30 protein-coding genes and 4 pseudogenes are annotated in these 44,240 nt (G+C 68.3%); 15 read left to right on the top strand and 19 right to left on the bottom strand.

Features of this window, described 5'->3' with window-relative positions:
* Nucleotides 1-42: 42 nt before the first annotated feature.
* The 3 genes from FREUN1FDRAFT_RS20780 to FREUN1FDRAFT_RS20790 are packed head-to-tail and all read right to left on the bottom strand — an operon-like array spanning nt 43 to nt 2,304.
* Entirely contained in the window at nt 43-729 is a 687-nt protein-coding gene (locus FREUN1FDRAFT_RS20780) for an AMP-binding protein (protein ID WP_006542137.1), read from the bottom strand.
* Between the two features lie 11 nt (nt 730-740).
* Nucleotides 741-1,220, bottom strand: a complete 480-nt coding sequence (locus FREUN1FDRAFT_RS39975) for an SRPBCC family protein (RefSeq protein WP_006542138.1) — start codon at nt 1,218-1,220, stop codon at nt 741-743.
* A gap of 10 nt (nt 1,221-1,230) precedes the next feature.
* Nucleotides 1,231-2,304 carry a coproporphyrinogen-III oxidase family protein gene (locus FREUN1FDRAFT_RS20790; RefSeq protein WP_006542139.1) on the bottom strand — a complete coding sequence of 358 codons (1,074 nt, stop codon included), beginning with the start codon at nt 2,302-2,304 and terminating at the stop codon, nt 1,231-1,233.
* Nucleotides 2,305-3,023: 719 nt separating this feature from the next.
* Here FREUN1FDRAFT_RS20790 and fabG point away from each other — a divergent pair.
* Nucleotides 3,024-3,809 (top strand): 3-oxoacyl-ACP reductase FabG, encoded by a 786-nt coding sequence (gene fabG / locus FREUN1FDRAFT_RS20800; protein WP_006542140.1) that lies wholly within the window; start codon nt 3,024-3,026, stop codon nt 3,807-3,809.
* 87 nt (nt 3,810-3,896) lie between these two features.
* Here fabG and FREUN1FDRAFT_RS20805 read toward each other — a convergent pair whose 3' ends face one another.
* The 3 genes from FREUN1FDRAFT_RS20805 to FREUN1FDRAFT_RS47440 form a co-directional block, all read right to left on the bottom strand.
* The gene (locus FREUN1FDRAFT_RS20805) at nt 3,897-4,556 is read right to left on the bottom strand and encodes a maleylpyruvate isomerase family mycothiol-dependent enzyme (protein ID WP_006542141.1); all 660 of its coding nucleotides are present in this window, start codon (nt 4,554-4,556) and stop codon (nt 3,897-3,899) included.
* A 129-nt stretch (nt 4,557-4,685) separates the two neighbouring features.
* Complete coding sequence (locus FREUN1FDRAFT_RS20810; protein WP_006542142.1) at nt 4,686-5,276, bottom strand: TetR/AcrR family transcriptional regulator; 591 nt, start codon at nt 5,274-5,276, stop codon at nt 4,686-4,688.
* 1,340 nt (nt 5,277-6,616) lie between these two features.
* Nucleotides 6,617-6,742 (bottom strand): hypothetical protein, encoded by a 126-nt coding sequence (locus FREUN1FDRAFT_RS47440; RefSeq protein WP_255348222.1) that lies wholly within the window; start codon nt 6,740-6,742, stop codon nt 6,617-6,619.
* Nucleotides 6,743-6,785: 43 nt separating this feature from the next.
* Here FREUN1FDRAFT_RS47440 and FREUN1FDRAFT_RS20815 point away from each other — a divergent pair, with 43 nt between their 5' ends.
* Complete coding sequence (locus FREUN1FDRAFT_RS20815) at nt 6,786-7,205, top strand: CBS domain-containing protein (protein WP_006542144.1); 420 nt, start codon at nt 6,786-6,788, stop codon at nt 7,203-7,205.
* An 849-nt stretch (nt 7,206-8,054) separates the two neighbouring features.
* Here FREUN1FDRAFT_RS20815 and FREUN1FDRAFT_RS20825 read toward each other — a convergent pair.
* Together FREUN1FDRAFT_RS20825 and FREUN1FDRAFT_RS20830 are read right to left on the bottom strand one after the other, a co-directional pair.
* On the bottom strand, nt 8,055-8,327 hold the full coding sequence (locus FREUN1FDRAFT_RS20825) for a DUF4235 domain-containing protein (protein WP_006542146.1): 273 nt from the start codon (nt 8,325-8,327) through the stop codon (nt 8,055-8,057).
* The gene (locus FREUN1FDRAFT_RS20830; RefSeq protein WP_006542147.1) at nt 8,324-8,611 is read right to left on the bottom strand and encodes a hypothetical protein; all 288 of its coding nucleotides are present in this window, start codon (nt 8,609-8,611) and stop codon (nt 8,324-8,326) included. Before FREUN1FDRAFT_RS20830 ends, FREUN1FDRAFT_RS20825 begins: the two co-directional genes overlap by 4 nt.
* A gap of 810 nt (nt 8,612-9,421) precedes the next feature.
* Between FREUN1FDRAFT_RS20830 and FREUN1FDRAFT_RS20840 the strand changes: the two genes are divergently transcribed.
* A complete protein-coding gene (locus FREUN1FDRAFT_RS20840; RefSeq protein ID WP_035952734.1) occupies nt 9,422-9,679 on the top strand; it encodes a GlsB/YeaQ/YmgE family stress response membrane protein in 258 nt (85 codons plus the stop codon).
* Between the two features lie 156 nt (nt 9,680-9,835).
* Here FREUN1FDRAFT_RS20840 and FREUN1FDRAFT_RS20845 read toward each other — a convergent pair whose 3' ends face one another.
* Nucleotides 9,836-10,201: an SRPBCC family protein gene (locus tag FREUN1FDRAFT_RS20845; protein WP_232295313.1), complete on the bottom strand. Its 366-nt coding sequence runs from the start codon at nt 10,199-10,201 to the stop codon at nt 9,836-9,838.
* A 73-nt stretch (nt 10,202-10,274) separates the two neighbouring features.
* On the opposite strand from FREUN1FDRAFT_RS20845, the gene FREUN1FDRAFT_RS46585 reads away from it, so the two are divergent.
* From FREUN1FDRAFT_RS46585 to FREUN1FDRAFT_RS20865, 4 genes and pseudogenes are all read left to right on the top strand, one after another.
* Nucleotides 10,275-10,628 carry a hypothetical protein gene (locus FREUN1FDRAFT_RS46585; protein WP_232295315.1) on the top strand — a complete coding sequence of 118 codons (354 nt, stop codon included), beginning with the start codon at nt 10,275-10,277 and terminating at the stop codon, nt 10,626-10,628.
* A 221-nt stretch (nt 10,629-10,849) separates the two neighbouring features.
* A pseudogene (locus tag FREUN1FDRAFT_RS20855) lies at nt 10,850-11,231 on the top strand (integrase core domain-containing protein); the annotation flags it as partial.
* 115 nt (nt 11,232-11,346) lie between these two features.
* A complete protein-coding gene (locus FREUN1FDRAFT_RS20860; protein WP_050795957.1) occupies nt 11,347-12,291 on the top strand; it encodes a P-loop ATPase, Sll1717 family in 945 nt (314 codons plus the stop codon).
* Between the two features lie 187 nt (nt 12,292-12,478).
* Entirely contained in the window at nt 12,479-13,048 is a 570-nt protein-coding gene (locus FREUN1FDRAFT_RS20865; RefSeq protein ID WP_006542152.1) for a hypothetical protein, read from the top strand.
* 63 nt (nt 13,049-13,111) lie between these two features.
* Here the strand turns inward: FREUN1FDRAFT_RS20865 and FREUN1FDRAFT_RS20870 are convergent, their stop codons facing one another.
* Nucleotides 13,112-14,386, bottom strand: coding sequence for a hypothetical protein (locus FREUN1FDRAFT_RS20870; RefSeq protein WP_035952725.1), 1,275 nt, complete (start codon nt 14,384-14,386; stop codon nt 13,112-13,114).
* A gap of 914 nt (nt 14,387-15,300) precedes the next feature.
* Between FREUN1FDRAFT_RS20870 and FREUN1FDRAFT_RS20875 the strand changes: the two genes are divergently transcribed.
* A complete protein-coding gene (locus FREUN1FDRAFT_RS20875) occupies nt 15,301-16,254 on the top strand; it encodes a hypothetical protein (RefSeq protein WP_006542155.1) in 954 nt (317 codons plus the stop codon).
* A gap of 298 nt (nt 16,255-16,552) precedes the next feature.
* On the opposite strand, the gene FREUN1FDRAFT_RS20880 is transcribed toward FREUN1FDRAFT_RS20875, so the two are convergent.
* Both FREUN1FDRAFT_RS20880 and FREUN1FDRAFT_RS20885 read right to left on the bottom strand, forming a co-directional pair.
* Nucleotides 16,553-18,298 (bottom strand): ATP-dependent helicase, encoded by a 1,746-nt coding sequence (locus FREUN1FDRAFT_RS20880; protein ID WP_006542156.1) that lies wholly within the window; start codon nt 18,296-18,298, stop codon nt 16,553-16,555.
* Nucleotides 18,298-20,223 (bottom strand): ATP-dependent endonuclease, encoded by a 1,926-nt coding sequence (locus FREUN1FDRAFT_RS20885; protein ID WP_006542157.1) that lies wholly within the window; start codon nt 20,221-20,223, stop codon nt 18,298-18,300. The genes FREUN1FDRAFT_RS20880 and FREUN1FDRAFT_RS20885 overlap by 1 nt, the downstream gene beginning before the upstream one ends.
* Nucleotides 20,224-20,974: 751 nt before the next feature.
* Here FREUN1FDRAFT_RS20885 and FREUN1FDRAFT_RS41710 point away from each other — a divergent pair.
* Complete coding sequence (locus FREUN1FDRAFT_RS41710) at nt 20,975-21,535, top strand: sce7726 family protein (RefSeq protein WP_157475094.1); 561 nt, start codon at nt 20,975-20,977, stop codon at nt 21,533-21,535.
* Here the strand turns inward: FREUN1FDRAFT_RS41710 and FREUN1FDRAFT_RS20895 are convergent.
* On the bottom strand, nt 21,501-22,589 hold the full coding sequence (locus FREUN1FDRAFT_RS20895; protein ID WP_006542160.1) for a beta family protein: 1,089 nt from the start codon (nt 22,587-22,589) through the stop codon (nt 21,501-21,503). The two genes, FREUN1FDRAFT_RS41710 and FREUN1FDRAFT_RS20895, sit on opposite strands and share 35 nt — an antisense overlap.
* Before the next feature lie 499 nt (nt 22,590-23,088).
* On the opposite strand from FREUN1FDRAFT_RS20895, the gene FREUN1FDRAFT_RS43040 reads away from it, so the two are divergent.
* A complete protein-coding gene (locus FREUN1FDRAFT_RS43040) occupies nt 23,089-28,182 on the top strand; it encodes a toll/interleukin-1 receptor domain-containing protein (RefSeq protein WP_198144430.1) in 5,094 nt (1,697 codons plus the stop codon).
* A gap of 279 nt (nt 28,183-28,461) precedes the next feature.
* On the opposite strand, the pseudogene FREUN1FDRAFT_RS20905 reads toward FREUN1FDRAFT_RS43040, so the two are convergent.
* Nucleotides 28,462-28,974 (bottom strand): annotated as a pseudogene (locus FREUN1FDRAFT_RS20905) (IS5 family transposase); the annotation flags it as partial.
* An 82-nt stretch (nt 28,975-29,056) separates the two neighbouring features.
* On the opposite strand from FREUN1FDRAFT_RS20905, the gene FREUN1FDRAFT_RS20910 reads away from it, so the two are divergent.
* From FREUN1FDRAFT_RS20910 to FREUN1FDRAFT_RS47450, 5 genes and pseudogenes are all read left to right on the top strand, one after another.
* Nucleotides 29,057-29,422 (top strand): hypothetical protein, encoded by a 366-nt coding sequence (locus FREUN1FDRAFT_RS20910; RefSeq protein WP_157475096.1) that lies wholly within the window; start codon nt 29,057-29,059, stop codon nt 29,420-29,422.
* A 964-nt stretch (nt 29,423-30,386) separates the two neighbouring features.
* Nucleotides 30,387-31,208, top strand: a complete 822-nt coding sequence (locus FREUN1FDRAFT_RS20915; protein ID WP_035952727.1) for a hypothetical protein — start codon at nt 30,387-30,389, stop codon at nt 31,206-31,208.
* Nucleotides 31,209-31,269: 61 nt separating this feature from the next.
* Nucleotides 31,270-32,403, top strand: a complete 1,134-nt coding sequence (locus FREUN1FDRAFT_RS20920) for an ISAs1 family transposase (RefSeq protein ID WP_006542166.1) — start codon at nt 31,270-31,272, stop codon at nt 32,401-32,403.
* A 586-nt stretch (nt 32,404-32,989) separates the two neighbouring features.
* Nucleotides 32,990-33,193: pseudogene (locus tag FREUN1FDRAFT_RS47445) on the top strand (diguanylate cyclase domain-containing protein); the annotation flags it as partial.
* Nucleotides 33,194-33,299: 106 nt separating this feature from the next.
* Nucleotides 33,300-33,518, top strand: coding sequence for a diguanylate cyclase domain-containing protein (locus tag FREUN1FDRAFT_RS47450; RefSeq protein WP_255348223.1), 219 nt, complete (start codon nt 33,300-33,302; stop codon nt 33,516-33,518).
* Nucleotides 33,519-34,474: 956 nt separating this feature from the next.
* Here FREUN1FDRAFT_RS47450 and FREUN1FDRAFT_RS20935 read toward each other — a convergent pair.
* The 5 genes and pseudogenes from FREUN1FDRAFT_RS20935 to FREUN1FDRAFT_RS20955 form a co-directional block, all read right to left on the bottom strand.
* On the bottom strand, nt 34,475-35,785 hold the full coding sequence (locus FREUN1FDRAFT_RS20935) for an ABC transporter substrate-binding protein (protein WP_006542169.1): 1,311 nt from the start codon (nt 35,783-35,785) through the stop codon (nt 34,475-34,477).
* Nucleotides 35,786-35,827: 42 nt separating this feature from the next.
* Nucleotides 35,828-38,686, bottom strand: coding sequence for a branched-chain amino acid ABC transporter permease/ATP-binding protein (locus tag FREUN1FDRAFT_RS20940; RefSeq protein ID WP_006542170.1), 2,859 nt, complete (start codon nt 38,684-38,686; stop codon nt 35,828-35,830).
* Between the two features lie 2 nt (nt 38,687-38,688).
* Entirely contained in the window at nt 38,689-40,908 is a 2,220-nt protein-coding gene (locus FREUN1FDRAFT_RS20945; RefSeq protein ID WP_006542171.1) for an ATP-binding protein, read from the bottom strand.
* Between the two features lie 77 nt (nt 40,909-40,985).
* The gene (locus FREUN1FDRAFT_RS20950; RefSeq protein WP_006542172.1) at nt 40,986-43,448 is read right to left on the bottom strand and encodes a glycoside hydrolase family 3 N-terminal domain-containing protein; all 2,463 of its coding nucleotides are present in this window, start codon (nt 43,446-43,448) and stop codon (nt 40,986-40,988) included.
* Nucleotides 43,449-43,848: 400 nt separating this feature from the next.
* Nucleotides 43,849-44,240: pseudogene (locus tag FREUN1FDRAFT_RS20955) on the bottom strand (IS701 family transposase); the annotation flags it as partial.

The following is a 44,240-nucleotide window of genomic DNA, read 5'->3' on the forward strand; positions in this document are numbered from 1 at the left end:
CCTGCGCGGGCCAGGTGGAGACGTCCCGGCTGTCCGGGACGATCAGCGTCGCGCCATGCGCCAGCGCGCCGAAGGAAAAATGACGCCGGTCGTGTTGTTGAGGAGACCGGACATGAACACCCGCGCGTCGGAGCCGAACGCGAGCCGCTCCGTCACGGCCATCACCCGGCGGGCGACGACGTCCTCACTCACGCTGATGGCCTTCGGAGCGCCGGTGGTGCCGCTGGTGAACAGGACCAGGAATCCGTCTACGGGATCGGGACACACGATGGGAAGCGCATCGTCGTCATCGTTGTGCCCGCCCGGGGCACCCAGGTCGTTCGGGGCACCCAGGTCGCTCGGGCCGACGAGGCGCGGACAGACCGCCCGCAGATCGGCGAGGCCGACACCGTCACAGCGCTGGTGGACGACGGCGTCCGGCCGGGCGGCGGTCGCGATGGACCGCCACTCGGGCACGGCGGCCGCCGCGAGGTTGTAGGGCATCAGCACACGCAGGCCCAGCGCGCTCGCCGCGGCCAGGGTGACCACGGCATCCAGGTCGTGGTCACAGACCAGCAGCACCCGGTCGCCGGCGGCGACACCGTGGTCCAGCAGCCGGCGCGCGCGTCGGGCGACCGCCGCGCGCACCTGGCCTGCCGTGTGGATGGCCCCGGCGTGTTGGACGCATGCGCCGACCACGCCGGGGCGGCTGCCCCGGTCCAGCAGGGACACGAGCTTGTCGGGAGACACCGCGGACGGCCTCAGTTCGCCACGATCTCGGCGAGCTCGTTGAGTGCGGTGGACAGGCCGCTCTGCAGGTGCGGCCAGATCTTCACACCGAACATCTCCACCGCGTCCTCGGCGATCTCCGCACGGACCTCATGGGTGAGGCGTACCAGTGCGCCGAGTGGCTCCATACGATGACTCGTCCGGATCGTGCCGAACGGCAGGACGGTCTCGTCGGAGAACTCCTCCCCCTGGGTCGCGGAGGTGATGGTGACCTCCATCGGCTGGCCCCCGGCCGGGGTGAGGGTGAAGGTGTTGCCGGCCTTGAAGTTGCCGTGCAGTTTCGTGCTCTCGATGCCGGTGTCCCAGCTTTTCCAGGCGTTGACATCGACCCACACCGCCCAGATGTCATGCATGTTCGCGCCGACCGTCACCGTCGCGGACGCGAGGAAGTCCTGGGTTCCGGCCTTGGCTGCGCCGGACGCCGGCGCGTCGGGTTCCCGTACGTCGGTCATCGTCGGCCTCCTATGCCGTCGCGAGGGTCGGGTCCGCGTCGGGCGCGGCGGGGAAGAAGGTCACACTCCGGTCGCCCAGCCAGTACTCGCGGCTGTGCGCGCCGACCTCGACCATGACGCCGTTCAGGGACCAGTTCGGCTCGTTCAGGGAGTCCGAGTCGTTCCAGAACGACGGGTTGAAGAACTCGAGAATGACGTTGGTGTGCCAGATCAGCCCGAGCTGGGTCAGGCGCATCCGGTCGTCGGTCAGCTCGACGAGTCCCTTGCGTTCGAGGCGCGCCAGTTCGTCGGCGAAGTCCTCCAGGAACGACGTCCCGAACTTGTCCCGGTAGAACGAGTACTCGATCTCGTAGTAGAGCAGAGCAAAGACGACGTACCGCTCGCGCTCGACCCGGGGCGAGAGCTTGTCGGTGATGGTGCTGATCAGGAGGTCACCGCCTTCCACGGCGTCGATGTACTTCTCGACATCGGTCTCGGTGCCCAGGCGGTAGCCGTCGAAGTAGCTGTAGGACCCTGGGCCGACAGCCAGGGTGTCGATGTACACCTTCCAGTTCCAGTGGTTGTACATGTTCTCGTAGCCGGGCTTGCAGAAATGGTCCACCATGTACATGGTGTAACCCATCTGCTTGGCTATCTCGACGGCCTCGCGATACATCGCCTTCACCATCGGACCCTCCGGGTCCTTCGGCGCGCTGAGCCGGCCCCGGCTGATGAGCTTGTCCTGGATGGTGTCCCGGTGAATGCGGTAGAGGTAGATCGTGAAGTGTGGCACGTCGAGCGTCGCCAGCGTCTCCAGGTCACGCTTCCAGATGTCGAGCGTGTGCCCCGGCATGTTGTACATGAGGTCGAGCTGGATGTTGCGGAAGCCCCTGGCCTGGAACTCCCGGATGACCCGGGCGCTGTCCTCGGCCGCGTGCGGCGAACCGATGACCCCGAGAATCTCGGGCTGAAACGACTGGACGCCGAGACTCAACCGGTTGATCCTCGACTGCGCGACGTACTCGATCTTCTCGTCGTCGAAGTCGCGCGCGTTTCCCTCCAGCGTGAACTCGGCGTCGTCGGCGACCTCGAACAACTCGTGCACGGTGTCGACCAGGCGGCGCAGGCTGCTGGTTCGCAGGATGCTTCCGGTCCCCCGCCGATGAAGATGGTGCGGATGCGACCGGTGCCGAACTTCCGGTACGACGCCCAGTGGCGGAGATCCCGCACCAGCGCGTCCACGTACCTCTGCTCACGGCCACGGGAGTCGTTCTCGGGCAGCAGGCTCGCGAAGTAGGGACACGACTTGCAGCGCGTGCGGCAGAACGGAACGCCGATGTAAAGGACGAAGTCGCCGCCGTCCTGGTGCATGTCGATGTGGCTTTCGAGCCACTCCTTCCCACCGGTGGTGCGATGCATTCCCGGCGGATAGAGGATGAACGGCAGGTAGCACTTGCGGGGATACGGATCAGTACGTTCCTCGTGCTCTGTCAGTGTCATCTGCCGGCTCCTCGCGCAGAGTGAGCCTTTCCATCGTCGACTCGGACGCGCGGCGTCCCTGACCGTCGACCGTGAGATGGAAGGGGCTCAGCGTTGGACTTTCGGGCCGTTCCGGTGGTGCCGCCGCGCTCCAGCGCGGCCGACGCCACGATCGCTCTGGTTTCTCGAAGGCCGGTCGGAACACGCTCCATGGCTGCGTCCAGTGCCAGGCCGGCGATCACTGAGGCGGCTTGAGCATGGTTTGAGCGGGCGCGCCTACAAACGGCTCGACCGACACCGGTCGCGAAGACCCGGACCACACCGGTCCGAAGGAATGGAGCAGACATGGTTGCCAGTGCCCGGCGGGTCGCTCTTGTCACCGGAGCCACCAGTGGAATTGGACTGGAAACGGCCCGTGCTCTCGCCGCCGACGGTCACCGCGTCTACATCTGCTCGCGCCGCGCCGAGGCCGTCGCCCTCACCGTGGAGAAGCTCGCCGCGGAGGGCTGGGAGGTCGCTGGACGGGCCTGCGACGTGACGTCACCCGCCGCTGTCGACCGCCTGGTCTCCGCCTGTGTCGAGCACTTCGGCCCGATCGAGATCCTGGTGAACAACGCCGGCAGGCCCGGGGGCGGTGCGACCGCCGAGATCGACGACGAGGTCTGGCGCGACGTCATCGACACGAACCTCACGAGCGTCTTCCTCGTGGCCAAGCGGGTACTGACCATCGGCGGCATGACCCGGCAGCCCTATGGCCGGATCATCAACATCGCGTCGACCGGAGGGAAGCAGGGCGTGGTGCACGCAGCGCCCTATTCGGCGTCCAAGCACGGCGTGGTCGGTTTCTCCAAGGCGCTCGGCCTGGAACTGGCCAGAACCGGAATCACCGTCAACGCGGTCTGCCCGGGATTCGTCGAGACACCGATGGCCGAACAGGTCCGGGAGCACTACAGCGGGATCTGGGGGGTGGGGACGACGGAGGTGCACGAGCGGATAACCGCCCGGGTTCCGCTCGGGCGGTACGTCGCCGCTGACGAGGTCGCCGCGATGGTCCGCTATCTCGTCAGTGACGCGGCCGGCGCGGTCACGGCGCAGGCCCTCAACGTCTGCGGCGGCCTCGGAAACTACTGAGCCCTCGGGCGACCGTCCGCATCGGCCCCCCGTGACAGATGCGGACGCGGCACCGCGAGCGGCTCAGTGCGCGGTTGGCTCAGTACTTCAGGGCTCCTCGGCGGGCACGAACCCGTCCCGCAGGAGGCGTGTTCCTTCACCGGACAGCCGCTCCACCGCGGCTGTCCGGCCGGTGAGCAGCAGCAGGATCGCGTCCATAGGACCGTCGACGGGCGCACCCTCGCCGGCGCTCCAGTCCGCGTCGGACGCGGTGAGCCGCAGTCCCCTGAGTCGTTTCCTGGGGAAGAAGGGGTAGCCGAAGGACGGGAAGGCAACGGACCAGACCCGGTCGGCGGCGACGGCCGCGGCGTCGGCGGGTGTCTCGAGGGCCCGGCCGAGGGGAACGGCAATGTCCAGGCCGTGCACGAGGATGTCGATGAGGGTTTCCCGGTGGGTGACGCCCACGTTGTGCTTTCGCGAACCGACCATTCCGCGAATCTCGGCGATCATCTGCTCGATCGGCATCTCCGCGCGCAGGCACGCCGAGCGGTGGATTATCCGCGTCATCCCGCCCGGTGACCGGGCAGCCATGCGAAGGGCCGCGCCCGGCCCTGTCTGTTGCAGGGTCAGATGGGCCGCGACATCCCGCACCGTCCAGCCGCCACACAGCGAGGGCATGCGCCATTCTTCGTCGGTCAGTTTCTCCAGGAGGTCGGTGACCCGTAGCCGTTGGGTGTCGATGGCCTGCCAGACGTCGTCGATGTTCATGTCTGTTCCTAAACGCTTGGTGGAGTCGCCGCGCCGCGACTCCGCGGAGGCATGGCGAGACGAGGTGTTCGGGAAATTCCCGCCACCGAGATCGATCATGGTGCGTCGGGCGCCTGGCACCCGAGCTCATCAGGAGCCGCTGGCCTGTGAGCCCTGCTCCTGCTGGGTCTGGATCAGCGATCTCAGCAGGGCGTCGAGGTGTGCCGTCGGGTCGAAGTCCGGGTCGGGGATCGCCAACTGGTGGAGAACGAGACCGGTCAGGTAGTTGCCGACGATGTGGAGGTGATGGTCGGGGTCCGTCGACCCCACCAGGCGCAGCCAGGTGGTGAACCAGGCGTTCACCCGGGCGCCTGAATCTGCCAGCCGCGCCCGCAGCTCAGGCCGACGGGAAGCCTCGACGAGGATCGCGTACCGGGACAAGGTTAGCGCCCGCTCACGACCCGCGCTGTCGCGGGCGAAGGCGGCCAGGGCCTTGGCCAGGTCCGTCGTCGTCCGTGGCGCCAGGTGCGCGGCCAGCTCCTCGAAGTTCGCCCGTTCCCGCGTCGGAACCCGCTCCACGATCGCGTCGAACAGTGCCTCCTTGGTCCGGAAGTAATTGGACGTCGACCCCGCGGGCAGGCCCGCGGCGGCATCCACCGCGCGATGCGTCAACGCCCGAACGCCCTGCTCCCCGAGCAGGTCGATCGCCGCGTCAAGAAGGTCATCCCGCCGACTGGCCACGACGGAACACTACACCCATAGTGGATCTCACTGCAAGTGTAGTAGCGGCGCGAGATGTCGCGCCTGCGCGTCGGGTCCGCTGGGGCTCGTTGCCAAAATGCACCGTCCCGCCAGTTGGCATCCGTGGCGAGCACTCGAGCGGCGACAGCCTCCTGAGGTAGGCGAGAAGCACCACTTTGTATCGCTGCACCCGTTACCAGATAACGATCTTCAGATAGTTCATCCCAGCAGAAGGAGAAAAGGCCTGATCAGAGGCGGCGCACAAGGGCGGGGTCGAACCGCCGGCTTGTGGAGCGCCGGACGCGTTGAAAGGCGCACGTCCGGTGCGGGAGGCGACTCGAGGAGACGGGCTGGGCGCGAGCCCAGCACCGCGCCTCGGGTCGACCTCACCCAGGTCTGCTCCAGGCGATGAAAGCCATCGAGACCGAGACGGCCCAGTCCGGGCCCGGAATCGGCCAGCCTGTGATGGAGGAGGCGATGCAGCCGGAACCTCCTGGGGCGACGCCGTCTGTACCGGCGCCGCAGCCGGCAAGGCCGCCGGACGCCGGCACCGCCCCCGTCCGACACAGGCAGAAGACGGACGGCGCCGCCACCGGGCCGGAACCACAAACGCTGGGGCGCTCGTCCCCGACAGCCGGGGCCGAAGAAGGGGAATCGGACCGACGCCCGATAGACAAGAAGGCGCGCGAGCAGGACCTGCTCCACCGGGCCCGCGCCGAGGATGTGCTGCGCTGGCAGCATCACCAGCGCCCCATCTCGGCGGACACGCTGCGAAAGCGGCTGCCATGTGGGTGCCCCCACCGCCCGCAGGCTCGTCGCACAACTACGTAGCGAAACCCACAAGATCGAAGGCGCCGGCGATCAGACGCCCGGTGTCGGCTAGATCTCCCGACGCCGAGGCACAGTCTCGCATCGTGCAGGGTCTAACGGTTCGCCTCCGCGCAGGTGGCGTCGGCCGGGCACCCGTTGCCGCTGCGCGTGCCCACCGGCGGAGAGTCCGGCCTGCTCGACATCGTGCTCTCTCCCCCGCTGGGCATGTGGGCGTTCACTGGCCACCACGGTCGTCAGAAGGCCAGCGGGACGCGCCGACGACAAACATCGCGCTGGCCCCGGCGACATCCTGGCTCTGCTCCGACGCCTCGTCGAGCGGCGCGGCGAGGGCCCGGACACCACACTGGCCCAGCAGCGCCGCCTCGCCATCCGCGACGCCTCCGGGGCATGCCCCACCGAACTGGCCGACGCCCTGTCCGAGACCCGGACGGCTCCGACGGCACCACGGTCACGGTGCTGCGCGGCTGGCCGTGAACCGACGGAGCCGTCATACAACGGCGGAAGTCACTTCAGATCGTCGGCCCCGTCATCGGTACGTCCACGGGCAGATGCCAGCGCCGCCCGTCCCTGCGGCTCGCGGTGTGCATCCCGGCGCGGTTCGTCTCCAGCAGGCCGGGCAGGATCCGGAATGTCAAGCCGGGCAGACCGGATAAATCACATGCAGGAGAGGAGATCGGAATGGCTACCACCGTGGCAGAGGTGATGACCCGAGCGCCGGCCACCGTCCGGCCGGACGAGACCCTCGCCGAGGCCGCGCGGACGATGCGCGAGACCGAGGCCGGCGACGTCCTCGTCGTTGACGACGGTGAGCTCGTCGGCATACTGACCGATCGCGACATCGTGGTCAGAATCGTCGCCGAGGACAGGGACACGTCCGCCGCGAAGGTTTCCGAGGCTTGCAGCACGGAGCTGGAGACCGTCACCCCGGACACCCTGATCGACGACGCCGCCGAGCTGATGCGGCTGCGCGCGGTCCGCCGCCTGCCGGTGGTCGAGGGCACGCAGCCCATCGGCATCGTCAGCCTTGGGGACCTCGCGATCGCCCGGGACGAGGAGTCCGTGCTCGGCCAGGTCAGCGCGATGCCCAGCAACCGCTGACCGCCGACGGGCAGAGGGAACCGGATCGCCCGCCCGCCCGGCGTTTACCTACAGCGGGAGCGGGGCAACCCATCCCCGCCGCCGGGCCCCTTCACGGGCCATCCTGGCCGGTTTGATGTCAACGCCGCCAGGAAGTTGAACAGGCGCGGCCTTCGTCACCGCAGAAGAATCTGTGCGGTATTCGTCTCGGCGGGCGGTCCGCCTGCGCCTCGCAAGTTCCGAAACTCCCGACAACATCATGAAGGCCGTCAGCGCGGCGCAGAATGCTGTAGGGAAATGCAACAGGGCAGCCAGGAAAAGGAGGACTTCTGGTCGACTTCCAGGCCGGCGGATCACGAACAAAGATCTTCCCAGGAGGATCCCGTCGAACAGACGTTGCTACTGCTTGGAATAGGACAGGATCTGCCGGAGGAGGACACACCGGGCACGCGACCTCGGTAACCCCTCGTCGGCGGTGCCTACGTCCAACCGTCCGGCCAGCTCGGCCGCCGCGGAGAGGTCGCGGTCATCGTCGAAGGCCGCCTCGTCGTGACGGTGCGCTTCACCACCTGGCTGGTGCCCTGATGGAGATCGTGTACCGGGCGGCGTTCATGTTCGCCTTCCTCTGGTTCATCACCAGGGTGGTTGGGTGCTTGACCCTCGGCGAGCTCAGCACCTTCCCAACTCCTGATCTCGGAACACACCTGGTGAAGGCGGCACTCGTCGCAGACGGTGGCGCACGGGACCAGCCACATTCGGTATCGAAGGCCCGACGCGCGAGGCTCGGAAGTCGACGATAGCGGAGCCGGGGGTCGAGTTCCCCACGAACCCGCGTCGTACACGCACCTACCGGGTCCTCGGCCTCGAGAGTCAGTCTCCAGGCCACACGCCCGTCGTACGCTGAAAGCCGAGCGCACCGAGTCGGCTGATCGCCGCACCGGTGGCGGCGAATACCGCCCCCTGCAAAGCGGCGAACAGGACGACCTCAGCGAAGCCGCGGTCGAGGCACAGCGGGTCAGGAGTCTCCTTCTCCTCCGAGATGGCGGCCCAGCTCCTCCTCACGAGGAAGCCCGACGTGGTTCCGGCCAGCAGGCCGCCCGCCATTCCCACCGGCTTGTAAGCAATCTTCTTCGCTATGCTCACCCTTGCCTCCTGCCTACGACGACCAAGAGCACCGCCCCGGCGGTCGCGAGGACGCTGACGATCGCGACGAGGCCTACCGACGATCGTCCCCTGCCGTTGCCCTTCACCACACCGCTGGCGCCCTTCTCCAGTCGGCTGAAGAGATTGCTGGTGTGCCGCCGCGCCGGTGCTGTGGCCTCGGCGGCCTTCTCCTGTACCGCCACGGCGGCGTGCTCGGTACCATGGATCACTGGAACGGTCACCGTCGTCACCTTGTCCGCGACCGCCGCGGCCCACTTCGTCATCGGTGTCGTGCCTCCCAAGCATTGCGGACGCTACCTTGTGATCGATCGTCAGCGGATCGGAAGGGCCGGCTTCTTCGCCTTCCTGAGTCCGATCGCCGCCGTCGGCGTGCTCCACCCGATCTTCCCTCGGTCGGCGGGAACACACCTGTCCGCAGACGCGACAGGTGTGACCCTCGCCGCAGCCGTGCCAGGTGGAGTCGAACGGCGATTAGCGAGCCGCCGCCAGCGCTTCGGCGCCGGCCGGAGGTGAACGCTCGCCTCACGAGAGGCTGGTTCCCGCGGCGCCTCGATGTCCGCCTGCGGTCGCCCCAGGACGGGACGGCGCCGGGCGAGGATTCGCCCTCGACGTGTCCGGCGCGGTCGTTCCACGGGCGAGACCGGCCCGCCCGGCAACCACGTCCGGGCAGGCGCCCGGCCTCGACGCAGCGCGGCCCTGCGGGTCACTCGCTCCGGGTGCGCATGCGGATGGCGCGGATGTCACCTGCGGCCCGGCCGGGCCGCTGTCGGTATCGCAAGGACCATGCTGTGGACCCGACCGCGTACGGATGTCAGTGACCGTCGGCGCAGCGATACTCGTGGTCCACTGTGCCGTCGTCAGATTCGTCGTCCGCCCGGTCAGGCAGGGACCTCGGCCAACGGCAGGGTTTGGGCCCTGTGGGACCGGGTACTCCGCTGATCGGCGCCGCCGGGAAACGGAACGATCAGAAAAAGGCGATATTTCGGTTCTGGCGTTATGAGGTCCGTGGTGTTCGGACCCGGCTAACGTATTCACAGCGAGGGGTGACTTCGGTGCTCTGGTTCATTGTCAGCATGATTATCCTCGGTCTCATCGCGGGTGCCGTGGCTCGACTGGTCGTCCCCGGCCAAGATCCCATGGGAATCCCGGGGACAATACTGCTCGGCGTCGTCGGCTCCTTCATCGGTGGACTGCTCGGCTACGTGCTCTTCGGGCATGATCTCAGCGAGGGCGCACTGCAGCCGTCCGGGATAATCGGGTCGATTATCGGGGCAATCGTCGCTCTTCTCGTCTGGCGGGCGGTGCACGGCCGCACCTCGGTTCGGCACTGAATTCGCGGAATTCTCGTGGGGCTCACCTGCTTCCTTCGCACCCCACCGTCTCATGCGTTTAGCTCGATGTCGTGCCGGCCCGCCGCTTCGGCGGGCCGGCACGACGCATGTCCGACAGCCGTGGGACCGCGATTGTGCCTCGACCGGCGTTCTGGGTCAGGGCCTGCCGACGTGGCCGCGCCACGCGCCGGTTTCGGTTCCGCGTCCCTCCATAAACGTCCTGCAGCGCTTCAGGTCGGCCTTGACGCGTCGGTCGTCCGCACCGACGGCCGAGCCGATCGTCTCGGCAACACCGTCGGGCTGCCAGTCGAGCTGAACCGTCACCCGGGTCTCGTCGGAGTTGAGGCGGTGGAAGGCGACGACTCCGGCGTGGGTGGGACCGTTGGTGCTTTCCCAGGCGACCCGCTCGTCGGGCAGTCGCTCGGTGATGGCCGCGTCGAACTCGCGCTCTTGGCCGCCGACCTTGACATGCCAGCACGTGTGGGTGTTGTCGATCTGCTCGATGGACTCGACACCGTTCATGAAGTTCGGGAATGATTCGAACTGTGTCCACTTCTTGTAGGCGCTATCCGTCGTGGCTACCGGGCTGCTGGTGATGCCGGTCAGCCTGCACCGGGCGATGTTCCGCAAACGGGAGAAGGAGACACTCGTCGTGATCGCACCGGCTGGCGCAGGTCGGCCGCGGGGTGTTCGCGGTGGCCGTGGCCGGAGTGGCGGTTCTTATCTCCGACGTGACGAAGGGGCCTGCAGCTGGTATCACTGCCGGCGTGGTGACGCTGGTGCTGTTCGGCGCATTGTCGGTCGTAGTGCCCCTCGCCATGAGGTCCGCTTCGATGGAGGGCGACCGACTACTCGCCCGGTGCGGGGTCGACCGGCGGACGGAGGGAGGATTTCCCGCGGTGCCACGCAGCGAAAATGTCCGCGGCGCACCGGCTCTCGACCGCCATGATGGCGCGGGCGCCGAACAGCACGTCGGCGCCGAGCGCCGGCTCAGCACGTACCAGACCCGCCGCCAGCTCCTGCGAGGCGATGGTCTGATGGTGTGGGGTGTCAGAAGTCGGCCTGAGCCTGTGATCTGGGGCGATGCGCCGGCGCGGGGCCGGCCGCATGATGGTCAACTGTGTCCGTACGCCTGCTCTATCTGATCTTCGTTCGGGTCTGTGGCTGGCTGGTTCCCGGGCGGCCGACTTCCGGTTCCTGGTCCGTGACCGCGCCGGACAATTCACCGCGTCGTTCGACGCGGTCCCTCGCCGACGCCGGCATCACCACCGTCACGATCCCACCCCGGGCTCCGCGGGCGAACGCCTACGCGGAACGGTTCGTCCTGACCGTTCGGACGGAGGTCACTGACCGGATGCTGATCTTCGGTGAACGGCACCTACGCACCGTTCTGGCCGAGTACGCCGCCCACTACAACGGACGACGACCCCACCGCGGCCGCGACCTTCAACCACCACGGCCCGACCACCCCGTCGCAGACCTGAGCCAGGAACGGATCAAGCGCCAGCGCGTCCTCGGCGGCTTGATCAACGAATACGAACGAGCCACCTAAAAGCCCAGGTCAAGGCCGGTGTCCGAGTTCTGGCACCCCACACGGTCCACTGGCATTCCTTGAGGACCGCGGCACGACCACGCCAACCAGTCTCACGACCACGCCAACCAGTCTGGTGCGTGATCTGCGCCGCCTTCTGGCGATGCCGGACATCGGGCCGCTCAGTCACAGTCTTCTCCTTGATCTCGACACTGCGGCAACCAGCGGTCGGCTCCTTCTCTTCGACGGCCTGGACACCGGCTTCGGAAGCTCGACCGAGGCGATCGCCAGACGGACAGCGGCAGTCGCGGGCCTTCTGGAACTCGCCGGAGAAATCGGAGAGAGACTTACCAGAATCAACTTCAAGGTCCTTCTTCGCGAGGACATCTACCGCGCTGTCAACATTCCGAACCAGAGTCATTTCTTTGGCCGGCAGGTGCGTCTCACCTGGGGTGACTCCCAGGAGTACCTGAATGTGGCGGTGAAACGTGCGATGCGCTCGGGGGCGTTCCGGGACCTGCTCTCGAGCACCGTGGACGACGACGCCCGCGACCTGCTTCGCATCGCGGTCGACCGGTGGCCGGTTGAGCTGAGCCAACGTGCCTGGCGGCTCCTCGTGGGCGACCGCATTACCGGTAGCAAGACCGCCTTCACGGCCAACTGGGTGTGGCGCCGCCTGGCGGACGGCAACGACGACCACACACCGCGGTCCCTGATCCAGCTGCTGGTGTCGGCTCAGGCTCGGGAGCAGGGCCTGCGCCAGCACACGGAGCCGGCCCGGAGCGTCATCCGCCCGCGTACTCTCGTGGACTCGCTCGACGAGGTCAGCAGAGAGGCTCTGATAGCGCTGCGCGAGGAATACGCCGAACTGGACCCGGTGTTCCAGGCGCTACGCGACATCGGGCAGACCCCCTTCGACGCCGGCAAACTGAGGGTGGGATCCAAGGCCAAGCTCCTTCCCCTCGCCCAGGAAGTGGGCCTGATCACGCCGATCCTCGACACGTCCGGCCAGGCCACGAGGTTCAAGGTGCCCGAGCTCTACCGCCTCGACCTCCAGATGGGACGCAAGGGACAACGCTGACACTTCGATCAGCGGACAACAGCCGAGGTGACCCCACCGGAGCGGTCATCCTCGGCATCCCGTAGGCGAACCGCCGTCAGCCGCTTTCGACGAGCCGTCCGACCTGCGCGCGGCGAAAGGCCCGTGGCCAGGCGGATGGCGTACGGTTCCGGTGTCGTGTTATGGCTTTCTGCTAGTCTTGCGCGCCATGTCGCTGTTCGGACGCGGAGCCCCGCCGCCGCAGCACCAGCCGCTGCCGTTTCCTCCCGGCTCCCCCGAGGGTCTCGCCGCCCGCTGGGTGCGCTGGGCGGCCAGCACGCGGCTGGGGCAGAATCCGGTGGCCGACACCACCGGGGAATTCGCCGGGAACGGCCAGCCGGACGACGTCTGGTTCCTTGCCGGCACCTTCGGCGGTCACACCGAGCCGGTGCAGCGTCGGTGCGCCGTGCCGGCCGGCCGTCCGGTGTTCATGCCCGCGTTCAATGTCTGGATGACCAGGCCACGCGGCGTAGTCGTCGATCTCTCGACCGCGTTCGGCGCCGTGGCGGTGGACGGAGTCAAGTGCGAGCTCGATGTCATCGCGACGCCGCCCTTCGAGGTGGCCGGCGCCCGGGGCAACCCGGTCACCAGGAGGCGACGCCCGGTCGAGGTGGCCGTGTGGGGACTGTGGCGGCTTCTCGGTCCACTCTCGGTCGGCCCGCACGTGATCGACATCATCGGCGGCGATGGCGGCGACTTCCGCACCTCGGTGACCTACCGCGTGACTGTGCAGCCCTAGCGCGGCCGACCGACGCGGCCGACGGCCAGGCCACGGCATGCGTGGTTCGTCGGGCGCCACCCCTCAGCGCCGTGCCCGTCGGATCCGCCGGACCGCGGTAGGCACGAGAACCGCCGTCAGGACGGCGAAGACAGCGCTGAACAGCCAGTCCCCCGCCGTTGTGGAAGCGGTGTCGGCGACCGCGCCGTCCGTCCAGATCACGGCGATCCCGGTCACGGTCATGAGCAGGCACACCATGGCCGCGGCGACCGTTCCCGCCGCCCACACCGCACGCAGCCACCGGGGCGACCTGGGCGGGACCCGCTGTCCGTCCCGAACCGCCGCCATTGTCGCCCGGACCGACGAGAGACGGGGCACCAGTTCTGCCGACAGGACCGCGGCGCCATCTGTCGCACCGGCGCCTGCCGCACCACCGGCGTCACGGCCGCCGGCGTCCAGCACGGTCAGTATCCGGTTCGGCAGGTCGAGCAGCGTCACGAGCTCGGCCAGCGGGTCGGACGCCCACTCCGACGCGCGCATGATCGTGCGGAGCGCGACCATGTCGGCCCGTCCGCGCGTGACCTGCTCCGACAGGAGGCCGGCGAGGTCGTCCGCCGGGGCCGGGTCGGGCGGGCGCAGGTAGCGCCACCCGCTGTTCCAGCTGGTCGCACCGACCGGCTGGTCGCCACGAAACAGGGTGACGCCAGAGGATGTGCTCCCGGACGCGCGGGTGGTGCCACGCCACAACGCCAAAACGACACCGCGAGATCCGGAGCTCGCGGCGCCGGCCCTGGCCCCCAGGCCGACGTAGTGGGAAGGGTCGGTCGCGTCCGACAGCACCGACCACGTCGCATCGATCGCCGTCAGGAACGACGGACCTTCCAGCGCGGCCGCCATCCGGGCCGCGAGCGGATCACCTCGATGCGCGACGACAGATCGCCGCGGCACGGCCGGGCGGATCTCGGGACAACCGGCGATCGTTCCGGCGAGGCCGTCAGCGAGGTCCTCGATGCGCGCCGAGGTCTCCAGGACCTTGCGCACATCACCGGTCCGGTGCGGGGCGTCGAACAGTCGGCCCACCGCTCCGGCCACGTCGTCAAGGTCTCGGGCGACCGGGAGCCCGTCTCCGATCACGCACTGCGACGTGCCTTCGTCCGTGGCCACCCGTACCAGAACGCCGCCAGGACGTCTGGTCACGGCGAGGTACGGCCGGGTCGCCGCCAGCAGGGCCGCCGGTTCCGTCTCCAGCCACGCCGCCGTCCACCCCTCGGCGGACGTCGGGCCGACCGCTCCCCGACCCGCGTCTCGTCCCAGCGCATCGACAAGCGCCAGTTGCTCACAGCGCACGATAAGCAGCACGGCCCCACCATCCAGTCCGACCACGACATCAGACACTATTCAGGCCTACCGGTCGCGCTGCTCGCCTGCGGGGCGCGACGTTATGGCTGGGCGGTCGCATCCGCCGCAGCCGCAGGACTTGGCGGCCGTCGTCATCCGCCGCCAGGGCGCCGCCGCCCAGCCGGTTGTGGCCCCTTCCACCGCTGCATCTGCACCTTCGTGAACTCGCCAGTGGACGGCCTGCCGGTCGCCGCCGTCGGTGCCCTCGACACCAAGAGCCGGCGGAGCGGTCGCGCGGGCTGGCTTCGAGCGGATCCGTCCGAGGCGAGGCCGGTGACGCCGCGCGGCTTTTCGACTACCTTTACGACCGGCTAGGTGATCGTCGAGAACTCCTCGTGCTTTGTCGGACAGTCTGGTACGGGGGACGATGACGCAGCGCGTGGCACCGCCGGTGTCCGTGAACGAGCGTGAGCCGGCACGGGTCTCCGGCGTTTCGCCGGGTGCGCGGCACGTCGACGGGGCGGCCGCCAACGCCGTTGTCAGCAACCAGCTGTCTGCCGGCTGCTCGGGTCCGGTTCCGGCGGCGCCGAGACGTGATCGAAAAATCCGGCTATTTCCGCAGGTCAAAACGGTGGGCAGGGGCGGGGTCGAACCGCCGACCTTCCGCTTTTCAGGCCGGTCCATACCGTCCAGGAACGTCCATACACGTGCCCTGACGTCCCCTTCTGGCTGCTGGAGTCCCCCGCTGGCGGCCCGCGTTGCCACACGCACTGCCACACATCCACCGCTTCCCAGAGGGCCAGCGACACCCCCGCCGCGCCTTCGCCAAATCCCCGTGTGGCAACCGGTACGGCAGCAGGCAGAGCGAGGCGGACAGCCCTGGCTGAGAGGTCAGCCGGAGCCAGGCAGCCGACCGCAGCCATTCGGGGTCTTCGATGAACGCCGAAACGGCAACAGCCGCTGCCTCGCCCGGCGGTCGCGGCGGCGACGGGACAGGGAGCTCCGCCGTCCGCGGCGTCACCGTGATCATGGTGTTGGTGATGGGCCTCAGTTTCCTGTTCGGCTTCGGCAACTCCTGGACGCTGGGCCTCCACCTCGGGGTCCCGCCATACGTCGCGCCGCTGGTCGCACCCGCGGTGGACCTGTCCGTCGTCGGCCTCCTGCTCGGAATCCGCCACCTCGCACTCGGCGGCGCGACCACCCAGCAGATGCGGCCCGCCTGGCGACTACTCATCTTCGCCGGCTTCGTCACCCTGGCACTGAACGTCTCCGAACCACTCATCGAACAGAACTACGGCCGGGCAGCCTTCGACGCCGTTGGCCCACTGCTCCTGATCGGCTGGGCCGAGGTGGGGCCAGGCCTGCTCCAGGCAATGAAGGCCATCGAGACCAAGACGGTCCAGCCTTCGTCCGTTGATGACCCGCCCGCAATGGACAAGGTATTCATGCAATCAGATTCTCTCAGGGCTACGTCACCTGTACGGGCGTTGCCTCAGGAAAGGCAGCCAGAAGCCGACACCACCCCCGTTCAGCACAGTCAGGCAGTCGCGCCCAGCGCTCCGTCGTCGTCAGTATCGACGACGTCCGTCGTCACCACCGGTCCGGAACCAGGAACACCGGAGGATTCAGTCCCTACAGCCAGGGCCGGAGAAGGGAAGTTGGACCGTTGCCGGATTGACAAGAAGGCGCGTGAGCAAGACCTGCTTCACCGGGCGCGTGCCGAGGACGTGTTGCACTGGCAGCATAACCAGCGTCCGATCTCAGCGGATACCTTGCGAAAGCGGCTCCATGTGGGTGCTCCCACCGCACGCAGGCTCGTCGCGCAGCTACGCAGCGACACCCACACCCAGATCGAAGGCATCGTAGATCAGCCACCCGGTGTTGGCTGAGTTTCCCGATGCAACGACAGTCAACCGGGGTGACGGAATACCCATCTTCCTGCCCTAAACAGATTCTCTTTCGCGGCAGTCCTGACTCTTCATAGCCGACGCCGGACGGAAGATTTCCCTGACCAAACGAGAGAGCTCATCACCAGGCCGTCGTGAACCCGGAGGTCGAAGCCTCCTCGACCGGCCTGCCTCACCCGTACCAGTTTCCAAGGCCCAGCGAGGCGGCTGGGCCTTGGAACTCAACCCGAGCGCTCCGGCATCCCCGCTGGAGCTGTCAGGTTGAGATCACGCTCTGGTACTACGCTTCCTCGTACAGCACGCCGTCGCGCGTGAGGATCGTGGTCACGGCCGCATGCTGGCTGTCGTGGACCACGAGCACCAGCAGCTGCTCTGCTCTGGAGGCACCGACGTAGAGCACCCGGCGGGTTTCGTGGCGTGCGCCGCAGTCCCAGTTCGACACGCCCTCTTGGATCCCGCCGTCCCGCGCCTTGGGGATCACGAGGGCGACGGCGGGTGATTGCAAGCCCTTGTAGCCGTGGACCGTGGAGTAGGCCAGGGCATCTGGGTTACCTGCTGCCGGGATGTGCTTCCACTTCTGGTCCTTCGTCACGCGCAGCTTCTTCGCGATGTCCGGGAACCGCTTGTCCCACCCGAGCTCCGCGATACCGCTCTTGATCGCGTCGCGGAACTCCTGCGGCGTCGCCTCGTAAGGCGAGACCCGCCAGGCGAGGCGCAAGGCCCCAGCGCGGAACTGCCGCTGGGTGATGCGGCACGCCTCGAAGAAGTCGTTGTCGTGGAGATCTGCAAAGCCACCTGCCGACTCCCGCAGGATGCTCTCGAACAGGGCCATCGCGCGGGCGCGATCCTGCGGCTTCCCGTTGCCGTCCCGGATGATGGCTGTCGCCTGGGCCAAACGCTCGATCGTGGTGGTGGCTGACCCGAGGGGCTTGCCCGCGCCGGCGTATCGGCGCGCGTCGCTGCCGCCGTGGGACAGCACCACGATCTGCTCTGCTGCAAAGCCCTCGCGCGCCGCGAGCGCTGTGATCTTTTTCGCCGCACCGGCCGGACCCGTGATCTTCAGGACGTAGACGGGCCGGGGCTCGTCCTTGTATGGCCCGCAGGGCGTATCGGCGCTGTCCCCGTAGCGCAGGCTGTCCACCACCTTGCAGATGGCGGGCGTGCTGCGATAGTTGCCGTCCAGGGGCTCGCCGGCCTCGACCAGTCCGGCCAAGGCGCCGGTCTCGCCGGGCGCAGTCTGCCGGAAGCCGTAGATCTCCTGGTCCACGTCACCGACCATCACCACGCTGATGCCCGACGCTTCCAGGAAACGGATCAGCGCCACGTCGCCGTCGTTGGAGTCCTGGAACTCGTCGATAATTACCTCGCCGAAGCGGTGGGCGAACCGCCGCTGAAGGCGCCCCGCCAGCACCGGGTCGACGAGGTACCCGGTCATGAGGTGGCGGGCGTACTCGCAGTCCACGAAGCCTGCACGGGTCAAGGACCGCCACTTATAACGTGCCTCGGCGGTGATGCCGTCCATGACGTCCTTGACGGCGGACATGGTCTGCGGGCGTAGTTCACCGGGTATCCGTCGCCGTACCAGCGTTGCCTCACCGTCTGCGGCGAACGAGAACCAGGCGAGGCGCAGACGCAGGCCAGCCTTCACCGTGGAGGTGTACACCCGCCCCGGCGTCGTCTCCCATGTGTCACGAAAGCTGGGCGGGTGACCGCGTCTGGCCGTGTAGATGGGTCCGACGATGTAGCGGTTGATGAATCCGTCGATCGTGCCGACGAAGTTCGGGGCCCTGAGTAGCTGGGGGTAGTCCTGACAGCGCTCGTGGACGGCCGTGATCGCCGCATTGGTGAACGAGATGAGCGCTACGCCGAGCCGGTCGCCCTCGAGGCCGGGACGCCGGATGAACCGCTCCACGATGCTCTGGGTCTTGCCGGCCCCCGGGCAGGCCCTCACCATCCGGCTTCCGGGCTTCTCGATCAGTGCCAGCTGGTCCGGGCTATAGATCAGCCCGTTCGGAGGCGGCGCCATCAGACGAACCTGATCGCGTCAGCCAGGTACTCCGGGCAGATGAACGGGTAACCGTCCTTGATGAGGCCGGCCAAATCGTGGGCGAACTCGCCCTTGCTAATCAGCTTCTCGTCACGGTACAGCGCGAGGTAGAGCGCCCGGGCCGGGTCGTCGCCTTCGATCTTTTCTTCCCACTTCGCCTCGGAGAGAGGATGCTGCTTCAGGTAGGCCTTGCGCAGCACCGGCTCGTTCCCCGCAGGCGTCAGGAGGTCCGCCTCCAAGGTGTGGGGCGCCTCGGCGACTCGCAGGATGCCGCTCGCGTCAAGCGACGCCGCGATGGCCTCGAGGTCCGCCTTGCGGTCGGCCGGCTTCGGTTCCTTGGCTCGCTCCGCGCCGTCCTTGCCCGCCTTCGTCCTTTTGGCTTCCCGCTCCTCGATGATCTCTGGAAGCACCGGATCACGGTCGGTGATCGCGGCGAGCCGGTCCACGAGGCGAATGCCGTCGCCGGCGGACCACAGCAGCAGCTTGACGTAGGGCGCGAAGTCCACGCTGCCGACGTTGATGATCGATGACGCCCGGTACCGACCCCAGGCCGCCTTAGCTGCTTGCTTCTCCTTCTCCCTCTGCTCCTCTGTCTCGTCACCACGGAGCTTTGGGACGAGGACGCAGTGCTTGGCAAGGGCCGGCAGCAACACCGCCTCGGCGATGCCTTCCACCAAGGTCACGCGGGAGGTGAACAAAAGCTCCGACCGCGTGACGTCGAGGTACTGGTCGATCTTACGGCGCTCGTCAGGCTTTAGGCCTACGTCGGCCAAGGCCAAGGCCACCGTCGTAGCACGCATGGCCGGCTCGTTCGCCTTGACCGAGGCCACCTTGGCACCGTTCACCGGGGCCGGCACCGGCGCCAGCTCGCGTTTGGTCCGCAGGGCGACGATGTTGGTCGTGCCCACGGCGCTCGCGAGATTTGGCGAGTGGGTAGTGGCGATGACCTGGATACGACGGGCCGGTTCGGCGTCGTCTGGGCGGGTCGACTGCTCCGCCTTCTCCCGGAGGTAGTCGAGCAGCACCGCCTGAAGCTGGGGGTGCAGATGCGCCTCTGGCTCCTCGACAAGGAACAGCGTCAGCTCCGAGTCAGGAGCGTGCTCCAGCTCCAGGATCACCGAGGCCATGAAGACCAAGTTGGCATAGCCCAGCCCGGAGTCGGCAATGTCGGCCGGTTCCAGCCCGTGCTCCGCCATCTTCAGCCGCAGGCCGCGGGTAAGCCGCTCCAGCCGCACGAGCTCGAAGCCAAGGCCCACCCGTTGCGGGCGGACGGGCGTCGTGAGGTTGTCAACGTGCCGGTGGATGTCGTTCCGGGTGTTCGTGACGACCGGGTGGTCGGCGAGCTTCTCGAAGCCGTCCTTCGCCTTGGCGAGGAAGTCGTCACGATCATCATCACTGATGAGGTACTTGATGATGTGAGATAGGCGGCTGCCCCGGGCGGAGTCCAGCTCCCGCTGGGCGTCGCGCAGCGGCGCCAGGTAGACATGATTGACGCGAGCCCGTAGCTCCGGCTCCGAATCGACTGCCTTCGCCCGGCCAACCAGCGGCACCCGCCGTTCGCGCTGCGAAAGGTCCGCTTCTACCCGGTAACGGCTGGTGTAGTAGAGGCAGCCATCCTCCGCGTCAACGAGCGCCATGTACTGACCCTCTTGGTAGTGGCTAAGCCCCGCGAACCGCGCGGTCAGCTCGACGTCGTCGCGACTACCGAAGGACGGGTCATCGTCGGCCTCAAAGTAGCGCGTCGGGCGGCCACTCAAGGGCGGAGTGGAGAGACGCAAGGCATCGATGATGTTGGACTTGCCGGAGTTGTTCTCACCGACGATGAGCGTCAGCCCTCGCTGGAACGTGACCGTCGTGTCCCGACACGAGCGGAAGTTCTTCAGCGTGAACTCGGCCAGGTACATCGACTGCCGGACCGACGGCCGCGCCCCGCCATCGTGGGGCAGCGCAAGCCCAGGAGTAGATACAGCCACCAGATGTCCCCGTTTACTTGCCCCGTATTGATCTTGAACCACCCGACAGTCAAGATCGAAATTTGTCGCTCCACGGCGGATACGGGCGAGCGACAACGGGGACTTACTGTAGCGGAGCCATACCAGGTCGACTGCCGCCGGGCGTACTCGGCGATCTACCCGAACGGCCATGTCAGCATCACGACGCGCGGTTCAAGGCCGCTCAAGGCCCGTTGTCTACACCGGTGTGAGCGCGAGAGGTGCGTTCCCTCAGGCGAGCAGGCCGCAGCGCACCACGTGGACCGTCTTGGTGGGGCCGCCACCGTGCTTGACCTTCTGGACTTCCTTCTGGAGTTCCTTCAGCGCCGAAGCCATCACGCCCACCACCATCGCGACACCGCCGGAGCCGGGGCCATGCTCACAGACGATGTAGCGGACACGGAGGGACCGGGTGGGCCGGCCGGGACATGGTGCTGACGCAGGCCTACCTCGCCGAGGTCCATGCTGCCGCCAGCGATCTGGAGGTCTCCCGTTTGTACGCCGAGCAGGCACGGGGAGTCTGTCGGGGCGAATGCAGTCACCGCCGGCCGAGGCCGTACTGACTGGACTCTCAGTCCTGTGAGGGACCGTTGCTGGATAGACCTGATGATCAGTGCCAGAGTGGGCCGCCGCAGGTGACCACACGCAAGCGAAAGCGGGGGACGTGCTCCGAGATGCCGAGGTTCGACGTGCTCTCGTCGACGAGCTCGCCATAGGCCTCGACGCCGACACCCTCGTGCTGGACGAGCTTGACCTATGTGGCCTTACCCGGGTGGATGTCGCGGTCGTCAACGGTCACCTGTCCGGCTTCGAGATCAAGGGCTCGACTGACTCGCTGCGCCGCTTGCCCAGCCAAGTGACTGTCTACTCACAGGTACTCGACTTCGCCGAGGTGGTCGTCACCGAGAACCACTGCCGACGTGCCCTGGACATCCTCCCCGCCTGGTGGGGAGTTCGGGTCGCTTCGGAAACCGGGCGGGTCCATCTTGACGGCTTGCGGCCACCTCAGATGAACGATTCCGTTGATCCAGGCGCCCTCGTGCAGTTGCTCTGGCGAGATGAGGCTCTCGCCGAGCTCGTCACACGCGGCTTGGACCATGGAGTCCGGTCCAAGCCGCGATGGATCATCTGGGAGCGTCTGGCTGCCGAGGTCCCCCTCGACGAGCTGAGGGCCGCAGTGCGCGCACGACTCAAGACGCGAACAGGGTGGCGATCTGCTCGCTGACCAACGTTAGGTGGTGCAGCGTCCCGTGCTGGCGCCACGTCGTCGGAGACCCACCTGTCGCGTCGTCGTCTGCGACCGCAGCGATCCATGCGTCGGCTCGGCAGTGCTGTCGGCCAGCGAAGTAGGTGGAGGCACTTAGCTGTGCGGCGACAGGATTCATGGCCGCCGCGCCCATTCCTCGCGGCTTCCCCGCATAGAGGCCGCCTTTGGCAATGATCCACTGGTCGCCATTCGTGTAGCGCAACGTTGCGCTGATCCTTCCCCCAGGAGGAAAGGCCCCCATGTCCGCAGCCGGGTTGGCGATGGCGTAGTCCCCGAAGGACGGCTTCAGGTCGGGCGGCAGTCGCGCCAGGAGCTGGCGGTAGGCGACCCACTCCGTTCGTTCGATCGAGGAGAGACCCTCCGCCCTTCCCCCCATGGTCGCGGGGAAGGCAGTACCCGCTACGGTGACGCTCCGCCAGCTCCGCGCAAACGGAAGATTGAACAGCTCGGCTTCGAGGATCTCCGCTGTATCCGTGGGATGCCCTTGGATCCGAGTGCCCAGGTCCAGGATCAGGTCGGTTTCGCTAACCGGGACCTTCAACACCCCCAGAAACTCCTTGAGCCCGGCGCCTTTATCGTCCGAGGGCCACTGCTCTGGCGGAAGCCGGAGACAGACGCCGAGCTCGTGTCGTCGGTGCAGCACTGTCACCGCGGAGTCGTACAGCCCTGGCCGACCCGGTGAGGTCACGGGAACCGGGCTGACTCCAGATCGGACTAGGCCATCCACGAAGACCTTAAGGGGGTGGGCACCGTCGGGCCCCTGTTCGTCCTGGAGATACCGCAGGTCGATGAACGCGGGACCGGTCCAGCGACTGCTGATGGCCTCGGCAAGGTCCTCCAGACGTGTACCGAGAGTCTTCTCCGTCTGCTTTTGGGCCGTGTCCTGCGATGCCGGCGGTGCCACAAGTAGGGGAAGCATGCCAGGTCGCGCCGAGGTGGACAGATTTCTGAGCGCGTCCAGCTCACCTCGCCGTGCCAGGAGGATCGGGACATACCGCAAGCTACTGGTCACAGGGAAAGCCTCCTGTCACAGCCAGGCGTGAGAGCCGGCCAACCAGTGACACCTTCCCATACCCATAATACCTGATCTACCACTTTGCGCTACAAGCCCCGCGGGCAGAGCCTCGCCCAGCCGGCGGGATCGCCCCGTTCGTAGCCGACATGGGCCGCCATCTCAGCCTCCGGGCCCCGCTCGAGCACCGCCGCTCCGGCAGGAACGCACCCGGCCCGGTCGACGCCGCCATGCTCCGCCCGCCAGGTCGATCAGCCAGGCGTCATCAACCAGCAGTTCGCGCAGCCGCCGCGCCGATCCCACCGCCGGTGGCCGGCCCGAACAGTTCCCGACCCGCGACTAACCCGCCTCGGACCCACCCGCCTCGCTCTCGAGCACCCCGTTCCGCATCCCAACCCATCTCACTCTCCGAGCCCCCTTCAGAGACGACCTGACCTGGGCAAACGGTATACAGAAGATCCGAACAGTCCCTCATAGCGTCTCTGGCATCATGACTTACGTGAGTACCGACGGGGAGGCGGCGGTGGATCCGCCGGCGTGGGACGTCTTGGTTTCGTACGCCGAGAGCGACGTCCAATGGGCGGAGTGGGTCGCCTGGCAGGTCGAGGCAATAGGATATCGAGTTCTTCTTCAGGCTTGGGACATGGTTCCGGGGACTCACTGGACAGGGCTCCTGGCTGACGGCCTGGCCCGTTCCGGACGTACAGTCGCGATTATTTCGTCCGCCTATGTCGAGTCGGCGCAGGCGAGAGCTGAGTGGCTGGAAGCGTGGCGGAGCGACCGGGAAGGCCTGCAGCGCAGGCTCGTTCCGGTGCGTGTCGAGGATTGCCGACCAGCCGGAGTACTCGGTCAGGTCGTCTCGATCGACATTTTCGGCGTTGATGCTGACACGGCGTCAATGCGTCTAGCCGACGGTCTGCACGCCACAGCGTCCGGACGGACGAAGCCGGACGCCGCACCAATGTTCCCGGGTGATGCTGCGGGTGCGTGGGCGTATCCGGACTCTCGCACGATCGCACCGCCATTCGCTGCGGTAGAACCTCCCGTGCGGCCTCTACCCGCGGTCCTGCCCTTCGCTCAGTTAGGCAGCGAGGAGTTCGAGCGCCTCACAGCGGCGGTCGCGAAGCACGTCGACGGGTTCGCGACCGTGTCCCGTTACGGCACGCGGGGTCAGCGGCAACTGGGTATCGACGTGCTGGCCAGGAACGACGACGAGTCCGCTGTGTGCTACCAGGCGAAGTGCTACGCCAGATACATGCCGGCTGACCTGAGAAAGGCCGTCGACGAGTTCGCAACGCGCCGCCTGTCGCCATGGCGAAAGATCATCGTCATGGTGGCGTCTACGACCAACAGTGTCCAGATGCTAACCGAGCTGGAACGCCTGTCCACGCGGCACACCGACTTCGCCATCGAGCTGCGAGGCGAGGAACAGCTCTCCGACGAGCTTCGCCGCCACCCCAGCCTGGTTGCAAGATTCTTCGGAGAAACCTGGAGGAAGGAATTCTGCCTTCTGCCAGAAGGCGAGTCCGCGACCAGGACGCCGCCGGCCATAGATCAGTCCTTCGCGCCACCGGCCGTTGGTAGCAGTGCGACCGCCCGCCCTTCGCTGGAGGCCGCCGTCCTCGGCGAGCTCGCTGCCGGCTTGATCTCGCCTGTGGTCGCGTTGACAGGCATGTCGGGCGCCGGTAAGAGCACCATCGCGCGCAAGGCTGTCGCGTCGCAGGAGGTGCGAGACCGTTTCGCGGACGGCCTGATTTGGATCACGGCAGGACCCGGAGCGGACCCGACCGCGTGCCAGTCCTGGGTGTTGGAGGCCTGCGGGGACCGGTTTCCCGTGCGGACCGTTGATGAGGGTGTCCGCCGCCTTCGCAAAGTTCTCGGCGGCCGTCGCGTCCTCATAGTGGCGGACGACGTGTGGACAGCCGAGCAGGTCCGCGCGTTGGACGCCCAGGTGCCGGGGTCAGGTCTGCTGGTCACCAGCCGGAACGCCGAGGTCGTTTCGCCTGGAGATGGTTTGGTATGTGTGGGGCCACTCGAACCCGACGAAGCCCGCAACCTGCTCGCCCGCTATGCGGGCGTCGACGCGGACGCGCTACCTGATGAGGCAGACGACGTCGTCACGACCTGCGGCCGCCTGGCCTTGGCCCTGGCGATCGCCGGAGGGATGGTCGCCGATGGCCACCAATGGTCTTACGTGCTGGCTCGCCTCAGAAACGCCGACCTGAGGAGACTGCGCCACCGCTTCCGCGACTACCCCGACCATCCCACCCTGTTCGCCGCGCTGGACACGAGCCTGGCCGCCCTGCCGCCAGCCGACCGGGTCCGCTTCCTGGAGCTCTCGGTATTCGAAGGCCAGACGCCGGTCCCCCACGAGGCTGTGCGTCGGCTGTGGCGACTGTCCGGAAGTCTCGACGGGTTGGATGCCGCTGATCTCTGTGTCACGTTGGCGCAGAGGTCGCTGATCCAGAGCGATCCCTCGACCGCGACGATTCAGGTACATGATCTCCTGTTTGTCTATGCGCGGCACGAACTAGGCGCGAGGCGTCTCTGTGAATTGCACCACCGACTGGCCCAGTCTTTTCTGGCCGGATGGGGAGGACTGAGCGAGGGCCTACCGAAACTGGCCGGGTCTCCCACACTCGACGCTGAGAACGCGTACGGACTTGCACACGTCTGCCACCATCTCCTCCGCGCCGACGACCCGGAGGGACTGCACCGGCTGCTGAGCAGTGAACGACCGGGAGTCGGTGCGGATTCGGCGAACCTGTGGTACCACGTTCACGAACGACTTGACGTATCGGCCTGGTATCTGGCCGACCTCCGGCTGGCCTGGCAGCAGGCCGAACGAGAGGTCGATACCGCCACCGAGCGGCGTCAGCGAGCGGTGTCCGTCATCCGGGAGTTTCGGTATGCGTTGATGACGTCGTCCGTAGTCGGCATCGCCGGGCAGATTCCCGTGCCGCTGCTGGTGCTTCTTCTGCGGGAAGGCGTGTGGACGCCCACCGAAGTCCTCGCTTACGCCTCGTCCATACCTAACTCGGTCGTCCGTTCCCAGGCGCTGGCTGCGTTGTCGCCAAACCTTCCAGGCGATCTTGTCGCGGAGGTCATTGAGGGAGCCCGGCAGATGGGGGACCCGCAGCTCAGAGTGGACCTTCTCGTGCAACTTGCCCCGCACGCGCCCGCAGCGTTGCTCGAAAGCCTATTCGACGCGGTGTGGAGCACACCCGCTTGGTGGGCCCAAACGTCAGGCGCGACCCGGCTAATCAGATTCCTGGCACCGGACCGGCGGATACCGGTACTCGATTCCCTGCTGGATATGGTCCGCGACCGCGATGACCCTTTGGAACGCGTGTGGGGACTGGATGAACTAGCGCCACACCTTACGCCTCCCCTGCGCCGACGGGTCGCGGCCGAGGCGCTGTGCGCCACCAGGGACATCGACGACCTTCCGATCAGAGTCTCCGCGTTTGCGCTTGTGCTGGCGCACCTGCCCCCGAAACGCCGTGCGGTCGTGCTCGTCGAGGCGCTGACCTGCGTCGACGGCCTATCCGACTCCTACGAACGGATCGATGCGGTCGCAGAACTGGCGCCGCACCTAGCCGCGGCCGGAGATGTGCCCCGCCTGCGTGATGCTCTGGCGGAGACTCGCGCGACCCGGCTGACAGCGTTCGGACTTCTGCGCCAGATGATTCCCCACCTTCCACCGGAACTCCACGACGACGCGATCGCGGCCGCGACGGCTATGGACGATCCTGATGCGCTGTCTACTGCGCTGGTAGATCTAGCACCCCACCTGTCGGCCCGGCTGCTGGCATCCGCGCTACAGGCCGCTGGAACGATCCAGTCCACGGACTCGCAATCCAACGCGCTCTGCGGATTGGCGAAGTACCTGCCGCCCGGCCTGCTGGGTGAGGCGCTACGCATTACCAAGAAGATCGACAACCTGGCGGACAGATGCAAATCGCTGATCAGTATCGCCGGTCAGCTTCCCCCGCACGAGCGCAGCGTGATCGTGGACGAGGTCCTCGCATCGGTCCCGACGTTGGATTCGATCAGCGTGCGCGCTGACGTCCTGGCCAGGCTAGTTTCCAGCGATGTCGACGCACCGCTCGACCAAGTGCTCACGCTCACATACAGCATCGATGACCCCCAGGAGCGCGTCAGGATTCTCACCCACCTTGCCGGAGCCGCCTCGTCGCCCGTCCGCGACACAGCGCTGGCAGAGGCGCTGGCTGCGGGTCGTGAGATCCCAGAGGACATGTACCGGGCCAAGGCGCTGACCGACCTCATCCCCCTGCTACCGACCGGCTACCGGCGCCAGGTGCTGCTCGAGGCTGTGTCCGCCGCTCGCAGGCTCAACGACAAAGCCTCGGTTGGCCAGTTTCAGATTTCCTTGGCGTCTTGCCTACCACCCAACCTAATCGGCCCGGCGCTCATGAGGACGGTAAACGAGATCTACGTGGGAGCCGAACGTGCCGACGCGCTCGCCACCATCGTGCGTAGGCTTCCCGCCGACTTGCTCAGCAGCGCCCTGCAGGAGGCGAGGCGGATTCCTTACGGCATGGACGTGGTGCTCGAAGCGTTGGCGCCGCGCCTGCCTCCGGACCTGCTCGGCGAAGCCCTCGCGACGGCGTGGAAGGCGCCCACCGCGCACACACGGATAAGCCAGCTGGTCGTCCTGGCGCCATATACCGACGGCGCAGCGCGACAGCGCCTGCTCGACGAGGTGCTGGCACACGACCAAACGAAGCACCACCGGGCGGGCGTAGTCGCCCGGCTCGCGCCGCTGCTGCCAGACAAGACGCGCCAGGCGCTCCTGAAAGAGTCCGAAGAACTAGACCCGGAGGACCGGGCGGTCGCGCTCGGCGGCCTTATCCCCACACTGTCGGATGCTGCGCGGACGGCCGCGACGGAGAATCTGCTGGGCGCGCTCACGACGATCCCGGACCCGATTCGTCAGGCGAGATCCGTCGCCATGTACATCTCGCTCCTACCCGCCGAACAGCACCCGAGTCTACTCGCAGCGACCATCGAACGAATCATTCACGAATCGGGCCGTTACGGCGACCAAGCCGATGGCCTTCTAGCCCTCGCGCCGCACCTACCGCCTGACCTAGCACGGAAGGCGCTGAACGCGGCCCGCCGCCTAGACGTCCCATCCAGGCAGGCAACAGCCCTCGCCGGTCTCACCAGAATCCTTGTTCCGGCTGACAAGGCCTCGGTTCTGCAGGAGGCGATGACGGCCACCGACCACGTAGAACGGGAGAAATACCGGGTTCAAGCGCTCGAGGATATTGCACGCAACACCGTCGCCGAGACTGTGCCAGATGTGATTGCCAAAGCTCAGACGCTGCGATACCCCGACGACCAGGCGACCGTATTTGCAGAGCTCGCCGCGACGCGCGATACGCTGGAGGGCCCGGCGTGGCCGGGCTCTTGGCGGCTTGCACTACGGACTGCCGCCGCAGCCGGTCGCGGTTCCGTTCTGCACACGCTCCCGAGGGCAATCCTGTCGACGCACCTATCCGACGACACGGATTTTGTTCGAGACGTCTGTTCCCTCGTGCGCGACGTCGCACGGTGCTGGCCTTGAACCACTGCAGGCGAAACCACTCGCGGGATTACCTTGCCCGTGCGCTTTTCCCCTGGACTCCGGCAACCTGCTACCGGGCCTCCTGGCAGCTACCCGGACCAGAATTGCACCGGCTGGCGACGAAGAGCTTCCAGTCAGATCAAACTACTCGACCAGCTCTCTCCTGACCTTGCTGGGCGCACCCCACGGGGGTTGCGCACGGAGAACAACCTCACCGGCTGCAGGCGATTCGCGACGCCGATCATCCTGGAGAACTCGCCCTAGGGACTGTCTGGCCGATCATGTCGCGAGCCAGATCGTGATCGAGGCGATGACGACCTCGGACCGGTAGTAGTGCCCGCGTTTGGCGTAGCGGGTCGCCAGCCCGCGGTACTGCTTGAGCCGATTGAAGCAGCGTTCCACCACGTTGCGCTGCTTGTAGAGCTGCGCGTCGAACGCGGGCGGGCGACCGCCCGCGGACCCGCGACGGCGCCGGTTCACCTGGTGATCCTTCTTCTCCGGGATCGTGTGGGAGATGCCCCGTGCCCGCAGCGACTCGCGGATCTTCTTGCTGGCGTAGGCCTTGTCAGCGAGGAGATGGTCGGGGCGTGTACGGGGCCGTCCTCGCCCCAGGCGCGGAACCCGGATACCAGCCATGACCTGGTCGAAATGGGTGCCATCGCTGGCCTGCCCGGGGGTCAGCACGATCGACAGCGGTCGGCCCCGCCCGTCGCACGCCAGATGAATCTTGCTGGTCAGGCCGCCCCGGGACCGGCCGATCGCCTCTTTCGCCGCTGACGGTCGAGCCCGGTTCACCGCGGTCGTGCACCGGGTCCACATACTCCGGTCGGGTCCTGGCCGGCCCAGGACCCGACCCGATCGGGTGCTGGCGGGGGTGAACACCACCGAGGCGGTCGTCGCGGCCAGCATGCTGAACGAGCTCTTCCACCCAGACGCGCAGACCGCGGTCCAATGGCTCAAGATACTACGCGACACGCTGCCCGACCGCGTCCTAGTCGTCGTGGACTACTACGGCGTGCTGGGGCACTCCCCCGAGCCTCCCCCGCGACGGGCGCTGCACGACTGGATCCAGGCAATCTCCTCTCAGGGGATCCCGCCGCCCGACCTCGATGCCTGGGAATCTGTCTACCACGAAGCCGGCTGCGAACTTCTTCACGCCGTCGAGGACTCCCAGGCCGGAGTCTTCATACACTTCATCCGGCTCACGGCAGCCGATCGCGCCTCGACCGGCCTTCAATAACCCGCTTCCGTTGCCGTGCGCGGATCAGGCCCGCGCACGGCGCAGATGCGGCGCCTGTCCGTGTCCCACTGGGAGACGCTGTCGCGTTCCGCCCTCCCCGGGCCGAATGCCATGTCGAGTGGACTTCCCCGCTGTGCCCGAAGGCTCCAGACACGGCGGGGCGGTCCACGTCGTACCGGATCATCTCGAATGCATGCGGCTGGCGGGCAGGGTCGAACCGATCAAGCGCGCTCTTAGACCTGGTGCAACTCTCCACGGGCGTATCCGCCGAACGAGGGCAACATTACGGATGGCCGCGGCGCACCTCGGGAGCTTGATGGGGTCAGCGGCCGCTCCGGGCTCCTGGCCTTCCGGCGTCCCGAGACCATCCGCCGCACATGCGGACGGTCTACCGGCCACGATCTTGAGCACCGTTGCAGGTCACGGCACTGACGCGACCGGGCCAGACGAGCTCCGTTGCCACACAACGCCCATACCTTGTGGCAACGTCCGCGAACACAGGCCTCGTGACCTCCCACCCGGAAAGCGGATGGTCAGCTTCACCGTTTACGCAGGTCAACCAGGGTGGCAGACGGACCGCCACCGGAATCACGCGACGCCGTTGCCACACCCGTTGCCATATAACGATCAACCGGTGATCGACAAATCCTGCTATTTCCGCAGGTCAAAGGGGTGGGCAGGGGCGGGGTCGAACCGCCGACCTTCCGCTTTTCAGGCCGGTCCATACCGTCCAGGAACGTCCGGACACGTACCCTGACGTGCACCTCTGGCTGCTGGAGTACCGCTCTGGCGGCCCACGTTGCCACACGCACTGCCACACATCGCTTGGCCCCGAGAGGACCAGCAACGCGGCCGAGCCTTCGCTGCACCCCTGTGTGGCAACCGGTATGGCAGCAGGAAGGGCGGTCCAGCCCAAGAGGCCCGCCGGCGCCTGGCAACCCACCACGGCCGCGTGGGGCACCCGATGAACGCCGAAGCGGCAGCAGCCGCGCCTTCGACGCCGACCTCATCCCGGGGTGCAGGATCATCCCCCGCCGCCGTGAAGATCGTCACTGCGGTGATCGTGACCGTCGTCGGGCTGACGTTCTTGTTCAGCTTCGGCAACATCCTCGCGCTCGGGCTTCGGCTCGGCGTCTCCCTCTGGGTCGCTCCCCTCGTCGCGCCCGCCGTCGACCTCTCCGTCGTCGGGCTCCTCATCGGCATCCGCCACCTCGCCCTTCACGGCGGACCCGCCGACCTACAACGATCCGCACGGCGCCTCCTCATCTTCGCCAGCATCGTCGCTCTCACGCTGAACATCTCCGAGCCACTGATCACCGGCCACTACGGCAAAGCCGCCTTCGACGCAGTCGGCCCACTCCTGCTCATAGGATGGGCGGAAGTCGGACCGCGACTCATTCAAGCAATGCAGACGACAGAACCATTTCCGGTCGATACGCTTCCACCCGCCGCGCAGACAGCACCCCTCGCTGATATACCTGTCCAGTCGACATCACAAGCACAGCCTCCGACACAACGTAAATCGGTCGAGCCACGGCCTTCCAGCCACCATGAGCGCGCATCAGACCAAGACCTCATACACCGGGCCTGCGCCGAAGACACCCTGCACTGGAAGCAACATCACCGACCGATCTCAGCCGAAACCCTCCGCAAGCGCCTCCACGTCGGAGCACCCACCGCACGACACCTCGTCACGCAGCTAAGGACCGCAACCCACGCTCGACTCGACACAAAAATCGACGGCAGCTTTTCCGCCAGTCAAGACGATGGGCTATCGGAACCGTAACGTCTGCGTTCCGGCACGCCGGCCGACAGGACTGGAAAACTTATCCAAGGATCTCCGGCCGGTGTGCACGGTACCCGACCGTCCCGGCGGCCGAGGCGCGGTGTCGGGTCTGGTGGAGGTGTTCGACCGGGTCCCGGACCCGCGGAAACCCCGAGGCCGGCGGCACAGCCTGGCGGTGGTGCTGACCCTGGCGACGTGCGCGGTCCTCGCCGGTGCACGGTCGTTCACCGCGATCGGTGAGTGGGCCGCCGATGCCGGCCTCGCGGTCGCTGACCTGCTCGGTATCGTCCGGGTGCCTGACACCTCGACGTTTCGCCGGGTGTTCACCGCGCTCGACGCCGACGCGCTGGACACGGTGCTGGGAGCGTGGGCCACCGCGGTGACCAGCCCGGCGGCGGGGATGCAGCGGCGGGTCGCGGTCGACGGCAAGACGGTGCGTGGCTCCCGCGCCGGTGACAGTCCGGGTCGGCACCTGCTCGCAGCCCTCGACCATGACACCGGTGTCGTGCTCGGTCAGGTCGCGGTGGACGCGAAGACGAACGAGATCCCCACGCTGCCCGTCCTGCTCGCTGGTCTCGACCTGACCGGTGTGATCGTCACGGCGGACGCGTTGCACACCCAGACCGAGACCGCGCGCTGGCTGGTCGGCCGCGGGGCGCACTACGTCCTGACGGTGAAGGCGAACCAGCCCAGCCAGTACGCCCAGCTCGCCGCCCTGCCCTGGGGCCAGGTGCGAACCACCACCGCGCGGACCGTCGAGCGTGGCCACGGCCGCTGTGAGCGACGGACCGTGAAAGCGACCGAGGTCCGTGCCGGGCTGTTGTTCCCGCATGCCGTGCAGGCGGTCCGGATCACCCGCCGACGCCAACCCCTCACCGGCGGGCCCGCCGAGACCGAGGTCGCCTACCTGATCACCAGCGTGGCGACCCATCAGGCCAGCCCATCCCAGCTCGCCGCGTTCGCCCGGGAGCACTGGCATGTGGAGAACCGGCTGCGCTGGGTCCGCGATGTGACTTTCGGTGAGGATCTCAGCCAGATCCGGACCGGTCACGCACCCCAGGTCATGGCCAGTCTGCGCAACCTCGCGATCGCGATCCTGCGCCTGACCGGCGTCACGAACATCGCCGCGGGCACCCGTCATCACGCCCGCCGCCCCGAACGCCCACTTCAGACGATCATGAAGCTTGCTTGCTAACCGACAACAATGCCGGGGCCCTGCCGGCTCGAGGCTTCTCCCGGCGTATGAGGGGTACTTCGACGTGCACACGGTGCCCCTCACCGACGCGACTGACCAGGTTCGGTTGGTTGCCGCGGTCAGCACCGACGTCACCGACCGGGAACTGGCCCGTGCCGAGCAGGCCCAACTCGCCAGCCTGACAGAGCAGGCACTGGTCACGGTCGAACCGGTTGACCTCTGGCAGCGCGCCACGACCGTGCTGGCCGACCAGCTCGGCGCCGCGGCGACGTTCCACGAGGTCGACGTCCCGGCGGGCACGGTGCACAACCTGAAGCTCGCCGTCGGCGTCGGCCCTCCCCCGCCCACTGGCGGTGCCGAGAGCGTGCTGTCCACAGTGATCCGCACTGGCCGCGTGACCGCACGGGCGCCGGAGACGTCGGAGGGCTGGTGGACCCTGGCCGCGCCCGTCGGCCGGCCCGGCGCCTACACCGCCGTGGTCGCTCTACATCATCCGGGGCCGGGCGCGGAGCCGTTCAGCGACCGGGACGGCGACCGGGACGAGGAGTTCCTCGGTGCGGTCGCGGGCGTGCTGGGCTCGGCGGCGGTGCGGTTCGCCACCGAACGGGAGATCCGCCACCGCTCGACGCACGACGCCCTCACCGACCTACCCAACCGCTCCTGGCTGCTCGGCCGGCTCACCCGCGCTCTCGAGCAGCACCGCACGGGCGTGGTCTTCGTCGATCTCGACGGCTTCAAGACCGTCAACGACACGCACGGCCACCGGGCCGGCGACCAGCTGCTGCGCGAAATCGCCCACCGGCTCCAGGCGGCGGTGCGGCCCGGCGACGTCGTCGCCCGCCTCGCGGGGGGACGAGTTCGCTGTGCTCTGCGAGCGGGTCGAATCGCCTGCGGCCGTGCAGCGGCTCGGCCAGCGACTCCTCGCGGCGATCAACGAACCCGTAGTGCTCGCGGAGGCGACGGTACGCATCTCAGCGAGCGCCGGGGCGGCGATCTCCCGCGTCGAGCTCTGCGACCCCGACCGCCTGCTCAACGCCTCCGACGTCGCCATGTACGCCGCGAAGCGAGCCGGAGCTGGGCAGTGCGTGGTTTACGAGTCCTGGATGCACCTTTGACGTCCGACTGGCATCCGACCGGCGGAGGTCACCATCGCCTCGATCAACGAATGGCTGCCCTGACAGACTTCCGAAACCGGGCTGAACCGTCCCGGGTCGGTGGAGACCGATGAGCGTGGGGATGCAACGACAGAAGCTGCGCGGCGAAGGCCTGGACGTAGTCGGAACCGCCCCCGCCGATCTGTGGGTCCAGCAGCTCGGCGCGCAACTCGCGGACCTGATCCTCGAGACCGCCGATGCGCCGCGAAGTGAAGGCACGCGACACCAGCATCCGCAACGTTTTGTGGATCGGAGGGTCAGAGAAGATCAGGAAGCCCGGCGGGATCGGGTCCTTGCCCATGATGTCCGGCAGGGTGCCATAGGCCGAGCCGACGATCTGGTCGGCCTGCTCGGCGAACGCTTCGAGAGCCCGGGCGATCCGGTCGTCGTTGAGCGCGTCCGCGCGGACGTCAGACCTCCTCGAACCGCCCAGGCCGCAGCCCAGTCGGTGACACGGACCATCGCGGCCGGGCTGGTCAGCCGGTTAGCGATTCGGGGATCGATGCCGTGGGTCTCGCGGTCGACGAGCTCACGTGTGATGAGCGCGGCGCCGCCCGCGACCGCGGCATTGGTGGTCCACGCGTACTCGATGAGGGAGGCGACGTCTCGGATGACGGCGTTTTCAGGAGGTCCAGGGGCGCCGGGAACGGCTGGGGCGACGGCGGCGGTCCGGGGTCCTGCGTGCGTCGCCGCGGCCCAGGGCCGGCAGGCGAGAGCGCCGTCAGGTGCCTGTTCGGTCCGTGGGAAGGGCTCCGGCCCAGCGGCTGGCGATGAGCCGGGCGATTCGTGCTAGCACGAATCGGAAGAGACGGGGCCGCGCCTCGGACCACCAGGAAGGGACGGCCCGGATCACACAGGACCGACCCCGATACGGCGGACAGGCGAGCGGACAGTCCCGACGCCGACGAGAGGCCCTGTCAGCTGCCTGAGAGAACGAAGGTCTTCTGGTCGGGGTCGAAGGTGAACACCCGGGGCGGGATCGCGCCGTGGGGCGTCTGCCGGCTGTAGGTCGCGCTGTCGGCGTACGTGGGCAGGTCAAAGGAGCTGAGCGAGAGGGCCGCTTGCTGGAAGGATTCGTAGGTGAGTTCGCGTCCGGCCTTCTCCGCGATCGCTTGGAACAGGGTGAGTGAGTTGCAGGCCGTGCGTTCCGACGTGCCGTAGCTGGGTTCACCGGCTTTCTCGGTCGCCGGGTCGACGAACTTCCCGGTGAGCTCCGGCATCGCGGCTTCCAGGGCGGTGACGCAGGGCTTGTTCGCCGGCCCGGCGTAGTCGAACGCCGAACCTAGCGTGAGGGCGCCGTCCAGCACGCTCAGGTCGCGGTCCTGGCTGCCCTGCACATAGCCCAACGCCTTCCTCATGTCGGTGAATAGAAGCGTCGGGCGGTAGTTCGTTTTCTCCAGCTCGGTGGGGAACCCGGACTGTGAACCGCCGACGAGAAGCACCGTCGTGACGCCTGCCGCCTGGAATTTCTGGATCACGGTGCTCGCTTGCCGGTTGACCGCGGCCGGGTCGCGGAGGTCGGCGTCGAGGACCGCGGTCTCGGTCACGGGGATGCCCTGATCCCGCAGGGTGGGGAGCACGATCTCGTCCAGGACCGCCTGGTCGTCCCGGTAGCTGACGACGCCGACGCCGTCACCGGCCAGGGCTCCCCGCTCGGCGAACAGGCGCAGGCCGTCGGGGATCTCACCGCCGCCGCGCTCGTCGGAGACCCACGGTGCTCGGGCCCGGGCGTAGCGTTCGGCGGTCAGCTCCCCGCCGACCACGATGGTCTCGTGGGTCTGGACGTAGCATTCGACGTCGTCGTCGGTGAAGGTGCCGAGCACGGCGAACACGTCCTCGTCCTCGGTGAGCCGGACGCAGGTCCTCTGGGCCCCCGCCGGAGCCAGCAGGTCGATCGCCCCGTACACCGGGACGACGGTGCGGCCGTTGATCCCGCCGTTCTCATTGACCTTGTCAACGAGTGCCTGGAAGACGGCTTCGTAGTCGCCGTGGTCGATGTCGACGAACTGCCGGACCGTTTCGAGGTCGGGGTAGGTGAAACCGATGGTGATGCTGTCGTCGGTCACGCCCGGCGCGGTCGCCGGGGCGGGGGGCGCCGGGTAGGCGTCGGTGGTGGGAGCGCCGGCCGGCGGGTCGTCGGACTCGACGCTGCAGGCGCCGAGCGCGACGGCGAGCACGCTGGCGCTGGCGAGTAACAGGTGGCGGCGCCGACGGCGGGATGGCTTCATCTGACGGTTCTCCTGGGATTCGGCGGGGTGCGGGGGGCCGGGTCAGGTGCCGGCCGTGGTCGGGGATGGATCGTGGTCCCTCGTCGGGGGGAGTGCACCGCTGCGGGCGACGGCGCGTTGGTCGGTGCCGAGGTAGCTGACGATGACCTTGGGGTCGTCGCGCACCACGTCCGGGGTTCCGGCGGCGATGACGCGGCCCGTCTCGAGGCAGTACACCCGGTCGCTGATCCCCATGATCAGTGGCATGTCGTGCTCGATGACGAGTACAGCCGCGTCGAGCTCACGCCGAATCTCCTGGACCAGCGGCCCGAACGCCTCGGTCTCGCGTTGCGCCACCCCGGCTGTCGGTTCGTCCAGGCACAGCACCCGGGCGTCCAGCGCGAGCAGGCCCGCGAGTTCGACGATGCGGCGGGTGCCGGTGGACAGGTCGGCGATGAACGCGTCGGCGTAGCGGCCGAGGCCGAGGAAGTCGACGAGGTCGCTGGCGTCGGCCCGGTTCGCGCGCTCGCGCCGGAAGGTGTGCGGCAGGTGCAGCGCGGTGGACAGAAGTCCGGTCCGGCCGCGGGCTTCCAGCGCGACCTGCACCGTCTGCAGCACGGTGAGTTCGGGGAACAGGGCGGCGGCCTGGAAGGTCCGGCCGAGCCCGGCGCGGGCGCGGGCTGCCGGGGCGGTGCCGGTGACGTCCCGTCCGAGCAGCTGCACCGTCCCGGCCGCCGGGACGAAGCCTCCGATGGCGTTCATCAGGGTGGACTTGCCAGCACCGTTGGTGCCGATCAGGCCGACGATCTCACCCGGCGCCACCTCGACTGACACCCCGTCGACGGCCGTGCGCCCGCCGAAGCGCACCCGGACGCCGTCGGTGCTCAGCACCGGCAGGCCGGGCAGCAACGGTTCGCGGCCGGCGGTGCGGGTCACAGCCTTCGGGACGTGCGCGCTCTTCATGGGCTGGGCTGGGCCGAGCCTGCGCTCGGCCGCGCGCAGGATCGCGTCACGGGCGGTGTAGCCGATCTGCACCAGCCCGCCGGGGAAGTAGAGGAGCAGGACCAGGAGGCCCAGGCTGGAGGTCAGCAGCGGGACGATCTCGTTGCCGGGGAAGATCGCCGGCAGGCCGACGACCCACAGCGAGCCGAGTACCGGGCCGTAGACGGACCCTAGTCCGCCTACGACCACGATGGACACGACGGCGAGGGAGTCGGCGGTGAGGAAGTACCGGTCGGTGTAGGTGACAGTCTGGACGGCTCCGGCGAGCAGGCTGCCGCCGAGTCCGGCGATCCCGCCGGCCACTGCGAAGGAGCGCAGCTTCACCCGGGTGGCCGAGACGGTGTAGGCGGCCGCCGTCACCGGGTTGTCGCGCACGCCGACGGTGGTCCGCCCGACGCCGGAGCGCCGCAGTCGCGCGACCACTACGAGGACGACGGCGAGCACGGCCAGCACGACGTAGTAGTAGGCGCGTTGGCTGGTGACGTCGATCCCGAAGACGGTGTCGCGGCGGAACGACGCGCTGCGCGAGCCTTCGTCGTGGAAGACCTCCCGGCGGTAGAAGTACTGCTCGGCGGCCATCCCGAACGCGAAGGTGCTGACGGCGAGCAGTAGCCCGCGTACCCGTAGTGCGCCCGCACCGACGGCCGCGGCGAGCAGCGCGGTTACCAGGCTGGCGAGGCCGACGGCCAGCGGGAACGGCAGCGGCTCGAGCGCGACGGTCGATTCCCCCAACGGGACGCGCAGGCCGCGGTGCAGCGAGGCCGCCGTCAGGGCGCCGAGCCCGGCGAATGCCATCTGGCCGAGCGAGAGCTGGCCGGCCCACCCGGTGAGGACGGTGACGGACGCCGCGCAGATCGCGTAGCCGAGGATCACGGTGTACAGCAGGTGCCGTGAGGGCTGGGTGACCACCAGCGGCAGCACGAGCGCGACCAGGCCGAGCAGCAACAACGGCAGGCGGTCCAGGTGGCGCACCCACCACAGGCCCCGCAGCCGGACGGGAACCACAGCGACCTTCGGGGCGAACGAGAACGACGAGGCGTCGGTGTCGCGGCCTCGGCTGACGGCGAACACCGCGACCAGGACCAGCCCTAGGACGACGAGTTCGGTCAGGCCGGTCTGGTCGAGCCAGGTGAACTGGACGAACGACTCCAGCAGCCCCAGGAGCACGCCGGCGAGCAGCGCGATCCGCATCGACGCCATGCCAGCGATGACCGCGGCGGCGAGCGCGCGCAGCAGCGTCGCGGGCCCGAGGGTGGCGATCTGCTCGAGGGACTGATTCTGCGCCGAGATCAGGACCAGGCAGACGGTGCCGAGCAGCCCGGCGGCCGCCCACACCGCCGTGGATACCACCTTCGGGCTGATGCCCTGCAACCGGGCCAGTTCCGGGTTGTCCGCCGCCGCCCGCACGGACCGGCCGAGCACGGTGCGCTCGAGGAACCAGCCGAGCAGCAGGGCAAGCAGCGGGACCGCGACAAGCACGCTCAGCTGCGCGCCGGTGATTCGCAGCTCGGGTGTCGGGGTCCAGGTGCCGTTCCAGGGCACCGGGTAGCGGGCGGTCGGGTAGTCGTCGAGGTCGGGGTAGGCGGTCACGACGGTGAGCGCGAGCTGGGCCACGCCTATCGTCGCCACCAGCATGATCACCCGTGGTGCGGCGAACAGCCGCCGGACCACGGCCAGGTCGACGGCCGCGCCGAACGCCGTGCCGGTGGCCAGCGCGATCGGCAGCGCGCCCCAGTACGGGACGTTCCAGCGGACGACCAGCAGCGCGAACAGCGCCGACCCGACGAGGCCGATGTTGGCGACGGCGAAGTTGACGACCCGGGTGGCGCGGTGCACCAGCACGATACCGACCGCGAGCAGGCCGATGACCAGGCCGTTGACGACGCCGTCGAACAGCAGCTGGGTGGTGGGCAGGTTCATCGTCAGCCGCCTTCGCGACCGAGGAAGACCGCGCGTGCGAGGTCGTCCCGTTCGGCCAGCTCACGAGCCGGCCCGGTGAACCGGACCTGGCCCTTCTCCAGGAACACCGCGCGGTCGGCGACGGCCAGGGCGATGTTCAGCGACTGCTCGACGACGACGATCGTCAGGCCTTCGGCCTTGAGCCGTTCGAGGATCGCGAGCAGGTCGGCGACCACCGTCGGCGCCAGGCCCAGCGACAGTTCGTCAATCAGCAGCACCTCGGGGTCGTGCAGCAGGACCATCGCCAGCGCGAGCATCTGCTGCTGGCCGCCGGACAGCGACCCGGCCGACTGCGACGGTCGGCTGGCGAGGTCGGGGAACAGGCTGAGCACGTAGTCGAAGCGTTCGGCGCGCCTGCCGCGGTCGCCGCGCATCCGGAACCCCGCCATCTCGAGGTTCTCCCGGACCGACATCCCGGCGAACACGCCCTTGCCGCCCGGGAGCAGCTGGACGCCGTAGCGGCCGCGCTGCTCCGGAGAGACGTAGGTGATGGTCCGACCGTTGAGCCGGACCACGCCACGCGACGGCGTACCCAGCCCGCAGATCACTTTCAGGATCGTCGACTTTCCCGCCCCGTTCGTCCCGAGCAGCGCCAACGTCTCGCCGCGCCGGACCTCGAAGGCGACGTCGAACAGCACCTGGACGTGACCGTAGGAGAAGTCGACGTTGTTGACCTGCAACACCGGGACGGCGTCGGGGTCCTCGCGCTGCCGGTCGCGCTCGGCGAGCTCCTCGCGCAGGTCCGCCACCACCAGCGACAGGTCGTTCCGCACACCGGAGGCGCCCCGGATCAGCAGCAGCCCACCGACCAGCGTCGAGGGGATCCCGACCACCAGCACCGCGACCCGGGCGTCGTAGCTGTCGGCGATCAGCCCGGACAGCACCGCGCCCCCGGTGGCGCCGACGAAGAACAGGTAGATCGCGACCAGCGCCATGCCGAGGCCGCGTAGCCGGTAGGGCGTCACGGACTGCACGACGGGGACGGTCATGGCGAACGCCACCGACGCGAACACCGCGCCGGGGACGGCGGCGAGCATGAACCCGATCCAGTGCGGCATGAACCACTGGACGGGCAGCAGCACCGCGCCGGGCAGGACGCACAGCCCGAGCAGCCGCACCGCCTTCGCCGGGTCCCGGCGGTAGAGCCGGTCGTACCGAGGGGCGACGACGGGCAGCGCCACCAACAACGCGAGCCCGCCGAGCGAGCCCATCAGGCCGCGTTGGAACGTCGACATCCCGAAGTGGTCCTCGGCCCACAGGTTTGCCAGGACGTTGGTGGTGAACAGGCTGAAGCCCAGCGCGGAGAACGCGGCGACGGCGGTCTTGATCGTCCTGATCCGCATCAGCCGGGCGAACGCCGCTTCGATCGAGATCGGCATCGGGTCGGTGTCCTCGACCACCTCGCCGAGAACGGAGCGCATCTCGTGCTGGCCGCGCGGAGGTTCCGGGAGGCGGAACGCCAGGACCGCCACGACCAGGGCGGGCAACCCGAGTACCAGGAACGGCCAGCGCCAGCCCTCGTCACCACCAGCCCAGCTGGCGATACCGGCGACCAGCAGCGGGCTGAGCGCGCCGGCGGCCCGGGCGGCGCCGAACGTCGATGCGGAGATCCTGCCCCGGACGCCGATCGGGTAGGTGTCGGCGAGCATCGAAGGGAAGACCGAGTTGGTGCTCGACTTGGCGGCGCCGACGCCGAACCGGGCCAGGAAGAACAGGAACGCGTTCGCGGCGAGGCCGGAGGCGAGCACCATGGCCGAGAAGACGACCCCGGCCCAGCCGATCACCCGGCCGCGGCGGCACCGGTCCGCCAGCCAGCCCATCGGGAGCGCGCCCAACACCAGGAAGGCGCCCGCCGCGGCGGCGATGAACACCATGGCGCCGTCGCTGAGCCCGAAAGAATCCCGGATATCCGGCGCCAGCACAGTCAGCGCCGCCGACTCCAGCTCGTCCAGCGCGGACAGGGTCACCAAGGCCAGGAAGGTGACCGAACCGCCAGCGGCCAGTCCCTGCCGCAGTGTCAGCGGTTCGCCGCCGACACCGGGCAGCAGCTCGTCGGCGAACAGCACCTCGCGCCGCGACTCGGCCTGCCTGGCCCGGCGCTCCGCTTCCGCGTCGATCAGACCGGCCGCGAGACCGGCCATCGTCGAACCGCCCGATGCCGTCTCCGACTGCCCGCTCACCATCGGGAGCGTCCGGCCACGGCCGACCAGGCAGTCACGGCCGGGGGCAACCAGGGGTCGCGGCACGTCGACATGTCGGCCTACCTTCCAAGTGACGTCACCGACGCGAGCGACGCGCGCCGGACGGTGACATGTGAAAGGTAGGAACGGCGCCCCTCCAGAACCGTGGTGTCCCCCACGACCTCGAACTCGCCGCGCAGCCGGACGTCGTCGGAGGCGCTGCCGACGAGCACCCCGACGGGACCCGGCTCGAGACCGAACCGGCCGTCCAAGCCGACGTAGCCGAGCTGGCTCATCGGCAGGCTGACCTCGACCGTCGACGCCGCGCCCGGGCTGAGCGTCAGCCGGGTGAAGCCGACGAGTTCCTGGGCCGGTCGGGTGACGCCGGTGGCCTGGTCCGCGAGATAGACCTGCGCGACCTCGTCGCCGGCCCGGCCGCCGGTGTTGCGCACGGTGAACGTCACGGTCACCGTGCCTTCGCCGTCGACCTCGGCGGGGTCGACCACCAGGTCGGAGTAGTCGAAGGTGGTGTAGGTGAGGCCGTGGCCGAACGCGAACAGCGGCGTCGAGGGCAGGTCGAGGTAACCGGAGTGGAAGTCCTGGTCGGTTCGCCGGTAGCCGCTGCCGGTCGGCTGGCCGGCGTGGACCGGTACCTGACCGGAGTGCCGGGGAATCGAGACCGGCAGCTTCCCACCCGGGCTGACGACGCCGAACAGCACCTCGGCCAGCGCGGTCGCGGCGTGCTGACCGCCGTAGTAGCCGTAGACGATCGCCGGCAACAGGTCGACGACGTCGGCAAGCGCCATCGGCCGGCCGCTGTTGACCACCCCGACGCACCGGGCCCCGCTGGCGACCACCGCCCGGACCAACTCGACCTGCCGCGCCGGCAGGGCGATGTCGGCGGTGTCACTGCCTTCGCCTTCGGTGCGGTGCGGGATGAACCAGCCCGCTCGGCCGCCGAGCGCGAGGATCACCACGTCGGCGCCGCGGGCCGACTCGACCGCGGCCGGGATGTCGGCCGGCTCGTCGTCGGCCACACCGCACCCGGCGCTGACAGTCACCTCGGCGCCCGGGCACGCCGAACGCACTGCCTCAGCCAGGGAGCGGGCGCCGTAGTACTTGCGGACGTAGTCGTCGATCGGGATGCCCAGCGGTTCCGCCAACTCGTCCATGATCTGTTGGATCGCCTCGTCGGGGACTTCGCTGACGAAGTGCTCGGTGCCGGGGAGCGCGGCACTCGCCCCTGACCGCATCGCGTCGACCATCTGCAGCGCGCCGGGGTAGGTATAGGCGGGGAAAGCCAGCGCCGGGCTGTCGGCGTGCGGCCCGATCACCGCGATCCGCCGGACGTCACGGGACAACGGCAGGACGCCGCCGTCGTTGGCCAGCAACGTCACTGATTGCCGGGCCAGGCGGTGCGACAGCTCCAGGCCCTCGCGCGCGACCGTCTGGATCACGACCGGGTCTTCGTCGGCGTAGGGACGGTCGAACAGGCCGAGCGCGAACTTGTCCCGCAGCACCCGCCAGGCCGCCTGGTCGAGCTGTTCGGTCGGGACCGCGCCGCGCTCGACCTCCCGCGCAAGCGTGGCGCCGTACCCGACGGCGACGGGCAGCTCCACGTCGAGGCCGGCGGCCAGCGCCAGCCGCCCGGCTCCGGCGGCGTCGGAGGCCACGTTGAGGCGCCGGTGCAGGTGGCCCACGGTGTCGTAGTCGGAGACGACGGTCCCGGTGAAGCCCAGCCGCTCGCGCAGCAGGGTGGTGAGCAGCTCCCGACTGGCGCCGACCGGGACACCGTCGACGGTGCTGTAGGAGTTCATGATGCCGCGCAGGCCGGCAATCTTGATCGCCGCTTCGAACGGCCGGGCGTAGACCTCGTAGAGCTCGCGCGGCCCCGCCATCGTCCGCGCCATGTTCTGGCCGCCCTCGGTGACACCGTAGCCGAGGAAGTGCTTGCCGGTCGCGATCACGGCCTCGCGCAGGTCGTCACCCTGCATACCGCGAACGAAGGCGACACTCATCGCGGAGACCAGGTAGGGGTCCTCCCCGTAGGTCTCGTGCACCCGCCCCCAGCGGGCGTCCCGGGCGACGTCCATGACCGGTGAGAGAACGTAGGTGTGGCCGGTGGCCCTGGCCTGCCGGCCCAGCACGCCCGCCATCTCCTCGACGCCGTCAGGGTTCCAGGTCGCGGCCAGGCCGATTCCGGTCGGGAAGCTCGTCAGCCCGGCGGCCACCACACCGTTGAGCGCCTCGACATGGAAGATCGCCGGGATACCGAGCCGGGTACGGGTGACGAGGAAACGCTGGATCTCGTTGACAGCCTTGGCCAACTGCAGCGGGGTCTTGTGACCCAGCATGCCCAGCGGGGCGACGTGGCCGATGCCCAGCCCCAGCCGCTGCTGGGCCTGGGCCTCGATCAGGCCGTTGACGCCGACCAGGCCGATCGGCATCACACCGGTGATCTGCTGGGCCTTCTCCTCGGTCGTCAAGGACGGCAACAGCGCACTGGCCCGGACCTCCGGGCTCAGGTTCCTATCGTCGGTCACAGGTTCCCTTCCTGCGGTGGCTTCACGGCGGCCGCGACGGTGCGCACCGCCACCGCTCGCACATCGCGGCGGCGGCGCGGTACCGGTGATCGTCCCGGTGCCATGCGGATGGACGACCGCGAGCGCCCGCCCGTCGACGGTGGTGCGTGGTTCTTCACCTCGATCTGGCTGTCCTCGGCGGACCTCGACCACGGGTCGGTTGGGAAGCAGGAATACAGGTAGCCGTCGACGTGGTGCCAGCGCGGTCCTGCTCACAGCACGCTGTCGCGCCGGGCGGTAACGTGACCCGCTCCTGGTCCTCGCCGCCCGTCATTTCCGAGGAGAGAAACGAACGAACTAGCCCTCGGGCCGAATTGTCGGTCGTATCGTTGGATCTAATACTCCAGCCCGACTTTTGTGATCAGTTGAGTTGTAGGGCTTCGGCCTGGCGGTGGTAGTGGCTGATTTGTGCGCGTGCCTGGTGGCGGCGTCGCCACCGGGACCAGGCCAGCACGAAGCCGGCGGCCGGGGCGGGTCGGGGCATCGCGAGCTGGATGATGAGGTGGCGGACCTCGTTGACGGTGAGCGGGATCAGCCCGTCGGCGGGTTCGGTGTCATGGGCCCGGGCGGTGGTGACGGCGAGGAAGGCGTGGGCGAGCATCGCGAGCAGGGTCCAGCGGTGCCAGCTGGTCCAGCGGCGGACCTGGTGCTCGTCGAGGGCGGCGAGTTCCTTGGAGGACTGGAAGTCGTCCTCCACGTTCCAGCGGATCCCGGCGACGCGGACATAGGTGGCCAGCGGGACCGGGGTCGGGT

It is taken from the genome of Parafrankia sp. EUN1f, assembly GCF_000177675.1.
Classification (GTDB): domain Bacteria; phylum Actinomycetota; class Actinomycetes; order Frankiales; family Frankiaceae; genus Parafrankia.

Coding starts and splice junctions, on each gene's coding strand:
- FREUN1FDRAFT_RS39975 (WP_006542138.1), bottom strand. CDS start 1,220: ATGACCGACGTACGGGAACCCGACGCGCCGGCGTCCGGCGCAGCCAAG.
- fabG (WP_006542140.1), top strand. CDS start 3,024: ATGGTTGCCAGTGCCCGGCGGGTCGCTCTTGTCACCGGAGCCACCAGT.
- FREUN1FDRAFT_RS20805 (WP_006542141.1), bottom strand. CDS start 4,556: ATGAACATCGACGACGTCTGGCAGGCCATCGACACCCAACGGCTACGG.
- FREUN1FDRAFT_RS20815 (WP_006542144.1), top strand. CDS start 6,786: ATGGCTACCACCGTGGCAGAGGTGATGACCCGAGCGCCGGCCACCGTC.
- FREUN1FDRAFT_RS20830 (WP_006542147.1), bottom strand. CDS start 8,611: ATGACGAAGTGGGCCGCGGCGGTCGCGGACAAGGTGACGACGGTGACC.
- FREUN1FDRAFT_RS20840 (WP_035952734.1), top strand. CDS start 9,422: ATGATTATCCTCGGTCTCATCGCGGGTGCCGTGGCTCGACTGGTCGTC.
- FREUN1FDRAFT_RS20845 (WP_232295313.1), bottom strand. CDS start 10,201: ATGAACGGTGTCGAGTCCATCGAGCAGATCGACAACACCCACACGTGC.
- FREUN1FDRAFT_RS46585 (WP_232295315.1), top strand. CDS start 10,275: ATGCCGGTCAGCCTGCACCGGGCGATGTTCCGCAAACGGGAGAAGGAG.
- FREUN1FDRAFT_RS20865 (WP_006542152.1), top strand. CDS start 12,479: ATGTCGCTGTTCGGACGCGGAGCCCCGCCGCCGCAGCACCAGCCGCTG.
- FREUN1FDRAFT_RS20875 (WP_006542155.1), top strand. CDS start 15,301: ATGAACGCCGAAACGGCAACAGCCGCTGCCTCGCCCGGCGGTCGCGGC.
- FREUN1FDRAFT_RS20880 (WP_006542156.1), bottom strand. CDS start 18,298: ATGGCGCCGCCTCCGAACGGGCTGATCTATAGCCCGGACCAGCTGGCA.
- FREUN1FDRAFT_RS20885 (WP_006542157.1), bottom strand. CDS start 20,223: ATGTACCTGGCCGAGTTCACGCTGAAGAACTTCCGCTCGTGTCGGGAC.
- FREUN1FDRAFT_RS20915 (WP_035952727.1), top strand. CDS start 30,387: ATGAACGCCGAAGCGGCAGCAGCCGCGCCTTCGACGCCGACCTCATCC.
- FREUN1FDRAFT_RS20935 (WP_006542169.1), bottom strand. CDS start 35,785: ATGAAGCCATCCCGCCGTCGGCGCCGCCACCTGTTACTCGCCAGCGCC.
- FREUN1FDRAFT_RS20940 (WP_006542170.1), bottom strand. CDS start 38,686: ATGAACCTGCCCACCACCCAGCTGCTGTTCGACGGCGTCGTCAACGGC.
- FREUN1FDRAFT_RS20945 (WP_006542171.1), bottom strand. CDS start 40,908: ATGGTGAGCGGGCAGTCGGAGACGGCATCGGGCGGTTCGACGATGGCC.